At 72.2% G+C, this 57,013-nt stretch carries 52 protein-coding genes and 1 riboswitch (2 of these 53 running past the window's edge); of the genes, 20 read left to right on the forward strand and 32 right to left on the reverse strand.

What is annotated here, in order from left to right:
- Positions 1-236 carry the 3' end of a CaiB/BaiF CoA transferase family protein gene (locus ABD999_RS30935; protein WP_187280995.1) on the forward strand. 976 nt of this gene lie to the left of the window's left edge, so the window shows 236 of its 1,212 coding nt (coding positions 977-1,212); the start codon falls outside the window, past its left edge; it ends in the stop codon at positions 234-236.
- A 46-nt stretch (positions 237-282) separates the two neighbouring features.
- On the opposite strand, the gene ABD999_RS30940 is transcribed toward ABD999_RS30935, so the two are convergent.
- The 16 genes from ABD999_RS30940 to ABD999_RS31015 form a co-directional block, all read right to left on the reverse strand.
- Entirely contained in the window at positions 283-1,032 is a 750-nt protein-coding gene (locus ABD999_RS30940; protein ID WP_271279623.1) for an enoyl-CoA hydratase, read from the reverse strand.
- A gap of 10 nt (positions 1,033-1,042) precedes the next feature.
- Entirely contained in the window at positions 1,043-3,187 is a 2,145-nt protein-coding gene (locus tag ABD999_RS30945; protein ID WP_271279622.1) for an acyl-CoA dehydrogenase family protein, read from the reverse strand.
- A gap of 10 nt (positions 3,188-3,197) precedes the next feature.
- Positions 3,198-3,950: a hypothetical protein gene (locus tag ABD999_RS30950; RefSeq protein ID WP_271279621.1), complete on the reverse strand. Its 753-nt coding sequence runs from the start codon at positions 3,948-3,950 to the stop codon at positions 3,198-3,200.
- Positions 3,943-4,764 carry a CoA-transferase gene (locus ABD999_RS30955; RefSeq protein ID WP_271279620.1) on the reverse strand — a complete coding sequence of 274 codons (822 nt, stop codon included), beginning with the start codon at positions 4,762-4,764 and terminating at the stop codon, positions 3,943-3,945. Before ABD999_RS30955 ends, ABD999_RS30950 begins: the two co-directional genes overlap by 8 nt.
- A complete protein-coding gene (locus ABD999_RS30960; protein WP_271279619.1) occupies positions 4,761-5,564 on the reverse strand; it encodes an SDR family oxidoreductase in 804 nt (267 codons plus the stop codon). Before ABD999_RS30960 ends, ABD999_RS30955 begins: the two co-directional genes overlap by 4 nt.
- Positions 5,561-7,069, reverse strand: coding sequence for a 3-hydroxyacyl-CoA dehydrogenase (locus ABD999_RS30965; RefSeq protein WP_271279618.1), 1,509 nt, complete (start codon positions 7,067-7,069; stop codon positions 5,561-5,563). The genes ABD999_RS30960 and ABD999_RS30965 overlap by 4 nt, the downstream gene beginning before the upstream one ends.
- Positions 7,066-8,244, reverse strand: a complete 1,179-nt coding sequence (locus ABD999_RS30970; protein WP_271279617.1) for a thiolase family protein — start codon at positions 8,242-8,244, stop codon at positions 7,066-7,068. The genes ABD999_RS30965 and ABD999_RS30970 overlap by 4 nt, the downstream gene beginning before the upstream one ends.
- Before the next feature lie 16 nt (positions 8,245-8,260).
- Positions 8,261-9,586: a phenylacetate--CoA ligase family protein gene (locus ABD999_RS30975; RefSeq protein ID WP_271279616.1), complete on the reverse strand. Its 1,326-nt coding sequence runs from the start codon at positions 9,584-9,586 to the stop codon at positions 8,261-8,263.
- 2 nt (positions 9,587-9,588) lie between these two features.
- The gene (locus tag ABD999_RS30980; protein ID WP_187280994.1) at positions 9,589-10,233 is read right to left on the reverse strand and encodes a TetR/AcrR family transcriptional regulator; all 645 of its coding nucleotides are present in this window, start codon (positions 10,231-10,233) and stop codon (positions 9,589-9,591) included.
- A 14-nt stretch (positions 10,234-10,247) separates the two neighbouring features.
- Positions 10,248-11,066: a cyclase family protein gene (locus ABD999_RS30985; protein WP_271277250.1), complete on the reverse strand. Its 819-nt coding sequence runs from the start codon at positions 11,064-11,066 to the stop codon at positions 10,248-10,250.
- The gene (locus tag ABD999_RS30990) at positions 11,063-12,226 is read right to left on the reverse strand and encodes an acyl-CoA dehydrogenase family protein (protein WP_271277251.1); all 1,164 of its coding nucleotides are present in this window, start codon (positions 12,224-12,226) and stop codon (positions 11,063-11,065) included. Before ABD999_RS30990 ends, ABD999_RS30985 begins: the two co-directional genes overlap by 4 nt.
- A 90-nt stretch (positions 12,227-12,316) precedes the next feature.
- The gene (locus tag ABD999_RS30995; RefSeq protein ID WP_148029763.1) at positions 12,317-12,736 is read right to left on the reverse strand and encodes a GlcG/HbpS family heme-binding protein; all 420 of its coding nucleotides are present in this window, start codon (positions 12,734-12,736) and stop codon (positions 12,317-12,319) included.
- Positions 12,737-12,762: 26 nt separating this feature from the next.
- Entirely contained in the window at positions 12,763-14,991 is a 2,229-nt protein-coding gene (locus ABD999_RS31000) for a CoA transferase (RefSeq protein WP_345483032.1), read from the reverse strand.
- Positions 14,992-14,996: 5 nt separating this feature from the next.
- On the reverse strand, positions 14,997-15,983 hold the full coding sequence (locus tag ABD999_RS31005) for an ABC transporter permease (RefSeq protein ID WP_271277761.1): 987 nt from the start codon (positions 15,981-15,983) through the stop codon (positions 14,997-14,999).
- A gap of 8 nt (positions 15,984-15,991) precedes the next feature.
- Positions 15,992-17,113 (reverse strand): sugar ABC transporter substrate-binding protein, encoded by a 1,122-nt coding sequence (locus ABD999_RS31010; RefSeq protein WP_271277760.1) that lies wholly within the window; start codon positions 17,111-17,113, stop codon positions 15,992-15,994.
- A 64-nt stretch (positions 17,114-17,177) separates the two neighbouring features.
- Positions 17,178-18,002 (reverse strand): ATP-binding cassette domain-containing protein, encoded by an 825-nt coding sequence (locus ABD999_RS31015; RefSeq protein WP_271277759.1) that lies wholly within the window; start codon positions 18,000-18,002, stop codon positions 17,178-17,180.
- A gap of 317 nt (positions 18,003-18,319) precedes the next feature.
- Between ABD999_RS31015 and ABD999_RS31020 the strand changes: the two genes are divergently transcribed.
- From ABD999_RS31020 to ABD999_RS31035, 4 genes are all read left to right on the forward strand, one after another.
- Positions 18,320-19,417 carry an amidohydrolase family protein gene (locus ABD999_RS31020; RefSeq protein WP_148029758.1) on the forward strand — a complete coding sequence of 366 codons (1,098 nt, stop codon included), beginning with the start codon at positions 18,320-18,322 and terminating at the stop codon, positions 19,415-19,417.
- Between the two features lie 26 nt (positions 19,418-19,443).
- Complete coding sequence (locus ABD999_RS31025; RefSeq protein ID WP_148029757.1) at positions 19,444-19,851, forward strand: metal-sulfur cluster assembly factor; 408 nt, start codon at positions 19,444-19,446, stop codon at positions 19,849-19,851.
- Positions 19,852-19,928: 77 nt separating this feature from the next.
- On the forward strand, positions 19,929-20,594 hold the full coding sequence (locus tag ABD999_RS31030) for a GntR family transcriptional regulator (protein WP_148029756.1): 666 nt from the start codon (positions 19,929-19,931) through the stop codon (positions 20,592-20,594).
- Positions 20,595-20,598: 4 nt separating this feature from the next.
- Positions 20,599-21,513 carry a hydroxymethylglutaryl-CoA lyase gene (locus ABD999_RS31035; RefSeq protein WP_271277758.1) on the forward strand — a complete coding sequence of 305 codons (915 nt, stop codon included), beginning with the start codon at positions 20,599-20,601 and terminating at the stop codon, positions 21,511-21,513.
- 48 nt (positions 21,514-21,561) lie between these two features.
- Here ABD999_RS31035 and ABD999_RS31040 read toward each other — a convergent pair whose 3' ends face one another.
- Complete coding sequence (locus tag ABD999_RS31040; protein ID WP_148029754.1) at positions 21,562-22,335, reverse strand: enoyl-CoA hydratase-related protein; 774 nt, start codon at positions 22,333-22,335, stop codon at positions 21,562-21,564.
- 317 nt (positions 22,336-22,652) lie between these two features.
- On the opposite strand from ABD999_RS31040, the gene ABD999_RS31045 reads away from it, so the two are divergent.
- Genes ABD999_RS31045 through ABD999_RS31060 form a run of 4 tightly spaced genes read left to right on the forward strand, consistent with a single transcriptional unit; the run spans position 22,653 to position 27,725 of the window.
- Positions 22,653-23,186, forward strand: coding sequence for a hypothetical protein (locus ABD999_RS31045; protein ID WP_271277757.1), 534 nt, complete (start codon positions 22,653-22,655; stop codon positions 23,184-23,186).
- Entirely contained in the window at positions 23,183-24,730 is a 1,548-nt protein-coding gene (locus ABD999_RS31050; RefSeq protein WP_271277756.1) for a chymotrypsin family serine protease, read from the forward strand. The genes ABD999_RS31045 and ABD999_RS31050 overlap by 4 nt, the downstream gene beginning before the upstream one ends.
- Complete coding sequence (locus ABD999_RS31055) at positions 24,727-25,674, forward strand: polyprenyl synthetase family protein (RefSeq protein WP_271277755.1); 948 nt, start codon at positions 24,727-24,729, stop codon at positions 25,672-25,674. The genes ABD999_RS31050 and ABD999_RS31055 overlap by 4 nt, the downstream gene beginning before the upstream one ends.
- Entirely contained in the window at positions 25,671-27,725 is a 2,055-nt protein-coding gene (locus ABD999_RS31060) for an FAD-dependent monooxygenase (RefSeq protein WP_271277754.1), read from the forward strand. Before ABD999_RS31055 ends, ABD999_RS31060 begins: the two co-directional genes overlap by 4 nt.
- A gap of 48 nt (positions 27,726-27,773) precedes the next feature.
- Here the strand turns inward: ABD999_RS31060 and ABD999_RS31065 are convergent, their stop codons facing one another.
- Positions 27,774-28,736, reverse strand: coding sequence for a golvesin C-terminal-like domain-containing protein (locus tag ABD999_RS31065; RefSeq protein ID WP_219543906.1), 963 nt, complete (start codon positions 28,734-28,736; stop codon positions 27,774-27,776).
- A gap of 225 nt (positions 28,737-28,961) precedes the next feature.
- On the opposite strand from ABD999_RS31065, the gene ABD999_RS31070 reads away from it, so the two are divergent.
- Positions 28,962-31,250: a polysaccharide lyase 8 family protein gene (locus tag ABD999_RS31070; protein ID WP_271277753.1), complete on the forward strand. Its 2,289-nt coding sequence runs from the start codon at positions 28,962-28,964 to the stop codon at positions 31,248-31,250.
- Between the two features lie 198 nt (positions 31,251-31,448).
- A complete protein-coding gene (locus ABD999_RS31075; protein WP_271277752.1) occupies positions 31,449-33,053 on the forward strand; it encodes a hypothetical protein in 1,605 nt (534 codons plus the stop codon).
- A 47-nt stretch (positions 33,054-33,100) separates the two neighbouring features.
- On the opposite strand, the gene ABD999_RS31080 is transcribed toward ABD999_RS31075, so the two are convergent.
- The gene (locus ABD999_RS31080; RefSeq protein ID WP_271277751.1) at positions 33,101-34,339 is read right to left on the reverse strand and encodes an aminotransferase class V-fold PLP-dependent enzyme; all 1,239 of its coding nucleotides are present in this window, start codon (positions 34,337-34,339) and stop codon (positions 33,101-33,103) included.
- Here ABD999_RS31080 and ABD999_RS31085 point away from each other — a divergent pair.
- The 5 genes from ABD999_RS31085 (at position 34,338) to ABD999_RS31105 (ending at position 39,701) form a co-directional block, all read left to right on the forward strand.
- Positions 34,338-35,732: an aminotransferase-like domain-containing protein gene (locus tag ABD999_RS31085; protein ID WP_271277750.1), complete on the forward strand. Its 1,395-nt coding sequence runs from the start codon at positions 34,338-34,340 to the stop codon at positions 35,730-35,732. The two genes, ABD999_RS31080 and ABD999_RS31085, sit on opposite strands and share 2 nt — an antisense overlap.
- 217 nt (positions 35,733-35,949) lie before the next feature.
- Complete coding sequence (locus ABD999_RS31090) at positions 35,950-38,301, forward strand: sensor histidine kinase (RefSeq protein WP_271277749.1); 2,352 nt, start codon at positions 35,950-35,952, stop codon at positions 38,299-38,301.
- On the forward strand, positions 38,301-38,726 hold the full coding sequence (locus ABD999_RS31095) for a roadblock/LC7 domain-containing protein (protein ID WP_148034344.1): 426 nt from the start codon (positions 38,301-38,303) through the stop codon (positions 38,724-38,726). The genes ABD999_RS31090 and ABD999_RS31095 overlap by 1 nt, the downstream gene beginning before the upstream one ends.
- Positions 38,723-39,121 carry a DUF742 domain-containing protein gene (locus ABD999_RS31100; protein ID WP_148029748.1) on the forward strand — a complete coding sequence of 133 codons (399 nt, stop codon included), beginning with the start codon at positions 38,723-38,725 and terminating at the stop codon, positions 39,119-39,121. Before ABD999_RS31095 ends, ABD999_RS31100 begins: the two co-directional genes overlap by 4 nt.
- Positions 39,102-39,701 (forward strand): GTP-binding protein, encoded by a 600-nt coding sequence (locus ABD999_RS31105; protein WP_148029747.1) that lies wholly within the window; start codon positions 39,102-39,104, stop codon positions 39,699-39,701. Before ABD999_RS31100 ends, ABD999_RS31105 begins: the two co-directional genes overlap by 20 nt.
- 47 nt (positions 39,702-39,748) lie before the next feature.
- Here ABD999_RS31105 and ABD999_RS31110 read toward each other — a convergent pair whose 3' ends face one another.
- The 4 genes from ABD999_RS31110 to ABD999_RS31125 form a co-directional block, all read right to left on the reverse strand.
- The gene (locus tag ABD999_RS31110) at positions 39,749-40,663 is read right to left on the reverse strand and encodes a DUF1838 family protein (RefSeq protein ID WP_271277748.1); all 915 of its coding nucleotides are present in this window, start codon (positions 40,661-40,663) and stop codon (positions 39,749-39,751) included.
- 138 nt (positions 40,664-40,801) lie between these two features.
- The gene (locus ABD999_RS31115; protein ID WP_271277747.1) at positions 40,802-41,812 is read right to left on the reverse strand and encodes a zinc-dependent alcohol dehydrogenase; all 1,011 of its coding nucleotides are present in this window, start codon (positions 41,810-41,812) and stop codon (positions 40,802-40,804) included.
- Positions 41,809-42,657, reverse strand: coding sequence for a fumarylacetoacetate hydrolase family protein (locus ABD999_RS31120; protein ID WP_271277746.1), 849 nt, complete (start codon positions 42,655-42,657; stop codon positions 41,809-41,811). Before ABD999_RS31120 ends, ABD999_RS31115 begins: the two co-directional genes overlap by 4 nt.
- Before the next feature lie 12 nt (positions 42,658-42,669).
- Entirely contained in the window at positions 42,670-43,446 is a 777-nt protein-coding gene (locus tag ABD999_RS31125) for an IclR family transcriptional regulator (RefSeq protein WP_148029743.1), read from the reverse strand.
- Positions 43,447-43,580: 134 nt separating this feature from the next.
- Here ABD999_RS31125 and ABD999_RS31130 point away from each other — a divergent pair, with 134 nt between their 5' ends.
- From ABD999_RS31130 to ABD999_RS31145, 4 genes are all read left to right on the forward strand, one after another.
- On the forward strand, positions 43,581-44,255 hold the full coding sequence (locus tag ABD999_RS31130) for an SDR family NAD(P)-dependent oxidoreductase (protein ID WP_271277745.1): 675 nt from the start codon (positions 43,581-43,583) through the stop codon (positions 44,253-44,255).
- 104 nt (positions 44,256-44,359) lie between these two features.
- Positions 44,360-44,502, forward strand: a riboswitch (cyclic di-AMP (ydaO/yuaA leader).
- An 11-nt stretch (positions 44,503-44,513) separates the two neighbouring features.
- On the forward strand, positions 44,514-45,395 hold the full coding sequence (locus tag ABD999_RS31135; RefSeq protein WP_271277744.1) for a D-alanyl-D-alanine carboxypeptidase family protein: 882 nt from the start codon (positions 44,514-44,516) through the stop codon (positions 45,393-45,395).
- 228 nt (positions 45,396-45,623) lie between these two features.
- A complete protein-coding gene (locus ABD999_RS31140) occupies positions 45,624-46,970 on the forward strand; it encodes a hemolysin family protein (RefSeq protein WP_271277743.1) in 1,347 nt (448 codons plus the stop codon).
- A complete protein-coding gene (locus ABD999_RS31145) occupies positions 46,967-47,998 on the forward strand; it encodes a hemolysin family protein (RefSeq protein WP_271277742.1) in 1,032 nt (343 codons plus the stop codon). The genes ABD999_RS31140 and ABD999_RS31145 overlap by 4 nt, the downstream gene beginning before the upstream one ends.
- A 104-nt stretch (positions 47,999-48,102) precedes the next feature.
- On the opposite strand, the gene ABD999_RS31150 is transcribed toward ABD999_RS31145, so the two are convergent.
- The 9 genes from ABD999_RS31150 to ABD999_RS31190 all read right to left on the reverse strand — a co-directional run.
- Positions 48,103-48,249 carry a hypothetical protein gene (locus ABD999_RS31150; RefSeq protein ID WP_271277741.1) on the reverse strand — a complete coding sequence of 49 codons (147 nt, stop codon included), beginning with the start codon at positions 48,247-48,249 and terminating at the stop codon, positions 48,103-48,105.
- 129 nt (positions 48,250-48,378) lie between these two features.
- Positions 48,379-49,140, reverse strand: a complete 762-nt coding sequence (locus ABD999_RS31155) for a FadR/GntR family transcriptional regulator (RefSeq protein WP_345483034.1) — start codon at positions 49,138-49,140, stop codon at positions 48,379-48,381.
- Between the two features lie 118 nt (positions 49,141-49,258).
- Positions 49,259-50,311: an N-acetylmannosamine-6-phosphate 2-epimerase gene (locus ABD999_RS31160; protein ID WP_271277739.1), complete on the reverse strand. Its 1,053-nt coding sequence runs from the start codon at positions 50,309-50,311 to the stop codon at positions 49,259-49,261.
- Positions 50,308-51,645: an ROK family protein gene (locus ABD999_RS31165; RefSeq protein ID WP_345483035.1), complete on the reverse strand. Its 1,338-nt coding sequence runs from the start codon at positions 51,643-51,645 to the stop codon at positions 50,308-50,310. Before ABD999_RS31165 ends, ABD999_RS31160 begins: the two co-directional genes overlap by 4 nt.
- The gene (locus ABD999_RS31170) at positions 51,642-52,571 is read right to left on the reverse strand and encodes a dihydrodipicolinate synthase family protein (RefSeq protein ID WP_148029735.1); all 930 of its coding nucleotides are present in this window, start codon (positions 52,569-52,571) and stop codon (positions 51,642-51,644) included. Before ABD999_RS31170 ends, ABD999_RS31165 begins: the two co-directional genes overlap by 4 nt.
- Positions 52,568-53,548: an oligopeptide/dipeptide ABC transporter ATP-binding protein gene (locus ABD999_RS31175; RefSeq protein ID WP_148029734.1), complete on the reverse strand. Its 981-nt coding sequence runs from the start codon at positions 53,546-53,548 to the stop codon at positions 52,568-52,570. The genes ABD999_RS31170 and ABD999_RS31175 overlap by 4 nt, the downstream gene beginning before the upstream one ends.
- Positions 53,545-55,485: a dipeptide/oligopeptide/nickel ABC transporter permease/ATP-binding protein gene (locus tag ABD999_RS31180; RefSeq protein ID WP_345483036.1), complete on the reverse strand. Its 1,941-nt coding sequence runs from the start codon at positions 55,483-55,485 to the stop codon at positions 53,545-53,547. The genes ABD999_RS31175 and ABD999_RS31180 overlap by 4 nt, the downstream gene beginning before the upstream one ends.
- A gap of 1 nt (position 55,486) precedes the next feature.
- Complete coding sequence (locus tag ABD999_RS31185) at positions 55,487-56,437, reverse strand: ABC transporter permease (RefSeq protein ID WP_148029732.1); 951 nt, start codon at positions 56,435-56,437, stop codon at positions 55,487-55,489.
- A 21-nt stretch (positions 56,438-56,458) separates the two neighbouring features.
- Positions 56,459-57,013 carry the end of an ABC transporter substrate-binding protein gene (locus ABD999_RS31190; RefSeq protein WP_271278012.1) on the reverse strand. 1,032 nt of this gene lie beyond the right edge of the window, so the window shows 555 of its 1,587 coding nt (coding positions 1,033-1,587); the start codon falls outside the window, past its right edge; the stop codon is at positions 56,459-56,461.

Here is a 57,013-nt window from a genome sequence, read left to right on the forward strand (position 1 = left end):
CACCGGACATGCTGGCCGACCCGCACTTCGAGGCCAGGAACGCCGTCGTCCGGCTCATCCACGACCGGCTGGGCTCCTTCCCGATGCAGAACGTCGCCCCCCGGCTGTCGGAGACGCCGGGCCGCGTCCACACCCTGGGCCCGGAGCTGGGACAGCACAACGACGAGGTCTACGGCGGGATCCTCGGCCTGGACGCCGGCACGATGACACGGCTGCGCGCGGACCAGGTCATCTGACGAGGACGGCGCGGCGCCTGCCGGGCAGGCGCCGCGCCGTCCGGGCTCACTTGCGGAAGCGGGCCAGGAACTCCTGGATGCCGGGCTGCGTCGCCGAGTAGGCCTGCGCCCACGACTCGAACTCCAGCGTGGCCTCGAATCCCTCCGTCGCCGCGATCCGCACCGCGCTCTTGATGTGCCGCGCCAGCCGTGGATCCATCCGCGCGTACGTACGGCCCAGCGCGGTCGCGGCGGCCACCGGATCGTCCTCCAGGGACAGGGCCAGACCCGCCTCCACCGCCTCGGCGCCCGTGAGCGTGCCGCCGTCGAGGAGGAGCTTCAGCGCGCGCTGCGAGCCGAGCGCCTGGACCAGGAACCAGGTGCAGCCGCCGCCGGGGTGCAGGCCGATCTGGGAGAAGGTCGCGCCGAACTTGGCGCCGGGGCCGGCGATGCGCAGGTCGCAGGCCATGGCGAGGTTCAGCCCGGCCCCGATCGCGGGCCCCTGGACGGCGGCGATGGTGGGGATGGACAGCGAGCGGAGGACCAGGAAGCTCTCGTACACCTTCTGCAGGTCCTCGCGCAGGGTGCCGAGGTCGCGGGTGGTGTCGCCGAAGAGTGCGGGCAGGTCGGCGCCGCCGCAGAACGCCGAGCCCGCCCCGGTGACCACCAGAGCGGTGGCGTCCGGGTCGGAGCGGATCGCGGTCACGGCCCGTACCAGCTCGGCACGCATCGTGTCGTCAATGATGTTCCGTTTGTCCGGGTGGTTGAGCGTCAGGACGCGCAGCCCGCCGTCCGGCTCCACGATGACCTTGTCCATCAGGTGCTCCTTACTCGGTGATCCATTGCCACAGCCGGTCCGGTCCGCGTTCGGCGAACGTCCGGCCGAGTCGCCCGGCCCACCAGCGGGCGGTGCCGAACTCGTCGCGCCACGACCAGAGCCGCCGGGTGGCGAGGTGCAGGGGGTGCTCGCGGGTGATGCCCATGGCCGCGTGCAGCTGGTGGGCGATGCGCGCGCCTTCGGTCGCCGCGCGTCCGGTGATGACGCGTGCGGCGGCGACCCTGGTCCAGGCGTCGGGGTGGCCCTCGGCCAGCGCCTGGGTGGCGCGGCGCACGGCGACGCGGGCGGATTCGAGCTCCGAGGCCATGCGAGCGACGAGCTGCGCCACGGCCTGGAACTTGACGAGCGGCCTGCCGAACTGTTCGCGGACCGTCACGTGCGTGACCGTCTGGTCGAGGGCGGCGGCCAGGGCTCCGGTCAGGGCGGCGGCTCTGAGCAGCGCGGCCTCGGCGAGGACGTCCCCCGGCCCGTCGAGCGGGGTGGCCGGTGTCCCGTCCAGGCGCAGGGTGTCGCGGGGCTCGCCCGCGAGATTGGCGCCCGGGGTCCAGTGCAGCCCCGCCGCGCCGGTGCGCACCTCGGCGAGCGCCTCCTGGCCGGAGTCGAGGGTGGCGAGCACCACCACGTGTCCGGCGTGCCTGCCCCAGGGCACCTTCGAGACCGTCCCGTGCAACCGGCCGTCGGCGGTGAGCCGGACGTTCTCCCCGCGCTGGGGCACGGCCACGGTGGCGACCTCGCCGGCGACGTCCCGGCCCGCCTCGGCCAGCGCGCGCCGCGCCAGGATGGTCTCGGCGACCGGGACGGACACCTGGTGGCGGCCGAGTCCTTCGACGATCGTCACCACGTCGTGCGGGTCGCCGCCCTCGCCGCCGCGCGTCTCCGCGACGCCGACGCCCGTCCAGCCGAGGTCCCGCACCGTGTGCCAGATCTCGGGCAGGTCGTCGCCGGGCTCGCCGCCGTGGCCGGCGAGGACCTGGTCGGCCACCTCGCCGAGCCCGGCGTCGTCCGCGGGCCGGCTCCCCCGGGCGCTGACGGCGCCGCGGGAGATGACCGTACGCAGGACCTCGGTCGTGCCGCCGCGGATGGTGAATCCCGGCGCGGCCAGGATGCCCTGGGCCAGCAGGCCTTCGGCGCCCGGGGCGCCGGGGTCGACCGGGGTGTCCAGCAGGGTCCGGGCCAGCTCGTTGACCTCCCGCTCCAGCGTGGTGCCGAGGTCCTTCAGCATGGCCGCCTCGTGGACCGGCGCCCGGCCCGCGTCCATCTCGGCGGCCACGTCGAACGCCATCGCGCGCAGCGTCGCCAGCCTGGCCAGCACCTCGCCGGTCCGTTCCGCCTCGCCGTCGCCGAGCTCGCCGGCGGCCCCGAGCGCCGCGGCCAGCAGCGGATAGGTGCTCAGCACCCGCTCGACGCCGCCGCGTTCCAGCGCGAGCTGCTCGGTGACCTGCGTCCATCCGCCGCCGACCGCGCCGAGCACGTGGTCGTCGGGGACGAAGACGGAGTCGAAAGTCACCTCGTTGAAGTGGTGCTCGCCGGCCAGGTCGTGGATCGGCCGCACGCCGACGCCGGGGGCGGCCATGTCCACGATGAACTCGGTGAGCCCTTCGTGCTTCTTCTCCCCCTTGCCGGTACGGGCGAGCACGTAGGCGTGTGTCGACCGGTGCGCGTGGCTGGTCCAGATCTTCCTGCCGGTGACGAGCCAGCCGCCCTCCGCCCGGGTGGCCGTGGTGCGCACCGAGGCCAGGTCCGAGCCCGAGTCCGGTTCGCTCATGCCGAGACAGAAGGTGACCTCGCCGGAGGCGATCGCGGGCAGGAACTCCGCCTTGGCCGCGTCGCTGCCGTGCCGCACGATGGACGGCCCGATCTGGCGGTCCGCGATCCAGTGGGCGGCGACCGGCGCGCCGGCCCTCAGGAGTTCCTCGGTCACGACGAGCCGGGTGAGCGCCGATCCGCCACCGCCGCCGTACTCGACCGGCCAGGAAATCCCGATCAGGCCGCGTTCGGCCATGGCCTTGGTGAAGTCCAGGTCGTAGCTGCGCAGCCAGGCGTCGCAGACCGGCGAGAACTTGCCGGCCCGGAGCCATTCGCCGACGAGCTCTCGGGTGATGTGCCGTACTTCGTCGAGTTTTGTGGTGTCCATACTGATTCCTCTACGTTTCTGCGAGCGCTCGTCTGGCCACCTGGTAGCCGCGTTCCGCCGCCGCGCGCAGCACCAGCCGCGCGGCGGCGTTCTCGGCCGCCGAGGCGGCCGGCCTGGGCGTGACGGGCGCGTCGGTCCGTACGCCCAGCGCCGCCAGGTGGCGGACGAAGGCATCGGCTCCCGGGACGTCGGCCAGTTCCTCCAGGACGGGTGTGTCACCGAGTCGCGCCACGCCCCACCGAGTGTGCAGCCGGACGAGCGCGCCGGGCCCCGGCGCGGCGGTCACGTGCTCCACCTGCCGCTGGACGCGCCGCAGGTCGTCGCCGCCGGACAGCCAGACGAGCTCCCGGGCCCGCGCCGCGATGTCGGGCGCCCCGCCCCCGCCGGGCAGGCGGACCCGCGGGGTGTCACCCGGCCCGATCAGGGAGGAGTTCACCCGGCCGCGCACGTCGACGTTGCCCGCGTCGAGGACGACCCGGTCGAAGCGCCGGGCCATCGCCAGCAGGACGTCGGCCGTGGTGCCGGTGAAGCCGAGCGCGTCCGCGTACGCCGGGTAGTCCGTGGTGCTCGTGGGCACCGACGCGGCGGCGCCGTGCACGCCGGCGCCCGCCTCGAAGACCTGGGTGAACGGTTCACCCTCCAGCTCGTACGCGAGCTGACCGGCGAGCACCGGCCAGTGGAAGCCGGTGAACACCCACCCGCCGCGCCGGAACTCGCGGGCGGCGCGGACCAGGAAACCGATCACGCCGGGGTCGTCAGGCATCGCGTCCTCCTGTCACATGCTCCGCCAACCACGCCGCGAACCCCTCCGGAGTCGAGGTGCCGGCGACGTAGCGCTCGTAGGCGGCGACGTCGCGCTCATAACGGCCGATCGTGCCGTCGGGGGCGACCGCGCCGGGGTGGTGCACGACGGCGGTGGTCAGCACCCCGGGGATGACGATGCCCGCCCGGCGGGCCGCCCCCGTGCCGACGACCTCCTCGGCGACCAGGACGAGGGCGCGGGCCGCCTGCGCGGCGACCAGCGCCTCTCCGAGCGGGCCGCGGATGACGCCGTTGCCGTCGGCGTCGGCCTGGTCGACGTGGACGAACGCGACGTCCGGAGTGATCGCCGCGACGATGTCGGCGGCGCCGAAGGCGGTGTCCACCCGGGACATCCGGCCGTTGGGCCAGTCCTCGTCCGTGTAGCCGGTGCCGGGGAGACCGGGCACCGGCATGAACGGCACGCCCCAGGCGCCCGCCGTCAGCGCCGCGGTCATCAGCCCGAGGCTCAGCTCGTACAGCGTCACCGCCCTGTCGCCGCTCTCGGCGGCGCGCCGGAAGTTCCACGTGGGGCCGGGACCGACAGGACTCCAGCAGTGACCGAAGGTGGCCGAGGCCAGCGCGCCCGCCCCCAGCAACTGGTCCAGCAGGATCCCGCCGGAGCCGATGACCACGTGCAGGCCGGTGCGGCCCTGCCGGATGATCTCGTGGCCGACGGCGAAGAGCTGGGCGCCGAAATTGCCCAGGTACACGGTGCGGCCCGGCTGAACGTGGGCGGTCACGGCCTCGGGCAGCCCGATCAGCTTGTCACCGGTCATGCGTACGCCTCCGGAAGCATGTGCAGCCCTGGGCCGAGGTGCGCGCCGCCGTCGATCTGGATCAGCTGGCCCGTCATCATCGCACCCGCCGGTCCCGCCAGGAAGGCGACGAGCTCCGCCACCTCCTCGGGGGCGGTGGCGCGCCGCATCGGCGTGCCCCTGGCGACCAGGTTGTCGTGCACGTGACGGCCGGCCTCGTCGCTCAGCGCGCTGGTCAGCACGGTGCCGGGACCGACGCAGTTGAGCCGGACGCCGTCCTTGGCCCATTCCAGCGCGAGTGTCCTGGTCAGCCCGAGGATGCCGGAGCGCGCGGCCACGGAGTGCGCCATGCCCATGCCGCCCCGCTCCACGCCGGACAGGGAGATGTTGACGACGCTGCCGCCCGCCTCGGCCAGGAAGGGGTACGCGGCCATGGTCACGGTGAAGGCGGCCGTGAGATTGAGGTCGATCACCGCCCGCCAGCCGCCTGCGGAGATGCCGGTGGCCGGGGCGAAGAACTGGCCGCCGGCGTTGTTCACCAGCAGGCCGAGGCCGTGGCGGGCGCCGGTCCTGCCGACGGCGGCGACCACCGCCTCGGTGTCGCGGACGTCGCACACCTCGTAGTCGTAGCGTTCCCGGTCGGCGGCGAGCGACCCGGTCTCGGCCAGCGTCTCCGCGCGCCGGCCGAGACCCGTGACCCGGGCGCCGAGCTCGACGAGGCGCAGCGTGATCGCCCGCCCGATGCCGCTGCCGGCCCCGGTGACCAGTGCGGACAGGCCGGCGCACGCCGTGTCGGCGAGCACGGAGGTCCGGGCCGTCATGCCCGCCTCGTCTCCGCGCTGACCTGGCGGCGCATGAGCTGGGTGGGCCGGTAACGGGAGTCGCCGATCTCGGCGAGCAGCGAGCGCAGCCTGGACGCCACGGTGACCGGCCCGGCCCGGCGGACGTACGCGAACGGGCCCTCGGGGTGGTTCATCGCCAGGCGCAGCGCGAGATCGACGTCCTCGGGCCGGGCGGTGCCCTCCTCCACGACGGCGTACGCCTCGTTGGCCAGGCAGTCGGCCAGCCTGTCGGCGACCAGGCCGGGCAGCGCGAGCACCCGGACACCGGCCGCTCCCAGCAGGTCCAGCAGCGCGTACGTGTCGTCCGGGACCGCGACGCCGGCCTCCGGGTCCTCCACCACCTCGGCGAAGACCTCCTCCCGCCACGCGTGCAGCCGCACCCAGCCCGTGTCCGCGGGCAGCAGGTCGCGCCAGGCCGCGTCGGAGCCGTCCACCACCACCCGCGCGCGGCGGCCGAGCTCGCGGACCTGTTCCACGTCCTCGGGCGTGGGGGCGCGGTGGCAGCTGAAGACCACGAGCGGGGCGTCGCCTGCGAGATGCCGGGCGACGGCGGGATGCCCGCGCAGCGCGGCGGCGTGCGGGCCGGTCACGTTCAGGCTGACGCCCTCCGGCGCGGGCCCGGCCGCCCTGGTGACCCGGCCGCGCCCGTCGCGTGGCGGCTCCACCGCGTAGTCGTAGAAGCCCCGGCCGGCGGCCCGGCCTGTCATCCCGTTGCGCACCAGCCCGCGGACCAGGGGGATGGGGCGGTATCGGGGGTCGCCGAACTCCCGATGCGCCGTCTCCGATGACGCCAGGTGGGTGTGCAGCCCGGTGAAGTCGAGCAGTTCCAGCGGGCCCATGCGGTGGCCGAGCGCGCCGCGCGCCACGGCGTCGACCACGGCCGGTTCCAGCCCCTGCATGACCAGGAGCTGCGCTTCGTAGTACAGCGGCCGGCATACCCGGTTGACCACGAAGTTCGGCGAGTCCGCGCAGGTGACGGGCGTCTTGCCGAGCTCACGGACGATGCCGAGGGCGTTCTCGTGGACCTCGTCGGCGGTGGCCGCCGCCTTGATCACCTCGACCAGCCGCATCTTCGTCGGCGGGTTGAAGAAGTGCAGCCCGATGACCCTCGACGGGTCGCCGAAGGCCTTGCCCATCTCGCCGACGCTCAGCGAGGAGGTGTTGGAGGCGACGACGAGGTCGTCCCGTCCGTGTGCGCGCACCTCGGCCAGCAGCGCGGCCTTGGCCTCCATGTTCTCGACGACGGCCTCGACGAACAGGGTCGCCTCGCGCAGGGCGGATCGCAGGGTGCCCGCTTCGACGGTGGCCTTCTCGCCGTCGGCCTCGGCCTCCCGCCGGATCAGCGCCAGCCCCGCCTCGGTCGCCTCCGGCGACACGTCGCAGACGACGACCCGGGCTCCGGCCCGGTCGAACACCCGGGCGATGCCGCGCCCCATCGGCCCGAGTCCCGCGACGGCGACGGTCATGCCCGCCACCCGGGTCATGCCGCCACCCGCTCGATGACGGCGGCGATGCCCTGCCCGCCGCCGACGCACAGACTCGCGACGCCGAAGCGGGCGTCGCGCCGCTCCAGCTCGTGCAGGAGGCTGACCACGACGCGCAGGCCGCTCTGGCCCGTCGGGTGTCCCAGCGCGATGCCGCCGCCGTTCACGTTGACCCGGTCCTCGTCGAGGTCCAGGGCGCGCACGTTCTGCACGATCTGCGCGGCGAACGCCTCGTTGATCTCGAACAGGTCGATGTCGCCCACGGACAGGCCGGCCTTCTTCAGGGCCGCGGGGATCGCCGCGGTGGGGCCGATGCCCATCATGGTGGGATCGACGCCGACGGCGGCCACGGACACCAGCCGGGCACGCGGGGTGAGACCTCGCTCGGCGGCGGCCCGGCCACCGGCCAGCACGACCGCGGCGGCGCCGTCGGCCATCTGGCTGGCGTTGCCCGCCGTGACCGTGCCGCCGTCCTCGAAGGCGGGGCGCAGTGTCGAGAGCTTCTCCGCGGTCGATCCCTGGCGGAACGTCTCGTCCCTGGAGAGCGCCCCGTCCTCGTGCGCCACCTCGACGATCTGGCCGTCCAGGATGCCCTCCTCCCAGGCGGCGGCCAGGCGCTGGTGGCTGCGGGCCGACCAGGCGTCCTGGTCGGCCCGGCTGACGCCGTACTCGCGCGCCACCTTCTCGGCCGTCTGTCCCATGTTCATGCCGCAGATCGGGTCGGTGCCGCCGTCCCGCCAGCCGTCCGCCAGCAGGATGTCCCCGCGCCGCATCCCGCCCCAGCGCAGGGTGTACGGAGCGATGTACGGCATGGTCGACATGCTTTCCGCCGCCACGGCCAGGGTGAGCTCGCTCTCCCCCAGGAGGATGGGGTGCGCCGCGAGCTGGAGCGCCTTGAGGCCGGAGGCGCACGCCATGTTGACGGTCTGCGCGGGAACGGGCTCCGGCAGGCCCGCCTTGAAGGCGACCTGGCGTCCCGGGTTGGGGCCGTTGCCGGCCTGCCGGCAGTTGGACAGCACCATCTCGCCGATGTCGGCGGGCGACACCCCGGCGCGGTCGAGCGCCGCCCGCCCGGCCAGTCCGCCGAGCTCGACGAGCCGGACGTCCTTGAGGGATCCCCCGTACCTCCCGTGCGGTGTCCGTACGGCGCTCACGATGTAGACGTCGTCAGCCACGTTCACTCCTCGCTGTTCAGATCTCGCGGACCAGGCGCTTGGCCTTGTGGGTGCTGCGGGCGAGCGAGCCGGACGGGACCGGCTCGACCACCGCGCGGACGGTGAGTTCGGCGCGGATGGCGTGGGCGAGCCGGTCCACGGCGGACTCGGCGGCGCCGTCCTCGGTCTCCAGCCGCACCTTGACGCCGGTCAGGTAGCCGGTGGCCCGGTCGACGACGTCCTCGTCGATCACGATGAGGTACTCGCCGGTGGCGCCCGGGGTGCTGCGCACCAGGCTCTCCACCGAGCTCGGGAAGAAGTTGACGCCCCGTACCACCAGCATGTCGTCGGCGCGGCCCAGCACTCCCCCGCGCAGGCGGCCGTGGGTGCGGCCGCACGCGCACGGGTCCGGGTCGCGCACCACCACGTCGCCCGTCCACCAGCGCACGAACGGAGACGCCTGCTTGTCGAGGTGGGTGAGGACGAGCACGCCCGGGCTGCCGTCCGGGACCGGGGCGCCGGTCCCGGCGTCCACGACCTCGGCGTACACGAAGTCCTCGGCGAAGTGGCCGCCCGCCTGCCGCTCGCACTCCCAGGCGATGGGCTGGAACTCGAGTGAGCCGTAGCCGTCGAACACCTTGGCGTCCCAGCGTTCCTCGATGAGGGCGCGGGTCTCGGGGATGCCGCCGCCCGGCTCGCCGCCGACCTGGATCCGGCGTACCCGGTTGCCCGTCACGGGGCGGCCGAGCCGTTCGGCGGTCTCGGCCAGGTGCAGCATGAACGACGGCGTGCCGCTGACGGCGGTGGTGCCGTATCTGGCCATGACGTCGATCTGGCGCTCGGTGTCGCCCGACCCGCCTGGGATTACCGTACAGCCGATCTTGGTGTAGGCGGCGGTGACGCCGAGCCCGCCGACGAACCAGGCGAAACCGAACAGCGCCTGGTACACGTCGGTGCGGCGCACGCCCTGGCTGTACGCGAACCTGGCGTACAGGTCGGCCCAGCGGTCGAGGTCCTGCCGGGTCCAGCAGACCGGCGCCGGAGAGGAGGTGGTGCCCGAGGAGAAGTGCACCCGGGCCACGTCCTCCGGGTGCACGGCCAGCATCGAGCCCCACGGCCCCCGCTCGGCCAGGTCCGCCACGTAGTCCGCCTTGCGCACGACGGGCAGGGAGCGCAGGTCGTCGAGCGAGCGCAGGTCACCCGGCTCGAAGCCGATCCCGGCCCAGGCCGCCTTGTAGTAGGCGCTGTTCGCCCCGACGTAGGCGAGTTGCCGCCGCAGTGCGGCGAGCTGGAACTCCGCGATGCGGTCCCTGGGCCAGGTCTCCACCTCGCTCCAGTATTCGGCCGAGCTCGGGCTGTCCATCTTCAGCTTCCTTTCAAACCGTTCACGATGAATCGGGCGAAGGTGTCGGCGACTTTCTCCACGTCGAGCGGCGTGCGGTCGGGGGCGTACCAGATGGGGATCCAGTTCAGGGCGCCGAGCGCCGACTTGACGACCAGGCCGCTGTCGGTGGCGGCGAAGTCGCCCAGCCGGACGCCCTCCTCGACCACGTCGATGAAGATCTGCTCGTACCGGCGGCGCAGCGCGAACACGTCGGCGAGCACGTCCTGGTGGATCGCGATCTCGGCGACCGAGCGCATCTCGATCGCCTGTACGGAGACGCGCTGCGCGTGGTTGCGCAGCATCATCATGGACGCGTGCAGGTGCGCCATCTGATACATGCGCTCGCCGGGTCCGGCGTCCTGGCGGGCGCTGATCGGTTCCACCGCGGCGATGAGATCGCGCATCCCGGTGACCACCACGTCGAGGAAGATCTCCGCCTTGCCCCGGTAGTAGTGGTACACGCGGCCCTTGGTGGCGCCGAGCTCGTCGGCGATCGCGTCGATGCTGGTCGCGAAGTAGCCCTTGCGGGCGAAGGCCCGCGCCGCCGCGTCCAGGATCGCCTTGCGGCCGTCCTCGCCGGGGCCCGGCCGGCCCAGTGCGGGCCGGCCGATCTCACTGCTGCTCAACGGGTGTACCGCCCTTACGTCCGAGGTACCAGGGCCAGTGGACGTATCGGTGAGCCGGTGCCGCCGAGGATGGGAAGCGGCGCGGCGATGAAGAAGAACTCCCAGGCCTCGCGCTCGCTGAGAGGTGCGAGGTTCATCGCCTCCATGATCGGCACACCGTGGTCCACCAGCAGATGACAGTGGACCGGCAACGTCGCCGCCGGCATCTTCTCGTAGGCGACGGTGTCGGTTCCGGAGGCGATGATCCCATGGCTGGTCAGCCATTCCGCCCCGGTGAGCGTGACCCCTGGGGCTCCGGTCGACGTGCCGAGGAAGGTGGCGTTGTCGTCCCAGTGCCGGTCCCAGCCCGTCCTGATCAGGACGACCGAGCCGGGCGCCGGCAGCGGGCGGGTCCTGAACCAGGCGTCGAGCAGGTCGGCGTCCACCCCGTCATCGGGGGTGAGGTCCCGCCCCAGCGCGACGGTGGCGTCCACGAGGTGGCCCGGCGCCAGGACCGGGGGCATCTCGTGGACGGAGTGCACGGCGACGCCCTCGGCGTACGACTGGTTCTCGGTCACGTCGAGGCCGCCGTAGATCCTGCCGAACCTGGAGACGTGCGCGAAGCCGTCCATGTGCGTGCCCACGTGACCGCCCGTGGTGATCATCTCGGCGGCGGCGGAGACGCCGTCGGGATACATCACCTCTCCATGCCGCTTGGTGAGGGTGAAGGAGTAGGGCGGATGGTTGGGGTGGTGCGGGATGCCGGTGTGGAGCCGATGGGCCAGGTCGTACACGATCGACGGGCCCGGTTCCGGCCATGGGACGTCGAGCGTCCAGTGGTCGGTGAATGTCACCGGCTCGCCTCCTCGGCCTCGGCCTTGATGAACCGCCCGAGCACGAGCCGCTGGATCTCCGAGGTGCCTTCGTAGATCTCCAGGATGCGCTGGTCCCGGTACAGCCGCTCGGCGGGGCACGGCCTGCAGTAGCCGGCGCCGCCGTAGATCTGCACCGCCAGGTCGACGCTGCGGTGCGCCGCCTCGCTCGCGTAGAGCTTGGCCATCGCGCCGAGCACGCTGACGTTCTCTCCCCTGTCGTACGCGCGCGCGGCCTCGACGGTGATCATGCGTGCCGCGGTGAGCTCGGTGGCGACGTCGGCGAGCGGGAAGGAGATGCCCTGGTTGTCGATGACGGGCTTGCCGAAGGTCTGCCTGCGGCAGGCCTCCCTGCTGCCGGCGTCGTATCCGGCCAGGCCGACGCCGACCGACTGGGCGGCCACGGAGATCCGTCCCGCGTCCAGCGTCCGCATGGCGAGACGCATCCCGCGGTTCGGCTCGCCGAGGACGGCGTCGTCGCCGACGACCGTGTCCAGCTTGAGGTTGCTGGTCAGGGTGCCGCGGATGCCCATCTTGTCCTCGTAGCGGTCGATCACCACGCCGTCGGCGTCCTTGTCGACCAGGAAGGCGGTGATCCCGCGCGTGCCCGCTTCCGGGTCCGTCAGCGCGAACACGATGTAGGACTGGGAGGCCCCGCCGTTCCCGATGAAGATCTTCTCTCCGCGCAGGCGCCAGTGGTCGCCCTCGCGGACCGCGGTCGTCCTGATGCCCGCGGCGTCGCTCCCCGCGCCCTCCTCACTGAGCGCGAAACTGACCGCCTTGCCCGCCGCCAGGCCGCCGAGGTGTTCGGCCTTCTGCCGGTCGGTGCCGGCGAGCAGGAGCGGCGTGCCTCCCAGGGCGTATGCCGCCAGGATCGACCCGGTGGAGGTGCAACCACGCGAGACCGTCTCGATGACGGCACAGGTGGTCTCCAGGTCGGCGCCCTGCCCGCCGTACTCCCGGGGCACGAACAGGCCCGCGAGACCGGACTCGACCAGTCTCTCCACGCTCTCCCACGGATAGCGCTGGTCGCGGTCGAGCTCTTCGGCCAGGGGGGCGAAGTGGTCCTCGGTGAGCCGGGCGGCGAGATCGACCCATCTCCGCCGTTCCCCGTCGAGCTCCGGTTGCCAGATGACCGCCACGGACACTCCTAACATACTACTGAGTAGGTTGGTTCGAGGATAGAGACCTGTGCCCGCCGGGCGGGAGGTTCCGTCCGGCGGGCAGGGGGGCTAGGCCAGCGCGTCGAGCCCGGCCTGGGCGACCGTCATGTCCTGGCTGTAGTGGCCGCCGCTGACGCCGATGGCGCCGATGACCTGGCCGTCGGCCGTGATCGGGAAGCCGCCGCCGAAGACGACGAGACGGTCGATGCCGGCGGGGGCGCCGATCGCCAGCGGACCGTCGTCCTTGATGAAGTCGTACCAGCCGTCCGTCGGCATCCCGAAGCCCGCGGCCGTGTACGCCTTGTCCTTCGCCACCTGGACGGAGAGCAGGGCGGCGCCGTCCATGCGGGCGAAGGCCTTGAGCACGCCGCTCTCGTCCACCACCGCCACCACCATGGCGAGACCCTGCTCACGGGCCTTCTCCACGGCGGCCGCGACTGCTCGCTGCGCGTCCTCGTAACTGATCGACGGCTTGTTGATGGGCTGCATTGTCGGTCTCCCTTTATCGTTGGTCGTCAGATGACGCCGTCTGCGCGCAGGCCGGCCAGCTCTTCTGGGTCAATTCCGGCGAACCGGGACAGCACCGCCTCATTGTGCTCGCCCATTTCGGGGCCGAGCGAGCGGATCCCGCCGGGGGTGGCGGAAAGCCGGGGGAAGACGTTCTGCATGGGGAACTCGCCGAATTCCGGGTGCGGGAGGCGGACGATGGCCTCGCGCGCGGCGAAGTGCTCGTCGGCGAACATGTCGCGGGCCGTGTAGATGCGGCCCGCCGGCACCCCGTGCTCGTGCAGGTGGTCGAGCAGCGCGTCGGCCGGCATGGTCGAGCACCAGTCCGCGATGATCTCGTCGAGCCGCTCCTGGTTCAGGCCCCGGCCGCCGTGCGTGGCGAAGTCCGGATCGACGGCGAGCTCGGGACGGCCCATGGCCTGGGCGAGCCTGCCGAAGACGGTGTCCTGGTTGGCGGCGATCAGGACCATGTCGTCGTCCTTGGTGCGGTACGCGTTGCTCGGCGCGACGTTGGGCAGGATCGACCCGGTCCGCTCGCGGGTGTAGCCGCCGATCGCGTACTCGGGCACGGTCGACTCCATCAGGGCCAGGACCGCCTCGTAGATGGCGCTGTCGACGATCTGTCCCCGCCCGGTCGTCTCGGCCACGCGCAGCGCTCCCATGCACCCGAGCGCCGCGAAGGTGCCGGCCAGCGCGTCGCCGAGGCTGATCCCGACCCGGCTGGGCAGGGCCTTCGGATCACCGGTGATGTGGCGGATGCCGCCCATGGCCTCACCGATGGAGCCGTATCCGGCCCGGCCGGCATAGGGACCGTCCTGGCCGTACGCCGACACCCTGACGATCACCAGGCGGGGGTTGATCTCCCAGAGCGTCTCAGGGCTGAGCCCCCACTTCTCCAGGGTTCCCGGGCGGAAGTTCTCGATCAGGACGTCCGCGTCGGCGATCAGCTTACGGAAGACCGCCTGGCCCTTCTCCACCCGCAGGTTGCAGGTCACGGACTGCTTGTTCCTGCCCAGGATGGGAAACCAGAGCGACTTGCCGTGCGGACGCTCGCGCCCCCACTGCCGCATCGGGTCGCCTTTGGCGGGGTCCTCCACCTTGATGACCTCCGCTCCGAGATCACCGAGGAGCTGACCGCAGTACGGACCGGCGACCAGGACACCCGTCTCGATGACGCGTACCCCGGTCAACGGCCCCTGCGAGAACGCTTCCATGTGATTCATGCACCTTTCTCCATGCGGTCCGGCCCTCATCCGGTCGCGGGCTGGGCGATCAGCGGCCGTCGCACGCGTCCGCGGACCAGGTCGAGAGAGACCGCTCCGATGAGGGTGAGCCCGAGCAGCACGTCGGTCAGCGGCAGGGGCAGCCCGCGCAGCCGGAAGATGTTCCTGATCAGCTCCAGCGCGAACAGGCACACCAGGCCGGAGGAGGGCGCTGCCCCGCCCTCCTCCGGCGAGCCGGTAACCCGAGATGAGCAGGGCGCCGTACACGAGCAGCTCGACGCCCTCCCCGAGGTTGACCGCGGACGCGCCGGTCCGCATGACCTGGAGCGAGCCGGCCAGCGCGGCCACCAGGGCGACGACCACGAACAGCCACATCCGCATGCGGTCGGCCGGGATCCCGGCACGCCGGGCCGCGACGTCGTCGCCACCGACCGCCCGCAGGTGGTTGCCCCAGCGGGTGTACCTGATGATCCAGCCGACGAGCACGGCCAGGACGACCACGCCGACCAGGACGACGGGGACGGGGCCGATGGCGGTCTTCAGCGCCGCGCTCAGCTCCGGCGTGTAGGCGGCCACCGAGCTGCCGCCGCTGATCACGCTGACCAGGCCGCGGGCCGCCACCAGCATGCCGAGGGTCGCGATCAGGGGCCAGATGTGGAACCGCACCGAGAGCACGCTGTTGAAGAGGCCGACGGCGACCCCCGCCGCCGCGGCGGCGGCGACCCCGGCGAGCGGTGACTCCGAGAGCTGGAGCACCGTGGCGTACACGACGCCCCCCAGCCCGAGCACGGACCCGAGACTCAGGTCCGCGACCCCTCCCGTCATGGCCAGGCAGGCCGCGAGAAGGATGATGGCCGGAGCCATGATCCCGCCCGACACGCTGGCCAGGTTGGCGACCGACAGGAAGCTGGGGGCGAACACGATCCCGCACACGATCACGATCGCGAGGAAGGCGAGACTCGTGGCCATGGGGCTCAGCAACGCGGTCGCCGAAGGTTTCGGGCGGCTGGTCAAGGTTCTCACCTCTTCTTCTCGCGCAATGAGTTGACGGCCAGGGCGACGGCCAGGACGAGGCCTTCGATGACGGGCTGCCAGCTCGACGACACGCCCCAGGTGACGATGGCCGTCGGCAGCGTGCTCAGCAGGAGCAGCGACGCGAACACCCCGCTGAACCGCCCGCGCCCGCCGGTCAGGGCCATGCCGCCGAGCAGCAGGATCGAGATGACCCTGAACTCGGTGCCGGCCGTGAGGCTGGACTGCACGATGTCGCCCTGGGAGGCGAGCACCAGCCCGGCGATGCCCGCGCAGAGCCCGCACAGGACGAACGCGACGCCCTGGACGCGCCGCGGGCTGATGCCACGGGCCCGCGCGGCCTGGGCGTTGCCGCCCACCGCGACGAGATGCCGGCCGGGACGCGTGCTCCTGATCACCAGGCCGACGATCGTGAAGACCACCAGCATCACCCAGAAGACCCTGGGGACGCCGAGCCACGCTCCGGCGGCCTGCTGGCGCAGGAAGGAGTCGCGCGGGATGGCGACGAAGTCCACGAAGATCCGGGTGACCCCGCTGACCAGGAACATCATGCCCAGGGTCGCCACGATCGGATGGATGCCCAGCCACAGCACGAGCCAGGCGTTGGCGGCTCCGATCAGCACCCCGAACAGCACCGCGACCAGCATCGCGGGCAAGAACGACCAGCCCTCGACGAGAAGCTGCGCCACGATCAGCGCGGAGGTGACGGCGGTGACCCCGACGGAGAGGTCGAATTCGGCACCGGACATCATGACGATGCCGACGCCGGTCACCATGATCCCGACAAAGGCCATGTTGAACGCCACGGCCACGACCGTCTGGCCGGACAGGAAACCGGGGGCCCGCAGGCCGGTCGCCGCGACGAGCGCCAGCCAGGTGAGCAGCAGCACCAGCGTGGTGGCGCCATGCCCCCGGGGGGCGAGGGCCGAGACCCTCGCCCACCGGTTCGTCAGTGTGATGCCTGAAGTCGACACTGGTCCGGCTAACCCTTGAGCCCGTACGTCTCCACGCCCTCGGGGCAGTACTTCTCGGCGGCCGAGGCCGAGCCGGCGTCGCCCGCGTACAGCTCCTCGATCCTCTGGTCCAGGCTGGGGATGCTCTTCACCTGGTCGTTGGGGAACTGGCACGCCGGGTTGAAGTGGGCGTTCGGGTCGGTCGGGGAGTCGACGACCGCGGGAGCCTCACCTGCGACGATCTTGTCGAGGAGCTTGAAGATCTCCTTCGCGTATCCCTCGTACCAGAAGGCGGTCGAACCACCCAGGCCGGGAGTGTCCACCCCGAACAGCATGAGGTCGGCGCCCAGCCCGTAGCCGAACACGTTGCCGGCCCGGCCCAGCTGCTCGGCGGCGTTGATGGTGCCGATCACCATGTTGTCGTTGCCGCCCAGGGCGAGGATGTTCTTGGCGTCCGGCTTCGAGACCAGGATGTCGCGGGCGACGCCCTGGGCGCCGTCCGGCGTGGTCGGCGAGTTGCGCCGCTGGATCACGTCGTCGGGAAGGTCGGGGCACGCCTCCTTGAGGCCCTTGAGAATGCCCTCGGTGCGCAGCAGCGCCACGTCGCCGGAGGCTTCGTTCTCCAGCAGGGTCACCAGGTCGGGCTTGCAGTCCCAGTTCTCCTTGGCGTGGTTGCCGCCCGCGAGCCCGCTGAGCCGCCCGGCCTCGACGTTGTTGATGCCGAAGAAGTGCGCGCCGGGGTGGGCGATGTCGATCGCGATGACCGGGATGTTCGCGGCGTTGAACGTGTCCATGAGCTGGGGGGCGACCTTGCCGTCACCCTGGAACTCCACCGCGTGCGTCACGCCCTGGGCGACCATCGTCTCCGCGTTGGAGACGGCGGTGGGCCCGTCCCGGTCGTTGTTGAGGACCACCAGGTCCCAGCTCCGCTTCTCGGCTTCCTTGCGCATGCCGGTGTCGAGCGCCTTCAGCACCGGGCTCTCCGGCTCGGCGAAGTTGGCGAAGCCGATGAACACCTTCTTGTCCGCGGAGGACTCCCCCGCGGCCGGCTCGGCGGTGTCCGTGGAGCCGCCACAGGCCGCGACCGCGGCGGTGAGCGACATGATGGCCACGGCCTTCAGCGGCCAGCGTCGTAGTCTGGACGTTGACATTTCGTACTCCGATCTCGCCCACACCAGGTGGGATTCGACGAGGTTTCCCCGATCTCGGTGCCGCTCAGGACACCTCTGATCCCCCGGTGATGAGTCCGACGATGTCGTTGGCCACGACATCGCGGATGTGCCGTTCGCCCACCGTCCGGCCCTGGCGCATCACGGTCACCCGATCCGCCACCTTGAACACGTGCTCCAGGTTGTGGGAGATCATGAGCACGGACACGTCCTGTGACTTCAGGGCCGAGATGATCTCCAGGACGCCCTCCGACTCCTGGACCCCCAGGGCCGCGGTGGGCTCGTCGAGCATGACGATGTTCTTGCCCCAGAGCATCGCGCGCGCCACGGCGAGCGCCTGGCGCTGACCTCCCGACATCGCGGACACGGAGTCCGCGAGCGACGGGATCTTCGCACCGATCCCGGCCAGCGCCTGACCGGCGTCGTCCGCCATGCGGCGGCGGTCCACGAGCTTGAAGAGCCGGCCGAGCGGCCCGGCCTTGACGGGCTCCCGTCCCAGGAAGACGTTCTCGCTGGCCGACATGGAGTCGACGAGGGCGAGATCTTGGTAGACGGTCTCGATGCCGGCCCTGAGCGCGTCGCCGGGGCCGGCGAAGCGCCTGGGCTCGCCGTTGATCAGGATTTCCCCGGAGTCGGGGACGACCACGCCGGCGATGGACTTCACCAGGGTCGACTTGCCGGCCCCGTTGTCGCCCATCAGGGCCATCACCTCACCACGACGCAGGTGCAGGGACGCTCCCGCCAGCGCCGCCACGGCCCCGAAGTTCTTCCTGAGATCCGTCGCGACGAGCACGGACGTGCTGTCGGGCCTGCCGCCGGACCGGGCATCGTCCTGCAGCGTTGCGGGGGATGCTGCTGTGTCGCCGTTCATAGGGCCTGAGTATCGGCCGAATCGTATGCAATCTGTCAAGGGGCAACCGGAACATTACTCCCTGGAGCAAGATGCTGAAAGGTCTAGTCCACGGCTTCGGACGTCAATCTCTGATCATTGATCCGAGACATCATTCCAGGTCACAGGCGTTGGCCGCCCTTGATGACGGCAACAAGAAGGGTTGTCAGAGTCGGACCCGGCTGTCGGGACGTCTTGACGCCTCCGGAGGGTCGAGCCTAGATTGCACACACTTCACGAGGTGGACCGTTACAGGCGCCACACCCGTAGCCAACGCTGGAGGTTCCATGATCGGCGACATGCTCGTCATCGATGCCGTTGTCCACGGATACGACTTCCGGCCGGAGAACCGGAACCCGAACTGCCCGCAGGCTTCGTACGACGGCATGGTCGACTTCCTCTACCGCGTCGGGCACACGTCCGTGGAGTCGGGCAAGCCCGGCTACCTGATGTCCCGGGACGAGTTCACCGCCGGATGGACGGCCGAGGAGCTCGCCGAGATCGTCTTCGTGGAGAGCGACGTGGACGTCCTGTACTACCACGGCGTCGAGATCGACGGATTCTTCTCCGGCGGCGCCTCGCCCTACGAGCTGGGCAAGGCGCTCAAGCGCGCCTACCCCGGCCGGGTCCAGCTCTACGCCCCCGTGGACCCGCTGCGCGGGCCGGCGGAGCTGGAGCTGATGGAGCAGCGCATCCGCGAGGACGACATCGACGGACTGAAGTTCTATCCGACGAACGGCGTCATCGATCCGGAGATCAGCTCCTCGAAGCTCACCCTGCTCAACGACCGCGAGCTGGTGTTCCCGTACCTGGAGAAGGCGCGCGAACTCGGCATGCGGCGCATCGCGATCCACAAGGCCGTGCCGGCCGGGGCGGGTCCGCGGGTGCTCAACCACGTGGACGACGTGACCACGGCGGCCATCGCGTTCCCCGACATGACCTTCGAGGTCGTGCACAGCGGCTGGGCCTTCCTGGAGGACTGCGCCCTGCAGCTGCGCTCGCACGGCAACATCTACGCGACCATCGAGTCGGTCTCCAACATGATCGTGCGCAAGCCCCGGAAGTTCGCCGAGATCATCGGCACCCTCATGGCGCACGGCGGAACCGACCGGATCCTGTTCGCCACCGGGGTCCCGTCGGCGCACCCGCAGCCCATCGTCGAGGCGCTGCGCGACTTCACCATGCCGGAGGACCTGGTCGAGGGCTGGGGCTTCCCCGAACTCACCGACGAGATCAAGGCCAAGCTCCTCGGCGGCAACGCCGCCCGCCTGCACGGCCTGGACCCGGCGGAGGTCAAGCGGAGGATCAGCACGGACGGGATCGCCGAGCGGCGCGCCGCCTACCTCGCCGAGGGCGAGCGCCCGTGGAAGCTGCACCGGGAACGGCTGGCCGCCTGACGCCCGGTTCTCTCAAGGAGGTGGAGATGGAAGCCGAACAGCAGGATCTGGTGGCCCGGGTCCTCGACGCGTGCAACGCGGTCCAGGACCCGTGCAGCCTCGGGGTCGGGCAGCCGATGGGGATCGTCGACATGGGCCTGGTCGAGTCCGTGGAGGTGCGGAACGCGGCCGACGGCCGTGCCGTGGGGGTCGCTCTCAAGCTCATCACGACCGCTCCGATGTGCATGTACAGTCCTTATTTCGAACAGAGTGTCCGCCGCGAGCTGGCCAGCGAGCTGCCCCAGCTGGAGGATGTCGCCATCACCTGGGGCGACAGCACGGAGTGGGACGAGAGCCGTATGACACCGGCCGGCAGAGAAAGGCTGGTGGCCAACCGGAAATCCGTCCTGTTGCCGGTCGAAGTCGTACGAACACGGCACGCCGCCGTCCGATGAGCCGTCCGGTCTTGGCCCCCGTGGCGGTCGCCTGTCCCCCGCTTCCACTGTCCGAACGTGAAGGTTGAGGTGCCGGCGTGGCCAAGGCTGAACGTACCTACGAACTCATCCGCGATCTCCTGCTGGGCTCCGCCTACAAGCCCGGGGACAAGCTCACGGAGGCGAGCCTGGCCAGAGCGGTGGGGGCGAGCCGGACCCCGGTCCGCGAAGCGCTGCGCCGGCTGCACACCGAGGGCTTCATCGAGTGGGAGCACAACATAGGAGCCCGGATCCCCGAGTGGAGCCCGGAGGATCTGTGGGACCTGTTCACGGTGCGGGCCCAGCTGGAAGGAGCCGTCGCCCAGCGGGCCGCGCACCGCATCACCGCCGAGGAGCTCGAACAGCTCCGGGAGCTCAGCCGGCGCATGGAGGCGATGGCGGAGCAGGCCGAGCCCGGACACCTCGACCAGATCGCCGAGCTGAACGGCCGGTTCCATCAGATCGTCATGAACGCCAGCCGCAACCAGCGGTTGAGCAGCCTGCTCTCGGCCCTGGTGCAGGTCCCCCTCGTCTATCGGACCTTCCGGCAGTACGACAGGGACGCGCTGTCGCGCAGCATGGCCCACCATCGGGAAGTCCTGGTGGCCTTCGCCAACCGCGACGGGGAATGGGCCCAATCCATTATGCAGTCGCATATCTACAGCGCCCGTTCGACATTGACGAACATGGGCCGCGCGAAGAATCCCGACACGGAAAGCGATTGAACTCTTGGGGAATACCCATTCTGTCGACATCGTCGAGGTCGGCCCGAGGGACGGCCTGCAGAACGAGCCGGAATTGCTCGACACGAGCACGAAGGTCGAATACATCGACCGCCTGATCCGCGCCGGCGCGCGCCGGATCGAGGCGGTGAGTTTCGTCCATCCGAAGCGCGTGCCCCAGATGGCCGACGCCGAGGCGGTGATGGCCGCCGTGCCCAGGCCGGCCGGCGTCTCCTACATCGGCCTGGTGCTCAACCGGCGTGGCCTGGACAGGGCCTTCGCCGCCGGGGTCGACGAGGTCAACTACGTCGTCATCGCCACCGAGACGTTCAGCCTGCGCAACCAGGGCATGGGCGTCGAGGCGTCGCTCGACGCCTGGCACGACATCGCCGCGGCCGCCAGGGCCGCCGGGATCCGGGTCAGCCTCACGGTGTCGGCCGCCTTCGGCTGCCCCTTCGAGGGCGAGGTCCCCGCCGACCGGGTCCTGGAGATCGTCCGGTCGGCGCTCGCCACGCCCGCCGACGAGATCGCGGTCGCGGACACGATCGGCGTCGGGGTGCCGCACCAGGTCCGGGACCTGGCGGCCCGGGTCGCGGAGGCCGCTCCCGGCGTGCCGCTGCGCATGCATTTCCACAACACCCGCAACACCGGGTACGCCAACGCCCTGGCGGCGGTGGAGAGCGGGGTGCACACCCTCGACGCGAGTGCGGGCGGGATCGGCGGCTGCCCCTTCGCCCCCGCCGCCACCGGCAACATCGCCACCGAGGACCTGCTGTACACGCTGCACCGCAGCGGCATGCGGACCGGCCTCGACCTCGAAGCGACCGCCGCGACGGGCACCTGGATCTGCGAGCGGCTGGGGAAGACGCAGCCGCCCGCGATGCTGGGGCGAGCCGGCGACTTCCCGGCCGGGGCGCGTTAGCACCGCGCCGGCCCGCTCTCCTCGCGGAGAACGAGCCGGCGCCCCGGATCAGCGTCCCTGGAACTGCGGGGGCCGCTTCTCCAGGAACGCGTCGATGCCCTCCGTCCGGTCGGCCGACGACAGGGCCACCATGAGCTGGGACCGCTCGAGCTCCAGCCCGGCGGAGACGCCGATCTCCTCGGAGGCGCGCAGCGCCGACTTGGCGAGCAGACCGGCCACGGGGCTGTGCCGGGCGGCCTCCTCCGCCATCGCCACACCGGCCTCCACCACGCACTCCGCCGGCACGACCCTGTTGACCAGGCCCATCCGCTTGGCGGTCCACGCGTCGACGGTCTTACCGAGAAGCACGAGCTCGGCGGCCTCGAACCGGCCGGCCACCCGGGCCCACCGCTGCGTCCCCCCGGCGCCCGGGATGAGCCCCAGGCGGATCTCGGGCTGGCCGAACACGGCCGAGTCGGCGGCCACGACGAAGTCGCAGCTCAAGGCCACCTCACAGCCGCCGCCGAGGACGTATCCGGCGACGGCGGCGACCAGCGGCTTCTTGAAGGCGGCGATCCTGGGCCAGGCCTTCTGCCGCTCCGCACGCAGGTAGTCGGCGGGGGTGGTGTCCCGGAGCTCACGCAGGTCCGCCCCGGAGGCGAACAGCTTGGTGCCGCCGGTCAGCACGACGGCGCGGACCGAGGACTCGCCCTCCGCCCAGTCGAGCGCCTCCACCACGCCTTTCAGCATTTCCGAACTCAGCGCGTTGCGTTGCCGTGGGCGGTTCAGCGTGACAATCGCCACGTGTTTCCGCTGTTCGATCAGAATGGGCTCGTCCGCCATGAATTCCTCCAGGGCTAGGCTTTCTGAATAGACATACTACCCAGTAGGTTGCCCATTGTCCGAGCGGCTTCGCGGCATTTCACGCCGATTTCCCGGGAGGCGCGTGCCGTCGCTGCCGGTCGGGTCGTACCGCGCGAGGCGCGCCCCTCCGCCAGGCGGTCACGGGCGCCGCCGGCGCGGCCCGGTTTCGCCGGAGCTCTTGATCACGGGTTCATGATCGCGATACTTTTCCGCCGAACATGACAGATCGTCATCTTCACGTACCGCAGGAAAAGAGACATCGGCTGATGCGCGACCACCCACCTCGATCGGCCTTCGTGACCCGCCGGACCGTGCTGCGCGTGTCCGGCGTGGCAGGATCCACCCTGCTCGTCGGCGCCGCCGCGGCCACCCCCGCCTCGGCCACCGCCGAGGCGTTGTCGCCCGAGCAGCGCACGATGGCGCTGCGGGTGGCCAAGGCCGGAGCGATCTACCCCATCGAGGTCCCCGGCTTCGGCGAAGGGGGCACGGCGAGCAGCCGGGCCACCGCCTCCCGGCTGCGTGCCACCGAAGCCAGGCTGCGGCCGGCTCGGCTGGCGGCGGTCCGTACCGGGGCCGACCTCCTGATCTCCCAAGGCCTGCTGGCCGCGCCACGGCCGGCGCTGCTCGCGGGCATCGGCCGGGCCGCCGCCACCGCGGCGCCCGCCGAGCGGCAGGGCCTGATCGCGCTCGCCGCGCTCGGCGCGGCCACCGTCTCCCGCCACTTCGACCCCGCCTCCGACAGCCTCGCGACCGTGTGGATCGGCGGCCTGGCTCACCTGCACGAGCAGGGCATGCGGCCCGACGCCCTGCGACACCTGGAGACGCGATGAAGCTCAGCCGGGAGACAGAGGACCGGCTGCACCGGGGCAAGCGGAAGATTCTGGACTACTTCGGCGCCGACCCCAACGTCACCGGCGCCGGCATCGGGTTCCGCCGCCGCGGCGGGCAGTGGACCGAGGAGCCCGCCGTCGTCGTCCTGGTCGCCAAGAAGCGCCCCGCGGCGCTCGTGTCCAACCGCCGGCTGCTGCCCGCGACCGTCGAGGTGGACGGGGTCACCTGCGAAGTGGACGTGATCCAGGCCGGACCGTTCACCATGGGCACGGTGACGGTGACGGTGACGGCGACCGCGGCCGCCGGCAAGGTCACCGGGCGCATGCGCCCGCCGCGGCCGGGCTGCAGCATCTCCAACACCATGGACGGCAACACCGCGGGCACGCTCGGGCTGTTCGTGCTGGACAACAAGGACGGCAAGGTGTGCCTGCTCTCCAACAACCACGTGATCGCCCGCATGGGACGGGCCACCCCGGCGGAGGACATCATCCAGCCGGGCGCCCACGACGGCGGCACGCGGCCGGACGACATCATCGCCTACGTGAAACGCTGGGCGCCCATCGACGACGGCACCAGCGTCGACGCCGCCATCGCCGAGCTGACCGACCAGAAGGGCTTCGTCCTGGAGCCCGCGCTCGACCGCATGCCCGGCCCGTCGGCCGATCACCCCGTCGTCGGCATCCACACCGCGGGCGACGGGTACGGCACCAACGCGCTCGTCAGGATGGACAAGGCCCTCGCCGCCCTCGACGTGTCGGTGGCCGTCAGGGACGCGAGCGGCAAGGTGGTGGCCGCCCCCGACGCGGTGGTGGCCCCCGAGCCGTACATGAAGATCGAGAAGGTCGGCAGAACCTCGGGCTACAGCTCCAGCACCATCACCGCCATCGGCGTCGAGTCGTACCTGGACTCGATCCGGTTCACCGATCTCATCCTCACCGAGAGCTTCGGCTCACCCGGGGACTCCGGCTCGGCGGTGTTCGCGGGAGGCGACGGCTCCACGTTCGTCGAGCCCGAGAACCAGCGTCCGTGCCCGCTCCTGTCGACCGTCGGCGACTACTACCGCCTGCCGCTGACCCAGGACAACGACCTCGCCGACGACCTGCGGGACGACTTCCTGGCCCAGAGCCTGGTCGGCAGGCTCCTTACCCGCCTCGCCTACCTCAACCAGCAGGCGGTGGTCGACCGGCTGGCGGGCAAGCAGGCCACCGGGTCGGAGCTCTCCTACGCCTCGCAGTACTACACGAAATATCACGACTTCATGGCCACGGTGCTGGCCGACCCCGGCTCGACCGCCGTCGTCACGGAAGAGCATCTCGAAGACGTCGCCCTGGTCATCTACGGCCTGAACCAGACGGTGCTGACCGCGGAGGAGGGCCGACTCGCCTTCAAGCTCTTCCAGGAGGCGCTGACGCCCACCCTCGGCATGAACCGGCGGCAGGTGCTCGCCTACATGAACCAGCCGGACCTGTACAAACTCGTCTACGACGCCATCGCCGCGGTGCCGACCATCGAGACGAACGGGCCCATGGAAATGCCGCGATGACGACCACCGCACCGCCTGGATCCTTCGTCGCCGGGGTGCACGACCGGCTCTCGCGCCTGGCCGATGACCTGCCGGACCCGGTCCGGGGCCCGGTGCGGACGCTGATCGCCGGGCCGGGCAAGTTCGCCCGGCCGCGGCTGCTGGCCGCCAGCGCGGCTTTCGGCACGCCCGACCCCGGCCGGCTGGTACGCCTCGGCGCCGTCGTGGAGCTGGCCCACCTGGCCTCGCTCCTGCACGACGACGTCATCGACGAGGCCCGGACCCGCCGGGGAGCGCCGGCCGCGCACACGGCGGTCGGCACCGAACAGGCCATGCTCGCCGGGCTGGCCTGCTTCGCGCTGGTGGGCACGGAGGCCGCCGACCTCGGGGAAGGCGTCGCCGGGGCGGTCAGCACGGCCGTCGCCACGCTCGCCTACGGCGAGCTGCTCGACGTCGAGCGCGCCTTCGACACCGCCTTCCCCCTGCCCGCCTACCTGGAGGTCGTGCGGTGCAAGACCGCCGAGCTGTTCCGGCTGTGCTGCCTGCTCGGCGCCGCGGAGGGCCGGTGCGGGCCGGGTGAGACGGACGCGCTGGTACGGTTCGGCGCGGCGCTCGGCGTCACCTTCCAGATCCTCGACGACTGCCTGGACCTGAGCCCGTCCGGCTCGGGCAAGCCGATCGGCACCGACCACGCGCTGGGCCTGTTCGGCGCCCCGACCCTGTACGCGCTACGCCCCGACCGGGGCGGGGAGCTCGCCAGGCTGCTGCTGTCGCCGTCGTTCGGCGTCCGGGACCTGCCCGAGGCGCACGCTCTCATCAAGGACCGCGGCGGGCTGGAGGCCGCGGCCCGGCTGGCCGCCGACTGGCATGGTCAGGCGCTCGACGCCCTGCGCGAGCTGCCCGCGGGCGACCCCCGCGACCGCCTGGCCGCGCTCACCACCTCCCTCCTGGACGTCCCTTCATGACCGTTCATCTCGCGGCCGACGTGCTCGTCGTCGGCGCCGGGCCGGCCGGGGCGATCACCGCCGCCGAGCTGGCCCGGCACGGCCTGCGTGCCGTGCTGGCCGGTCAGGACGACGGGCGGGCGGACCACGACCTCGTGCTGAGCGGGGCGGCCCTGCGCGGCCTGGCGTCGGTCGGCGCGCTGGAGGAGGTCGGCGCCCGCGTCGTCGACGCCGTCGAACTGCGGCTGGGCCCCGGCGACGGCCATGTGCTGCCCGAGGCCGTGAGCGCCATGTGCGGCCGGCGCCGCCTCCTCGACGGGCTGCGCCGGACAGCCGTCACCGCGGGCGCCACCTGGCTCCCCGGTACGGTCTCCGACCCCGTACGGGAGGAAGGCGTCTGGCACGCCTCCACCGGCGGCACCACCGTGTCGGCACGCCATCTCGTGCTCGCGACCGGGGCTCCCCCCACCGGCACGTCGCACGCCACAGGTCTGCTGTGCGCGCGCCCGTACAGCGGAGTGGACCTGACCACGTCGATCGTGCTGGCCCTGCCCGCGCCGCGGACCATCGACCCGGCCGAACGGCCCACCTGCGTGTGGGCGGTGCCGGGCGGGACGGCCGGCACCTGCACGATCGGCGCCTCCAGGCTCGGCCCCGCCGACCCGGACGAACTCCTTCAGACCGCCCTGACCGTCCTGGCCGGCGGGGACCCGCGCTTCGCCGCGGCCGTCCCCACGGGCCCGGCGGTCACCGGGGCGCTCAACAGCGGCTTCTCCCCCGAGCGCAGCGTCCAGGACGGGCGGCTCCTGGTCGGCGACGCGGCCGGGCTGGTCAACCCGTTCACCGGCGAAGGGCTGAGCTACGCCGTGCAGAGCGCCGTTCTGGCGGCCCGTGCCATCACCGGCCATCCCGGCGACCCGGCCGCGGCCGGGCGGGCCTACACGCGGCGGCTGTCGGCGACGTTCGTCGGCTACTTCGAGACGGCGACACACGCCGCCCGGCGTTACCACCTCGCCTGGCGGGTCCTGGTGGCCACGGCCGGCGACGAGCGGCCCGTCTCGGCCAAGGTCCGGCGGGCCGTGCTGACCCCGGAAGGGTTCTCCGGGCTGACGGCCGCCGACCTCATGCCGCTGCCCGCCGCCGACGTGGCGCTTCTCGGGCCGTTCCTGCTCGCCTGCGACGAGGTCGCGGTGCGTGCCGTCCGTGCGGAATGGCCGTTCATCGCCCGCCTGCTGATCGCCGGGGAACAGGCTCCCCACCAGCGTCTGCGCCCCGCCGTGCCGTTCTTCGCCGCGTTGCTGGCCGGCGGGAACCCGCCCGACGCGACGATGGCCACCCTCGCCGCCGCGATCGAGCTCGCGACCCTCGGGGCGCTGGCCTTCCTCGGCCCGATGCCCCCGCGTGCGGCCCCGGGCAGGAGGGTGGACTGGGCCGTCGCCAGCACCGTGCTCGCGGGCGACTTCCTGCTGGCCCAGGCGTCACGGCTGGTGGCGGCCTCGGCGCCGGAGGTGTCGTGGTCGTTCGCGGACTGGCTGGGCGAGCTCGCCGCTCTGCGCGCCGCCAGGATCGACCCGGCGGGCCGGTCGCGGGCGGGAGAGGTGTTCGCCGCGCTGCTGGAGTTCCCCTCCCGCATCGGGGCGCAGCTCGGCGGGGCGTCCCCCGAGACCGTCGGCGCGCTGCGGAGCTTCGGCGGCCACAGCGGGCACGCCTTCCTGCACGCCGAGGAGGTCCTCGCGCTCCGCGGCGAGCGCACCCGGCTCGACGTCACCCTGCCCGCCATGCTCGCGGGACGGCTCTCCGCCATCCCCGACGACCTGCCGGGGATCACCGGCGGCCTGCTCGCGGGCGTCCCTGGCGCCCGGTCCGAGGCCATGGACCTGGCCGCGACCGGCTGCGAGGACGCCCACCGCGCGGCCCTGGCCGCGCTGCGGAACGTCACCCATCCGGTGTCCGCGCGCATCCTGCGGAGCTTCGTCGCGACCTTGTGCGCCCCCTGCGCACCACTATCAGCCGCCGGCCCAGCAGGAACGGCTCCGGCGGACCGGCACGACCCGTCCGCGCCGGTGAGCTGACGGGTCGTGTGGAGCCCGCCGGCCGGCTGCCGGCGGGCTCACCGTCGGTCAGCCGAGCGGGATGACCGGTTCGGTCGAACGGGTGGCGTAGAAGCAGCCCGTGGTGGGCAGGCTGCTCGCCGCCGGCGGCGTGGCGCCGTCGTAGACGGCCAGCAGGAAGTTCTGCGGGCACCGTCTGGTGCTGCCGGTACGGATGCCGAAGTGCAGGTGCGGACCGGTCGAGTTGCCGGTGTTGCCGGTCAGCCCGATCTGCTGCCCGGGGGCGACGGCCGCGCCGTTGGAGACCGACCACGACGAGAAGTGGCAGTACGTGTAGACGGCCCCGTCGGTTCCGGTCAGGTTGATGCCGCGCCCGCACGAGCTGTCGTCGATGACCGTCACCGTGCCGGCGCGCACCGCGTACGCCGGGGTGCCGGTCCAGACCGGGAGGTCGATCGCGGGGTAGTCGTGGTGCGGGTCGTCGTACTCGCCGCGGGGCAGCGCGCTCCGGGGGACGGGCAGCGAGAACGCGACCGCTCCGGTCGAGGAGGTGATCCGGACGGCGTCGGCGACGACGTAGCCGGGCTGGCTGGTCCAGCGGCTGACGCCGACCACGTTGTAGTCGCCGGCGGCCAGGGTGAAGGTGCCGAGGCTGACCCAGCGGCCGCCGTTGGCGCGCTGGTCGACGACCACGCTGCGGGTGCCGCCTGTGGTCGCCACCATGAACGGGGTCGCGCTGTTGTAGCCGGCGTCCGCCGGATACCAGACCTCGACCAGGTGGGCCCCGGCCTCGGCGATCGACGCCTTGAACCAGGCGGCGTCGCTCGTGACGGTGTTCGGTGCCGCGAACCGGTAGTCCGCGCCGTGCCGCTGGGCGGACCATGCCGACGTGCCCCAGTCGGGGCCTGCGGTGAACCGTCCGGCGGTGGCGTTGTCGACCGTGGTGGTCGCGGCCGCCGCGGGGTCCGCCGGGCCGAGCAGGACCAGAGAGGCCGCCACGACGGTGGATAACCAGCGGGTGATGATTCTCATGGGCTGTTCCCTTGGGGGGTAGAGGGAATGACAGGTGAAAGTATTCAACCAACATGGAATCGTCAATGAAAGATATCTCCATCAACCGGTTGCTCAGCCCGAGGTCAGCGGCCTGAGTTACGGGAGGTTCGGGCGCGGCTCACCGTGGCAGAGTCGAGATAGCCACTCGCCCGTCAACCTATGATCTTTTCATGTGATATCCGCCAGATTGTCGGAAAGGCCTTCATGATTCACCCCCTCAGCCGGCGGTCCGCCCTGCTGGGCGCCGCGGCCGTGACCGGTCTCGCCCTCGGGGACAGACCGGCCGAGGCGGTCGGGAGGGCCGCGTTCGACGCCGCGCGTGAGCGCTGGGTGGACCTGCTGGCCGGCGGGACGTACCACGCCGCCCACGCCGACAAGACGCGGGCGGTCGAGGGCTCGGCCCACGCGGTGCTGCGCAAGCTGAGGCCCGACCACGATCGGCCGAGCCTGTGGCCGGACCTGCCGCTGGACGACCCCCGGACGGGCGACTTCAACCGCGCCTACAACCGGATGCGCACCCTGGCGCTGGGCTGGGCCACGCCGGGCACCGCCATGCACCGGGACGAGCAGGTCGCCGAGACGGCGGCCAGGGCGCTGGACTTCCTGTACGAGCACGCCTACCACGAGAAGCTCGACCCGAGGGGCAGCAACTGGTACTGGTGGGAGATCGGCGTGCCCCGCTCGCTGACCGACACCTGCGCGCTGATGTACGACGGCCTGCCCCAGGATCGCCTCAGACGCTGGCTGCGCCCGTTACGCCGCTGGTGCCCCGACCCTGAGCGGCGCGTCAGTCACCCCGGGGTGGTCGAGACCGGCGCCAACCGGGCGAGCAAGGCCATGGCCGTGGCGATGCGGGGACTGCTGACCCACGACGCCCGCCTCGTCAAGCGGGCCAAGGACGCGGTCTCCGACCTGCTGCGGACGACCAGGGGCCCGGGCGACGGCTTCCACCGCGACGGCTCGTTCATCCAGCACGACGTGTACCCCTACACCGGCAGCTACGGCGTCGACTACCTGGAGAGCGTGGCCAAACTGATCGCCATGCTCGCCGGCTCGCCCTGGGCGATCCCCGACAGCGGGAAGGTCCACGACATCGTGGACCGCTCCTTCGTGCCGTTCGTCTTCGACGGGCTGATGATGGACTGCGTACGCGGCCGGGCCATCTCACGCCAGGGCCACCGCGACTACCACGCGGGGCAGAGGACGGTCGAGGCCATCCTCACCCTGCTGGAGGCGGCGCCCGAGCGCCATGCCAGGCGCTGGCGGCCGATGGTGAAGGGCTGGCTCACCCGCAACCAGGCCGTCCCGTACGAGACGCTCGCGCCGCCGGCGAGCATCGCGAAGGCCAGGGCCCTGCTGGAGGACCCGTCCGTGCCGGTCGGACCGCGCACGACGGGCACGTACGTCTTCCCCGACATGGACCGGGTCGTGCACCGCCGCCCCACCTGGGCCTTCGCGATCGCGATGAGCTCGGAGCGGATCGGCGCGGCCGAGGCCATGAACCGGGAGAACCTGCGCGGCTGGTACACCGGCGACGGCATGACGTACCTCTACACCGACGACCTCACCCACTGGAACGACGACCTGTGGCCCACGATCGACCCGTACCGGCTGCCGGGCACCACGGTCGACCGCCGCAGGCGCGCCGACCTCCGGCACGGCGAGCGCCGCCTGCCGCCCACCCCGTGGGCCGGTGGCGTGGCGCTCGACGGCGGGTACGGCGTGGCGGCCATGAGGCTGGTCGCCGGCGGCTCGTCGCTGCGGGCCAAGAAGGCGTGGTTCCTGCTCGACGACGCGGTGATCGCGCTCGGCGCCGGCATCACGGCCTCCGACGGCCGCCGCGTCGAGACCGTGGTGGAGAACCGCAACACCCACGACTGCCACCCCGCGCTGACCCGGGGCGACGACTGGATCCACCTGTCCGGCGTGGGCGGCTACGCGCTGCTCGACCGCACCGCCCCGAAGCTGGTCCGCGAGAAGCGCACCGGCCGCTGGCGCGACATCGACAAGGGCGCCACCACCGGAGGCGACACCACCCGCGTCACCAGGCACTACACGACGATCCTCGTCGACCACGGCATCGACCCGCGCAAGGCGCGCTACGCCTACGCCGTGCTGCCCGGCGCTTCCTTCGCCCGGACCTCGACCTACCGCGAGGAGGTCGAGATCCTCGCCAACAACGGAACGGCGCAGGCGATCTCCCGCGACGGCCTGCTCGCCGCCGTCTTCTGGCGCGCGGGGACCGTGAAGACGCCGGACGGGCCACTCGCCGCCGACGGCCCGTGCGCGCTGCTGGTCCACCGCGACGGCGGGCGGGCCAGGCTCGCGGTCTCCGACCCGTCCAGGACCGCCGGCGAGGTGAGGATCACGCTGCCCTGGGCGGTGAAGTCGCTCGGGGAACACGACCGCGGCGTCCGCAGAGCCAAACGGGCGGTCAAGATCGAGCTGGACGGCACCCGCGGGCGCACCCGCACCGCGGTGCTGCGGGTCTGATCCCTCGCCTGGACTGTTCGACTGATCGACGTCGTCGGATGGCGACGCGTAGTCGATCTTGACCCGGCATCAGTTTTCTGGCTTGATCGTTTTCGTTCGCGTCCTTGCCAGGAACGGAGTACCCACGTGCGCTTCTCCCCATCGGAACGGTCAGGCATCGCCCGGACCGTACGTCGGCTGGTCGCTTTCCTGTGTGCCATGACCATGACGACCGGCCTCGTCACCGCCGTGGCACCCGTGGCCTCGGCCGCCGACTCGATGACAGAGCTCGGCTTCATCAACAACCGGCGGGGCAACAGCGACGTGGCCGCTGGAGGAGGCAAGGTCTTCGTTTCCGGAAATGACCGGATCGTGGTCGCGGACACCAGTGGGGAACTGGTCGGCGCGATCACCGATCTGGCAGGGCCGGCAGGACTCGCGGCGGCACCTGACGGCACCCGCGTGTATGCGGCGCTGTATGAGTCGCACGAGGTCATCGAGATCGACACCGCGACCCTCGCAGTCACGCGGCGGATCGACTTCGCGGCGCACCCGTGCCCGGTCAGTCTGTCGCTGTCCGGCGATGTGCTGTGGACCGCGTACGGGTGCGACCGTGGCGTCGGTGGTGTCGCCGGTCTCGATGTGTCGGCCCCGGCGCCGCAACCTGTCGCGGTCGTGACGGGGAGGTACACGCCACCTTTGATCGCCGCCGCGGGGAACACGCTGGTGCTCGGTGACTCCCGCGTCGAACCAGTCGATCTCCAGGTGTACGACGTGAGCGCAGGTTCCGTCGAGTTGCGCGGCGAGATCGACGAGGGCGCCCATGCCATGACCAACCTGAGAGATCTCGCCGTCACACCGGATGGCTCGAAGGCCGTGCTGACCTTCTCGGACCGGTACGAGACCTGGGACACCACGAGTCTGACCAGGGTCCGGGTCTACGGCGAGGACATGTCGGCCCAGGGCTATGCGGCAGCCGTGGCGGTCAGCCCGGATGGCAGTCATATCGTGGGCGGGTGGACCACTCGAGGCGTCGAACTGTACGACGTGGCGACGGGGGCCACGACCTACTCGCAGAAGAGTCCTACCGGGTGGCCCAACCCCGTGATCATCAGCGGAGGGGTGACCGTCGCCGGTGATGACGTCTTCGCCGTGCTGTGGGTCCCCGGCTCCGAAAGGCTCCGCCTGTGGCGGCTGGAAGACGCCACTCTGGTGCAGACGACCATGACCTTGACGGCTCCGGAAGAGGCCACGGCACTGGAGCCGCTCACCCTGACCGGCCGTGTCACCCGGGCTGACGGCGCGGCTCCGGGAAGGCAACGGCTGGAGGTGTCCCACCGGCTGCCCGACGGGACCAGCACGGCCCTCCGCCGTGCACGGACAGCGGCAGACGGTACGTTCACCATCACCGTCACCCCGCCGGTCGCCGGGACGGTCGGCTATGACGTGAACTGGCCCGGTGCCGCCGGCGTCCGAGGGAGCACGGCATCGGTGGCGGTGATGGTGTCCCTGCAGTCGGCGTTCGTGACGTTGACCGGGCCCGTGGACGGAGTCGTCGGAAAGCGGCTCCGCTTCAAAGGCGAGTTGAAGTTCGGCGACCAGGCGCCCACCACACGCCCGTCGTTGACGGTGATGCGTGAAAGCGCCGATGGCGTCGTCGAGGACCTCGGCACGGTGCGGGTCGCCAGGAACGGGTCGTTCCGCTTCGACGACCGACCCGATCAGGAGGGCAGGTACATCTACGGGGTCTGGTGGGATGGTGACGATGCCACCGAACACGCGGGTGCCGCCCGGCACGTCACGGTGAGGCCCGGAAACGGCTGAAGCCGGTCTCGAAGGCGGGTGAGCCGGTCGTCGGCGACGGCGATCGGCTACCGCCCGTGGCCCGCGGCGGTGAGGCCGGCGACCGCCGCGACGACCTCGTCCACCTCCTGTTCGGTGTTGTAGTAGTGCGGCGACAGGCGCAGGCACCAGTCGACGTCCTTGTCGCCGAAGTCGAACTGCGCGAAGTGGCGGAAGCTGAGCGCCGAGTTGATCCGGCGGGCGTCCATGGCCGCCTTGAACGGCTCCGGCTCCCAGCCGTCCACGGCGAAGGTGACCAGGGCGCCCAGGCGCCGGCCGTGGTCGAGGACGCGGATCCCGGGCAGGCCGGCGAGCGCGTCGCGCAGGCGGGCGGCCAGGGCGGGGGTGCGGCGGCCGATGGCGTCCATGCCGACCTCGCGGGCGTAGCGCGCGGCGGCCGCGCAGCCGAGGACGAGGGCGTACGGGAACTCCCAGTCCTCGAACCTGGCCGCCGTCTCGACCGGCTCGTAGCGGCCCGGCTCGACCCAGCGCGCACCGTACATGTCGATGAACAGCGGTTCGTAGCCCGCGCGCAGCACCCGGTCGGACACGTACAGGAAGCCGGAGCCGCGGGGGCCGCGCAGGAACTTGCGGCAGGTGGCGGTGAGCAGGTCGCAGCCGATCTCCTCGACGTCGATCGGGTACTGGCCGACGGACTGGCAGGCGTCGACCAGGTAGAGCAGGTCCAGTTCGCGGCAGAGCCGGCCGATCTCGGCGACCGGCTGGACCAGGCCGGAGTTGGTGGGGATGTGGGTGACGGTAACCAGGCGCGGGCGGTGCAGGCGCATCAGCGCGGCCATCGCCGCCACGTCCACCCCGCCCTCGGGCACGTCGGGCGCGTGCACGATCCGTACGCCGAACCTCTTGCGCAGCGACAGGAAGGCGATCTGGTTGGAGATGAAGTCGTTGCGGGTGGTGAGGATGACGTCGCCGGCCTCGAACGGGATCGCCGACAGGGCGGTGGAGAACGCGTGGGTGGCGCTACCGGCGAAGGCGATGTTCTCGGGAGCGCAGTTGATCAGCGCGGCGGTCTCGGCGTAGAAGCCGCGGACCTGCTCGGCGCGGGCGGCCGCGGCCTCGTACCCGCCGAGGTCGGCCTCCAGCCGCAGGTGGTCGACCATCGCGGCCAGCACGGGCGCGGCCATGAGGCCGCAACCGGCGTTGTTGAAGTGCACGACGCCCGCGGCCCCGGGAGTGTCGGCGCGCAGGGCGGCGACGTCCAGAAGCGGTTCTGGGGAGATGCTGGAAGCGCTATTATCGATCCTCATGTCCGACGGTAGCAGTTCGGTCGAGCTGGCGGCCAGGCTTCGCGCGGAGATCGAGCGGCTGGCGCCGGGTGACCGGCTGCCGAGCAGCCGGGAGCTGATCCGGCGCCACCGGGTGGGCCCGGCCACCGTGTCGCAGGCGATCGCCACGCTGGCCGCCGAGGGCGTGGTGGTCACCCGTCCGGGCAGCGGCACCTACGTCGCCGCCCGCGCCCGGCGGCGCGCCGAGGTGGCCGACACCTCCTGGCAGACCGTCACCCTCGCCGACCGGAGCGTGGACACCCGCCTCCTCACCGACGCCGGCGGCCCGCCGCCCGCGGGGACGATCATGCTGGACGGCGGCTACCTGCATCGGTCGCTCCAGCCCGGCAAGATCCTGACCGCGGCGCTGGCCCGCGCGGCGCGCCGCCCCGACGCCTGGGACCGCGCCCCCGCCGGCGGCCTGGCGGCCCTGCGCAGCGTGTTCGCCACCATGGCCGGCGACGGCGTGCACGCGGACGACATCCTGGTCACCGCCGGCGGGCAGAGCGCCCTGTCCATGGCGTTCCGCGCCATCGCCGGGCCCGGCGACCCCGTCCTGGTGGAGTCGCCCACCTACCCGGGGGCGATCGCGGCGGCCAGAGCGGCCGGCCTGCGCCCGGTCCCGGTGCCCATGGACGCCGACGGCCTGCGGCCCGGCCTCCTGGCCGACGCCTTCGGCATGACCCGCGCCCGCCTGCTCTACTGCCAGCCGACCCATCACAACCCCACCGGCGCCGTGCTGGCGCCGCCACGCCGCAGGGAGATCATCGACGCGGCCAGGGCGGCGGGCGCGTTCGTGATCGAGGACGACTTCGCGCGGCACCTCGGCCACGGCACGCCGGTGCCGCCGCCCCTGCTGGCCGACGACCGCGACGGCACCGTGATCTACCTGACCTCGCTCACCAAGCCGGCGGCGCCGAGCCTGCGCATCGGCGCCCTGGTGGCCCGGGGCCCCGTGATGGCACGCCTGCGCGCCGTCCGGCTGGTCGACGACTTCTTCATCAGCCGCCCGCTCCAGGAGACCGCGCTCGAACTCCTCAGCTCTCCGGCCTGGGAACGGCATGTCCGCGCCCTGGCGGTGGCGCTGCGGGAGCGGTGCGGGACGCTGGCGGCCGCCGTCACGCGCGAGCTCCCCGGCTGGACACTCGACCGCGTCCCCGCGGGCGGGCTCCACCTCTGGGTCCGCCTGCCGCACGGCGCCGACGAGACCGCGGTCGCCGGCACGGCCCGTCAGCACGGCGTCGCCGTCAGCGCCGGCGACCGCTTCTTCGCCACCGAGCTCCCCGCCGCCTACCTGCGCCTCAGTTTCGCCGGCGCCGCCGACCGGGCCGAGCTGATCGAAGCCGTACGCCGGCTCGCGTCCTCCGGTCCCTGACGCGCGATCCCACATCTCAGGGCGCCCCCCGGTCAGAGCACTCCGGGAAGCCCGACCCGTACTGGCAAATCGGGGGCTTTCGACTCAACTGCCTCATGGCTACGATCGGGCATCGGTCGCCGATGTGGCGATCTTCTCCAAGAACGCACCGATCGCCGAGGAGAGTGTCCCGCACGTGGCTGAGTCAGGCAGGACCGGGCGACAACGGACGGGGACGATGGACGACGGGAACGGGTTAGCGGGGCCGTCCGGCGACGGCCCGCGGCGACGGGGCGGTGTCCGGCGGCTGCCGTTGCGCACCGTGCTGCTCATCGTCGTGTTCGTGCCGAGCCTGACCTTCGCCCCGCTGCTCGCTTCGGGCATGAACCAGTTGTTCACGCAGTGGCAGGCGGAGAAGGCCCAGATGGACCTGGCCACCACCACGGTGGGCGTACCCGCGTCCGCCCTGTTCTTCGGCCTCGACCGGGAGCGGCGGCTCACCGCGGAGGTGCTGGCCGGCTCGGCGAGCGCCCGCGCCGAGCTCACCGAGCAGCGCCGGGTGACCGACCAGGCCGTGGCGGCGTTCCGTCCGCTGACCGCCCTGGACGTCCCCGACGCGCAGGAAGGGCTCGCCGACGCCATCGCCAGGACCGATCGCGGTCTCGGCCTCCTCGCCGAGCAGCGCCGGGCGGTGGACGCCGGCCGGTCCGGCGCGCAGCGCGCGTTCGACTACTACAGCGGCGTCCTGGAGTCGGGCCTCGGCGTCCTGACCACGCTCGGCAGGACCGACGAGGGCCAGGTCAACAGGGAGGCGCAGGCGCTGAGCGACCTTTACTGGGTCGTCAACCTGCTCGGCCGCGAAGACGCCGTGCTGGCCCGCGGCTGGGGGACGGGGCGCCTGACGAGGGACGAGTACGTCCTCGTCTCCGACGCCATCGGCGCCAGGAACCACCTCATGCGCTCCCGGGTGATCCCCGCTCTCAAGGGCGACGAGACCCCGTACGCGAAGCTGACGGACGGCAAGGCGTGGGCGACCATGACCGCCATGGAGGAGCGGCTGATCACCAGCGCCCCCGAGGGCGACCAGGTGACGCTCCGCGGCGACAGCGTCGCCTGGCGCTCCTCGGTGGAGGCGGTCACCGGGCAGCTGCGGCAACTGCTCGACCTCCGGTTCGAGAACGTCAGCAAGATCGGTTACGACCACGCCCGCATGGTCTTCACCGTCTTCGTCAGCATCTCCAGCGTCGGCCTGCTCGCCCTGGCTCTGGTGATCTTCACCAGCTGGCGGCTCACCGCCATTCTCCGCCGCCGCATCCTGCACCTGCGCCACGAGGCCCACGAGCTCCAGGAGCGGCTGCCCGACGTGGTCGCCCGGCTCGAACGCGGCGAGGACGTCGACGTGGACGCGGAGGTGCGCACGCTCCAGCCCACGCCCGACGAGCTCGGCGAGCTCGGGCAGGCGCTCAACCTGGCCAGCCGCAGCGCCGTGCTCACCGCCGTGCGGCAGGCCGAGCAGCACCGCGGCTTCCAGCGCATGCTCCAGCGCATCGCCCGCCGCACCCAGATCCTCATCGGCCTGCAGCTGAAGAAGCTGGACGAGCTGGAGCGCAGGCACGAGGACCCCGAGGTGCTGGAGGGCCTGTTCGACCTGGACCACCTCACCGCCCGGCTGCGCCGCTACGAGGAGAACCTGGTGATCCTCGGCGGCGGGCAGCCGCAGCGCCGCTGGCGCAAGCCCGTCCACCTGCTCGACGTCCTGCGCGCCGCGCAGGGCGAGGTCCAGGACTACCGCCGGATCGCGATCGACGTCGAGGGCGAGTCCTGGATCGCGGAGCGCGCGGTCGGACCGCTGGTCCACGTCCTGGCCGAGCTCATGGAGAACGCCACCGCCTTCTCCAGGCCGCTGACCCCCGTGGAGGTGCGCGCCGCGCCGGTCAGCCGGGGCGTCGCCGTGGAGATCGAGGACCGGGGCCTGGGCATGGAGCCCGAGCAGTACGACGCCGCCAACGACCTGCTGCGGTCGCCGCCGCGGCTCGACGTGATGACCCACGCCGACGACGTGCGTCTCGGCCTGTACGTGGTCGCCCGGCTCTCCGCGGGCCTGGGACTCAAGGTGGAGCTGCGGTCGTCGGCCTTCGGCGGCACCCGGGTCATCGTGCTGATCCCCGAGTCGCTGGTGGTGGACCGGCCCCGCGCGGTGCCGGTTCCCGAGGAGGTCTCCAGTCCCCGGGAAGACGCCCGCCCGGCTCACGAGGACGGCGATCTGCCGGCCCGTTCCAGAGGACGCGCGATGGCGCACGTGACCGCCTCGGCGTCACCGGAACGGGACGACGCCCCGGCGTCGTCCGGCCTCCGGCCGCTCCCCCAGCGGGTGCGCCAGGCCAGCCTCGCCGCGGAGCTCAAGGTCCCGGCGGCCAGAGACGAACGGACCGGCCAGGAGTTCGCCGTGCGCGACCAGCCCGGCCGGTCCAGCGCCGCGATCGGCGCCTTCCAGAGGCAGTCCCGCAAGCGCCGGACCGGTGACGACGCCTCCCGGCCCGGGCAGGGCGGATCCGCCGAGTCCAGTTCCCCTACGACGGAAGATCGATGATGACGCAGCGCACCACCGCCACGAACATAGACGTGGACTGGCTCCTGGACGGCCTGGTCGACCGGGTCGCGGGCACCCGGCACGCCATCGTGCTGTCCGACGACGGCCTGGTGATCAGCCGGTCCAGGACCATCGAACGCGCGGACGCCGAACGCCTGGCGGCGATCGCCACCGGCCAGCAGAGCCTGGCCCGCGGCGTGGGGCAGCTGTTCAGCGGCGGCCCGGTCCACCAGGTGATCATCGAGATGGCCGACCTGTGGCTGTTCGTCACGGCCGCGGGCCGGGGGACCCATCTGGCCGTGGTCGCGTCCCAGGAGGTCGACGCCGAGCTGATGAGCGTCGCGATGCACACCCTGATCCAGCAGGTGGGCCAGGCGCTGGGCACCGAGGCGCGCCCCCCGCATGACGGGGGGAGACACGGATGAGGCACTGGACGGAGGGCTTCGAGGACGAAGACGCCGACGAGTCCCTCGTCCGTCCCTACACGATCACCGGCGGACGGACCGCGCCCGAGCGGGACGACCTGGCACTGATCACCCTGGTGACGACGGTCTCCGAGGCCTTTCCGGAAGCCGCGCGCGGCCGGAGAAGGATGCAGCCGGAGCACCGCACCATCTTCACGCTCTGCAAGCGGCCGCTGGCGGTGGCCGAGGTCGCCGCCGCGCTGAACCTGCCGGTGTCGGTGACCAAGATCCTCATCGGCGACCTGATCGAGTCGGGTCAGGTGCTGGCCCGGCCGCCGCTCTCCTTCGCACAGGCAGGCGGTTTCCCCGACATGGCAATCCTTGAGGCGGTGAGGGATGGGCTACGCGAACTCTGACCATGCGGACGCCGCTCCCCTGGCAGTGAAGATCCTGGTCGCCGGCGGTTTCGGCGTCGGGAAGACGACCCTGGTCGGCGCGGTGAGCGAGGTCGCCCCCCTGCGCACGGAGGAGTACCTGACCCACGCCAGTGTCGGCGTCGACGACCTGGAGGGCGTGGGCGGCAAGTCCACCACCACCGTCGCGCTGGACTTCGGCCGCATCACCATCAACAGGCAGCTCGTGCTCTACCTGTTCGGCACGCCCGGCCAGGAGCGCTTCTGGTTCATGTGGAACGACCTCGTCAACGGGGCGATGGGCGCGGTCGTCCTGGTGGACACCCGCCGGCTGGAGGTGAGCTTCGCGTCGATCGACTTCTTCGAGAGCCGCGGCATCCCCTTCGTCGTCGGCGTCAACTGCTTCCACGGTGTCCGTGACCGGACGCGGGAGGAGATCCGCAAGGCGCTCGACCTCGACCCGCAGGTGCCGCTGGTGCTCGGTGACGCCCGCGACCGGGCGGCGGGGCGCGACGTGCTGCTGGCGCTCATCGACCACCTGATGGCCACCCGGTCCCGCACCGCGCCGCATCCCGTGGCCTGACGCGTCCTACCAGGCGGAGCCGTCGTGGCTCCGCCTCGGCGGGCGGTTCAGGCGCGGCCGTTGGCGGCGCACCAGCTCGCCCAGGTGGTGGCGCCCTTGCCGAGCTGCTTGTTGTAGAAGGACGTCCACGAGTTCTCGCTCGGCCCAGGCGCGCCGGGGGCGGCCTTGTACAGCGGATGGCTCTTCTCGACCTCGGCCCGCAGCCACGGCTCGATGTCGGCGTACGAGCTCAGCGACCAACTGCGGGCGTGGTAGGTGAGCTGGCCGCGCACGTCGGTCTCCGCCAGGCACATGAACGGCGCCCACGGGCTGGTCCGCGACCAGCTGATCTTCGTCTTCATCGCGCCGGACGGGACGCCGGGCTTGGTGCGGGCCGCCGCCTCGCGGTCGTCCACGGAGAAGTCGAACATCTCCTGCGCCGCGTACACGCCGCCGACCAGGCCGAACCGCTCGCCGAGGGTGGCGCCGAAGTCCGTCCGCACGGGGATGTCGCTGGTCCACACGGTCTCGTCGTGCAGGCGCTGCAGCGGCGGGCCGACGTAGGAGGAAGTGATCGGGAACGGGCCGAAGTTGACCGTGTCGTTGTTGATGGGGACGACGGGATACGTCTTGCCGTCGACCGGGTTCTTCCACGTGCGCACGACGTGCTTCGGGTCGGCCGGGTCGGTGTAGAAGACGATCTCGCGGGAGAGCTGGTAGAGCTGGGTCGTCCCGGGGACCCGGTACAGCCGCCGGATGTTGTAACCCTCGATGTTGAAGAGCTTCTGGCCGTGGCGTAGCTCCGGGTCCAGGCTGTTGCCCTCGATGTTCGCGTACACCGAGCCGGAGATCCGGAAGACCATGTCCTTCCCGTCCGGGCGTCCGAACGTCTGGAGGGAGAGCTTCGCGCTCTTGTCGGTGACCGTCTTGTAGACGGGCCCGGGGTCTGTGGGGGCGCCGCCGTCCGCCGCCGCGCCCGGCATGCCGGTACCGAGGACCAGGACGACAAGGGCTAAGAGCCCCGTAACACTTCGTTTTAACACATGAACGCCTTTCACTTGGAGACGCAAGCGAACAGCGCCATATGTGATCATGCCGAGCGAAGGGTTGTCCAGGCGGCGTCAGCGCCGGGGGTCGATGTGGATCTTCGGACCGGCGCCTCCGGGACGGCGGCCGGCGAGCACGCCGGCCGTATCGGCGAGGCCGACCGTGGCCGCGACCAGCGGGCGGGCGTCCACCGAGCCGTCGGCGTAGGCGGCGATCGCGCCGGCCAGACCGGCCGAGCCGCCCAGGATGCCGACGGCGGTGACGTCCTTGAGTACGAGGTCGCGGGTGTCGAGGGTGGACGGGCTCCGGGCCAGGCCGATGTAGACGAGGCGACCGGCGGGTTCGACGAGGTCGAGCGCGAGTGCGGGCAGTCCGGGCGCGTTGGAGGCGTCGATGACGGCGTGCCAGGGCAGCGCGGGCAGCGACGCCCTGGTCCAGGCGCCGGTGAAGCCGAGGTCCGCGGCCAGGCGCAGGCCCTCGTCGTCGCGGCCCATCAGGTGGACCTCGACGCCTTGGGCGCGGGCGAACAGCGCCGCCAGCAGGCCGATCGTGCCAGTCCCCAGGACCAGCAGCCGCTCGCCCGGATCCAGGGCGGCGCCGCGGACGGCCCGCAGCGCGTTGCCGCCGGGTTCGACGAGGGCGCCGAGCGCGGGGTCCACGGTGTCCGGCAGCCGGTGCAGGGCGGTGACGGGCAGGGCGACTTGTTCGGCCAGCGCGCCGGGGCGGCCCCGGCTGATGCCGATCTCGGCCAGCTCGGCGCACACGTGGTGGCGGCCGGCGCGGCAGCGGGCGCAGTGGCCGCAGCCGAGCATGGTGTCGCCGGTGACGCGGCGGCCGAGCCAGGCGGGGTCGACGCCCTCGCCGGCGGCGGTGACGCGCCCGCACCACTCGTGGCCCGGCCGTAACGGGTAACGGGACCGGCCGGTGCTCAGATAGCTCATGTGGCCGGTGAACAGCTCGACGTCGGTGCCGCACACGCCGGCCCTTTCGACGTCCACCACCACCTCCCCGGGCGCGGCGACCGGCGGCTCGACCTCCTGGACCTCCGCCTCCCCCGGGCCGGTCAACACCAGCGCCCGCGTCACCGGGGGCCGATCACCTTCTGGCGCTGGCTGCCCAGGCCGTCGATGCCCAGCTCCATCACGTCGCCGGGCCGGAGCCAGACGGGCGGGTTCTGGCCCATGCCGACCCCGGGCGGGGTGCCGGTGTTGATCAGGTCCCCCGGCTCCAGCACCATGAACTGGCTCAGGTGGTGCACGATGACGTACGGGTCGAAGATCATCGTCTTGGTGGTGCCGGTCTGGCGGCGCACGCCGTTGACCGTCAGCCACATGCCGAGGTTCGTGACGTCGGCGATCTCGTCAGGGGTGACGAGCCAGGGACCGGCCGGGTTGAAGGTCTCGGCGGACTTGCCCTTGCTCCACTGGCCGCCGCGCTCCATCTGGAAGGCGCGCTCGCTGACGTCGTTGACCACGCAGTAGCCGGCGATGGCGTCGCGGGCCTCCTCCACCGAGTCGAGGTAGGAGGTGCGCCTGCCGATGACGATGCCGAGCTCGACCTCCCAGTCGGTCTTGGTGGAGCCGCGCGGGATCCGCACGTCGTCGTACGGCCCGACGAGGGTGTTGGGTGACTTGGTGAACAGGATCGGCTCGTCGGGGACGGCCTGGCCGGTCTCGGCGGCGTGGTCGCTGTAGTTGAGGCCGATGCAGAGGATCTGGTGCGGCCTGGCGATCGGGGCGCCGACGCGCTCGCCGGCGAACGCGCGGTGCTGACCTGTGGCGACCCGGTCGGCGAGCAGGGCGGCGCCGCCCCGGGCGAAGAACCGCTCGTCGAAGTCGGGGGTGACGTCGGAGACGTCGATGTAGTGGGTCTCGTCCACGCGGACGACGGGCTTCTCGGCGCCTGGCGCGCCGATGCGCATGAGCTGCACGTGTCTTCTCCGTTAGCTGGAAGGGGGCCGATCGCCGGAGACGATGGCGAGGATGGCGGGCAGGTCGTCCACGAGCGCCCGCACGGGGGTGCGGTAGGCGAGGCCGCTGATGCTGATGGCGCCGCTGGGCACGGTGGGCGAGGTCAGGTAGGCCGGGACCGCCAGGCAGTTGACGCCCGGCTCGTTCTCCTGGTCGTCGACGGCATAGCCCTGCCTGCGGACCCGTACCAGCTCGGCGTGCAGCTCCCCGGCCGTGCCGATGGAGCGGCCGGTGGGCCGCTCCAGCGTCCTGTCGCCCACCCAGGCGCGCACCGCGTCCTCGTCGGGCAGGGCGGCGGCCAGCAGCATCTTTCCCACGCCGGTGCAGTGGGCCGGGTTGCGGCCGCCCACCACGGAGCTCAGCCGCACCGCCCCGGACGGCGGGTCGAGCTTGGAGCGGTAGACGACCCAGGGGCCGTCGAGCACCGCGTAGTGCACCGTCTCGCCGTACCGGTCGCACAGCGCCTCAAGGATCGGGGTCACGCGGACGTGGTCGGGGCGGGCCTCGTGGTGGGCGAAGGCCATCCGCAGGAACTCGTCGCCGAGCACGTAGCGGCCGTGTCCGTGCCGGCTGGCGAACCCGGCGCGGCGCAGCGAGGCCAGCGCGCGGTGCACCGTCGGCTTCGAGCTGTCCACCGCCCGCGCCATCTCCTCCAGCCCCACCCCGTCGGGGTGACGGGCCAGCTCCGCGAGCACCGCCAGCACGCGATCGGAGCCTACGAGTCGCTGCTCCTCCGTCCATTCGGGCATATTCCGTACGTTAGACCGTCGTTCCAGGAAACGGAAGTTGCTCCCGGCGAAGCCTTCCCCCGGGCGGCGGGAGCCGGTTAGCCTCACAGAGAGTTCCACTCATGTGTTAATGATTCCAACTATTGGAAAGAGACATGCGCACCGCTCTCATCACCGGCGGGGTCAGCGGCCTGGGCAGAGCCGCCGCCGTCCGCCTGGAAGCCGACGGCGTCCGGGTCGTCACCCTCGACGTCGCCGACGGCGCGGACCTGGTCGTGGACGTCACCGACGCCGCCGCCGTCCAGGCCGCCGCCGACGAGATCGGCCCGGTCGACATCCTGGTCAACTCCGCCGGGATCGTCGGCCCCAACGCCCCGCTCTGGCAGCTCCCGCTCGACGGCTGGCGGCGCACCTTCGAGGTCAACGTCGACGGCACCTTCCACACCTGCCGCGCCTTCGTGCCCGGCATGCGCGAGCGCGGGTGGGGCCGCGTCGTCAACATCGCCAGCATGGCCGGCAAGGACGGCAACCCCAACATGGCGCCGTACTCCGCCTCGAAGGCCGCCGTCATCGCGCTGACCAAGTCGCTCGGCAAGGAACTCGCCACCAGCGGCGTGCTGGCCAACGTGATCGCCCCGGCCGTCATCGAGACCCCGATGAACGCCGACACCGGCCCGGAGGCGCTGGCGCACATCACCGGGCTCATCCCGATGCGCCGCGTCGGCCGCCCCGAGGAGGTCGCCGAACTGATCGCCTGGCTGGCCTCCGACAAGGTCAGCTTCTCCACCGGCGCCGTGTACGACATCAGCGGGGGACGCGCCACGTACTGAGCTTCATAGGCGAACATTTGACCGTTTTGTGCCTTTTTGCTACGTTTGAGGCTTGCAGCAGCGGGGTCCGCCATGCGACCGCTGTGTTCTGCCCGGACCGCGCCTTCGCGCGGCCGCCTAATCCGCCATCCGGCGGAGCCGGGGACCCACTCTCCTTCCGGGGTGAATCGGCGCCCGATCTCGCGCCGTAGGGCACTTCCACGCCCGAACCCGTCAGCTAACCCGGTAGGCGGCATGGAAGCTAGGAGCAATCCCTTCATGCGTCTCACCCAGCGGATCAGCAGTGCCCTGCTCGGCCTCGCCGTAGCCACGGGCGCCATGACCACCGCCGCCGGCGCCGCGCAGGCCGCCACTCCGGCCGCGGCCGTCGAGCGGCCCCTCGCCAACGCCCCCTCCGTGGCCGGCAGCGCCGCGTACCTGATGGACGCGGAGAGCGGCGAGGTGCACTTCAGCAAGGAGGCCGACCTGCGCAGGCCGGTCGCCAGCCTCACCAAGGCGATGACCGCCTACACCGTGCTCAAGCAGGCCAAGCCGACGGACAAGGTCACGATCACCGCCGAGGACGTCGAGTACGGCAGCCAGGGCGGCGCGTCGGTGGCCCACCTGCGCGCCGGCGACACCCTCACCGTCGAGAACCTGCTGTACGGGCTGATGCTCCCGTCCGGCGCCGACGCCGCGCACGCGCTCGCCCGCGCCTACGGCCCCGGCGTGCCCGGGTTCGTCGCCGAGATGAACGACACCGCCCGCAAGCTCGGCATGACCGACACCGTGTACGTGAACGCCGACGGCATGCCCTACCAGGGCGGCGGCCACTCCACCGCCCGCGACCAGGCGACGCTCGCCAAGGCGACGCTGGACGACCCGACCCTCAAGAAGATCACCTCGACCCGGTACCACGCCGTGGAGTCGACGTCCGAGCACGGCTCGTACGCGTGGAAGAACACCAACCGCCTCCTTTCCGCGCCGGGCGCCCTCGGCGTGAAGACCGGCTACACCAGGGACGCGGGCTACACGCTCGCCTTCGCCGGCGAGCGCGACGGCAACCGCCTGGTCGGCGTGATCCTCGGCGAGACCGACTCCGGCCGCCGCTTCCAGACCGCGCAGGCTCTGCTGGACTGGGGGCACGCGGGCAACCGATAGGTCCCTTTCCTGCTTGTTGCCTGGGAAGATGTGGCCTGGTGGCAGCCGGGGCCGCACGATCGGCTAGCGTCGAAAACGGCGCGTGCGGACGGTTCGTCCGGCACGCGCCCACTCGCCGGTCGCAGGTCCAGGCCCCGGCTTCGAAAGGAAAGAGATGGTGGAGCCGGTGCCGGCTGACCTGACCACGATTGAGCGCCGAGGCGCGGTGCCGGGACGGGAGTGCGCGCGATGAGCGTCGCGCTGGGCCTGGCGGCCATCTTCGTCCTCACCCTGGCCACCGGCTACTTCGTCGCCCAGGAGTTCGCCTACGTCACCGCCGACCGGCTCGCGCTGACGCAGCAGGCGGCCGCGGGCGACAAGAAGGCGGCCAAGGCCGTCAAGGTGCTGGAGCGGCTGTCGTTCATGCTGTCGGGCGCGCAGCTCGGCATCACCGTCACCGCGCTCGTGGTCGGCTTCATCGCCCGCCCGGCCCTGGCCGAGCTGATCTCACCCGCGCTGACCGCGCTCGGCATGCCCGCGGGGCTGGTGGACGCGGTGGCGCTGGCGATCGGGTTCGCGCTCGCCACGATCATCCAGATGGTGATCGGCGAGCTCGCCCCGAAGAACCTGGCGCTGGCCAGGCCGGAGCCGCTGGCCCGCGCGCTGGCTTCGTCGACCCTGATCTACCTGGCCGTGGCCGGGCCGATCATCAAGCTGTTCGACGCCACCGCCAACAGGCTGCTGCGCGCGGTCGGGATCGAGCCGGTCGAGGAGCTGCACCACGGCGCCACCCTGGAGGAGCTCGGCCACATCATCGGCGAGTCCGAGGCGCACGGCCACCTGCCCGGCAGCCAGGCCGACGTGCTGGAGCGGGCGCTCGCCTTCTCCGACCACACCGCCGAAGAGGTCATGGTGCCCCGGGCCGACGTGGTGGCCGTCGCCGCGTCGGCGACCGTCGCCGAGCTGGACGAGCTCATCGCCGCCCACGGCCACACGCATTATCCGGTGCTCGGCGCCACGCTGGACGACGTCGCCGGGCTGGTCAGCCTGCGTGACGTCGCCGCCGTGCCGACCGGCGCGGCGGCCACCACCCGGGTCGGCGACCTGGCCCGCGAGGTGCTCGTCGTGCCCTTCTCGCAGCCGCTGCCGGACCTGGCCGGCCAGCTCCACGCGCGCGGCGAGGAGGTGGCCTGCGTGGTCGACGAGCACGGCGGCCTGGCCGGCCTGGTCACCTGGGAGGACGTCGCCGAAGAGCTGGTCGGGGAGATCGCCGACGAGAACGACGCCGACACGCCCGCCGCGGTGCGCCGCGGCGACGGCTGGGAGCTGGACGCGGGCCTGCGGATAGACGAGATCGCCCTGGCCACGGACCTTAGCCTGCCGGACGAGGACGACTACGACACGCTGGCCGGGCTCATCCTGCACCGGCTGGGCCGCTTCGCCGTGCCCGGCGACGTGATCACCGCAGACCTGCCCGCCACCCTCGACCCCGGCGCGCCCACCCACGCCCGCATCGAGGTGCTGACCCTGAACCGCCACGTCCCCGAGCGCGTCCGCCTCACCCCGTACCGGCACGAAGGCGAGCAGCAGTCGTGAACCTGTCCCTGGGCCTGGCCCTCACCCTGTTCCTGCTCGCCGGCAACGGCTTCTTCGTGGCCGCCGAGTTCGCCCTGGTCGCCGCCAAGCGCCACCGCCTGGAGAAGGCCGCCGCGCAGGGCAGCCGGTCCGCCGCGGCGGCGCTGGCGGGGATCAAGGAGCTGTCGCTCATGCTGGCCGGCGCCCAGCTCGGCATCACGCTCTGCTCGCTCGGTCTCGGCGTGGTCTCCGAGCCGCTCATCGCCGGCACGCTCACCCCGCTGTTCCACGCCGCCGGCCTGCCCGAGGCCGCCGCGCACGCGGTCGCCTTCGTCATCGCGCTGGCCATCGTGACCTTCCTGCACATGGTCCTCGGCGAGATGGCGCCCAAGTCCTGGGCGATCGCTCATCCGGAGCGCTCGGCCACCGTCCTGGCGCTGCCGTTCCGCGGCTTCACGCTGGTCGTCCGTCCCGTGATCAGCGTGCTGAACGCCGTCAGCGACGCGCTGCTCCGCCTGTTCAAGGTCCGGCCCCGGGAGGGCGACGCCAACCCGCGCACTCCTGAGCAGCTCCAGCACCTGGTGGAGGAGTCGCGCAGGCTCGGGCTCATCGAGGCCGACGACCACGCCGTGCTCACCCAGGCCCTGCACGCCCCGAACACCGGCATCGCCGAGCTGATCACCCCGATCGACCGGATCGTCGGCGTGCCCGCCGCCGCCTCGGCCCAGGACGTGGTCGACGCCTGCCTGAACGCCGGACGCTCGCGCCTGATCGTCGGCCCCGCCGCGGCGCCGCTGGGCGTCGTCCACATCCGCGACGCCTACCTGGCGCGCCGCCGCTCCCGCGACGTCACCGCCGAGCAGCTCGCCTACCGCGTCCCGGCCCTGCACGCGGGCGCCTCGGTGTCGGACGCGGTGTCGGCGCTCCGGGCCGGCCACAGCCAGCTCGCGCTCGTCCGCGACGACGACGCCACGATCGGCATCGTCAGCCTCGACGACCTGCTGACCACCCTGCTGGTGCCAGGGAACGGGGAGCCGACGGCGCGCTGACGAGTCACGTGGCGATCCGGTCATTCCGAGGCCATGACGGGAGGAATGGCGCTCTGGCTCACGGTGATGCGCCCGGGCACCGAGCGCGCCGACGTACGGGCACGTCAGACGGCGTGGCTGCTGACCACGGCGCCCGTCGCGCTCACCCTGACCTGTGCGGGCCTGGCAGTCGGCGGCTCACCGGCCCTGCTCCCGTGGGCGATCATCGCGATGGCGGTCGTGCTCGGCGACGCCGTGGACGTTCCCTGCACGGCTGGGCGCACCCTGGCCGGTGGTCGTCGGCGGCGCGCTGATCGCCCTGGGAACCCTGATCTACCTGCTGATCCTCGTACGTCTGACGGCGAGACTCCGCTCGCCGGGCGTGAGCATCGGCGGCGGGCTCATCGGCCCCCGGGCCGTCCGTCCACGGCGTTCCCGGAATCCCGCAGGTGGGTGGCGAGCTGTTTGCGCACGGGCCCGTAGTGGGCCTCGATCGCCGCCTGGAAGGCGGCCACGTCGCGCCGCCGGGCGGCCGCCACGATCTCCGCGTGCGCGTCGGCGGTCTCGCGTCCGTCGGCGGTGGACGGGGCCAGCAACGGGGCGACCATGCTGTGGACGTCCCAGAACGCCCCGGTGAGCTGCTGGACGAGGTCGATCTTCAGCGGCTCCATGAGCAGCAGGTGGAAGGCGCGGTCCTGCTCGACGAACGTCTCCCCCTTGTCGGCCAGCTCCCGCATCTCGGACACCAGCGCGGCCAGGGCGTCGAAGTGGGGCTCCTCCAGAGCCGCCACGAGGGAGGCAGCCAGGCCCTGTTCGAGCAACTGCCGGACGCCGATCACCTCGCCGAGCACGGTGAAGTCGTCGCGGCTGCTGAGCTGGACGCGGAAGGCGAGGCTCTCCACCAGGGCCACCAGGGACAGGCGGCCGACGTACATGCCGTGGCCGTGCCGCACCTCCACGATGTCGAGGGCGCTCAGCGTCTTGATCGCCTCACGCACGCTGGAGCGGCTCGCCCCCAAGCTCTCGCAGAGCACGGACTCGGTGGGCAGCGGATCGCCGGGCTTCAGATGGTTCCGCAGGATGAACGCCTTGATCTGCTCCGTCACCTCCTGCCGCCGCAACGGATGCCGCCCCGTGGCGGGTCCAGGGAAGTCCAGCGTCATCTTCTGCCTTTCCCGCGATGCCGGTCTCTGGCGTGCACCCTAAGCATAGGACGTCAGACGTCGTACGCCTCCCGGCTTCACCGCGTGCCCGGGGACGATTCTGCCGGAACCGTGGCTGTCACGCCCCCGGCCTCGTCACTCTGTCGGCGAACCAGCGGGTGATGGTCGTCGGGTGGGTGATGGCGGTGCCGACGACCACGGCGTACGCGCCCGCCTCGACGGCTGCGGCGGCCTGCTCCGCCGTGTGGACCCGCCCCTCGGCGATCACCGGGACGGGCAGGTCGCGGGCGAGCCCGGCGACCAGTTCGAGGTCGGGGCCGGGTCCTGGGCGGGAGTACGCCGTGTACCCGGACAGGGTCGTCCCGACCACGTCCGCGCCTGCCTCGGCGGCGGCGATTCCTTCCTCGTACGTGGAGACGTCCGCCATCACCAGCCGGCCGGTACGCTCGTGCACGGCCTTGACGGTTTCGGCGAGCGTGCGGCCGTCGGGGCGTGGTCTGCAGGTGCCGTCCACGGCCACGATGTCCGCGCCGGTCGCGGCGACGGCGAGGGCGTGGTCGAGGGTCGGCGTGATGAAGACGTCTCCGTCGCCGTCCTTCCACAGACCGATGAGCGGCAGGTCCAGCGCCGCGCGGATCCGCCGCAGGTCCTCCAGCCCCTGCGCCCGGATCCCCGCCGCCCCGCCGGCGGCCACCGCCCGCGCCACCCGGCACATCGTGTCCGGGTCACGCATCGGCTCCCCGGGGTACGCCTGACACGACACCACCAGACGGCCCCGAATGGCGGCCAGCGCAGGGTGCTCAGCGGCCGACGTCATGATCCTCCTCGATTGGTGATCGCGCGAATCCTCGATGGTGGTCGCGCGAAGCGGGCCGATCACTCGCGCGTCCAGTACGGTTCCAAGCGCCCAGCGGGCCAGCGCACGGCGGGCCAGCGCGAAACGGGCCGACGCGAAACGGCCCACGCGAAGCGGACCGACGCAAGGCGGGACCGGCGCGAAGCGGGGCGGCGCGAAGCGGGCCGACGCGAAGCGGACCGACGCGAAGCGGACCGACGCGAAGCGGACCGACGCGAAGCGGACCGACGCGAAGCGGACCGACGCGAAGCGGGCCGGCGCGAAGCGGGGCGGCGCGAAGCGGGGCGGCGCGAAGCGGAAAGTGGTGTCGGTCATGGGGACGCTTCCAGGGCCATGCGGGCGGCGCCGAGCAGGGCGGCGGCGCCGGCGAGGGCGGCGGGTTCGACCGGGACGTCTCGCAGTGCGGGCAGCACCTCTGCGGCGATGGCGGCGCGCAGCGGTCGCCACCACGGTTCGCCGCATCCGGCGACGCCTCCCCCGATGACCACGATCTCGGGGTCGATGACGTTCATCAGCCCGCCGATGAGCGAGCCGAGCGCGGCCCCGCCCTCGGCCAGGACATCCGCGGCTAGAGGATCCCCGGCCGCAGCCAACCGAGCCACCCCGGCGAGGTCCGCAGCGTCCGTACCGCCCCGGCGACGGTACTCACCAATCAGGGCGGGGCCGGACGCGACCGCCTCCACATGCCCCTGCCCGCCGCACGGGCACGGCCTCCCGGCCGCCGCCGCCACCGGCACGTGGCCCGCGTGCCCGGCCACAGCGTGCGCCCCGTGCCGGACCCGCCCACCGAGCATGACCGAGGCGCCGACGCCAGTGCCGACCGCGACCAGCAGGACGTCCTCCCGGCCGGCGGCGGCACCGCGCCACTGCTCGCCGAGGGCGTGCGCGTGCACGTCGTTGCCGACCACCACCGGCACCCCGAGCCTGCGCGACAGCTCGCCACGCAGATCGGTCCCCGCCCATCCAGCCAGCGCCCCAGTCGCCGAGACCACCACACCACGCCCCGGATCGACCACCCCAGCACTACCGACACCGACCGCGGTCACAATCCCCCGGCCACCGAGACCCCCGACACCAGCCGGATCCACGGTCCCATCGCGGAGGTCACGCCCGACCTCCGCGCTACCACCCGCCCCCACGGACCCACGTCCGTCACGGACGCCGCGACCGACCTCCGCACCACCGGCGGCTTCCACGGCCCCCTGCCGGTCATGGAGGTCGCGACCGACCTCCGCACTACCCGACTCCACGGCCCCCCGCCCTTCACGGAGGTCACGACCGGCCTCCGCAGGCGGCCCCACCGATCTCCGCCCATCGCGAAGGTCACGACCGAACTCCGCACTACCAGCCGGCCTCACGGACCCACGCCCATCACGGAGGCCTCCACCGAACTCCGCACCACCGTCCGAGCCCACGGACCCCCGGCCATCGCGGAGGTCACGACCGACCTCCGCACCACCGGCCGCGATCACAACCCCCCGGCTCTCGGTGAGGGTGTGGATGAGGGCGGTGGCGGTGGTGAGGATGGCGTCGGGGCCTTCGGTGGCGGGGGTGGGGCGGGTGGCCGTGGCCAGGAGGGTGCCGGAGTGGTCGACCAGGGCGGCGGCGATCTTCGTGCCGCCGATGTCCACGCCGACGACGAGGCTCACAGCAGCCCGGCCTCCTCCAGATGGGCGGCGACGGCGCGGCCCTCGTCGGCGGTCAGCTCGCGCATCGGCGCGGCGACGGCCGCGTGGCCGATGACCCCGCGCAGGGCCAGCGCGGTCTTGAACGCCCCGACGCCCCGCGTGCTGCCGCCGGCGGTGGCAGGGGAGGCCGCCTCGACGATGCGGAACAGCCGGGTCAGGCGGTCCTGCTCGGCCTTGGCGTCGGCCCAGCGCCCGTCGGCGCAGGCACGCAGCAGCCGTACGTAACCGTGCGGGTCGACGTTGGCCAGGCCGGGCACGGCGCCGTCGGCCCCGGCGAGCATCATCGCGTCGACCACGACCTCGTGCCCGGTCAGCGCCGAGAACCCGGCGAGCCCGGCGGCCCGCAGGACCACCTGGCGGAATCCCACGTCGTCGCCGCTGGAGTCCTTGAGCCCGTCGACGACCCCGTCCGCGGCCAGGGAGAGCACCAGGTCGGCGGTGAGCTTGGTGTGCACCGACACCGGCACGTCGTAGGCCAGGAGCGGCAGGTCCACGGCGGCCCTGACGGCGCGGAAGTGCCGGTCGACCTCGACGGGATGGATGCGGGCGTAGAACGGCGCGGTCACCACGACGGCGTCCGCGCCGAGCTTCCTGGCGATCTCCGCCCGCTCGATCACGCGGCCGGTCGTCGTCTCGATGCAGCCGGCGAGCACGGGCACCCGGCCGGCGGCCGCCCGCACCACGACCTCCAGCGCCTTGTCCCGCCGGGCGTCGGTGAGGAAGACCGCCTCACCGGAGCTGCCGAGGGCGAACAGGCCGCTGACGCCCGCCTCGATCAGGAACTCGACCAGCCGCTCCAGTGACGCGGCGTCGATCTCGCCGTCCGGCGTCAGAGGGGTGACGACCGGCGGGATGACGCCGCTGAAGCGGGGCTTGCGGGGGCTCAAAGAAGGCTCCTTACGGGCGATTCGGGGTGGACGCAGTGCCAGAAGTGCGCCTCCGCCTGAGTGGCGGGCGGGAACTCCTGCGCGCACGCCTCGGTGGCCTTCCAGCAGCGGGTGCGGAACGGGCAACCGGACGGCGGGTGGGTGGCGGACGGGACCGGGCCGGTGAGCACGATCCGTTCGGTGTCGTCGAGCAGGCTGGGCGTGGCCGAGAACAGGGCCCGCGTGTACGGGTGGCGCGCCCGGCCGGCCACGTCGGCGACCGGCCCCTCCTCGACCACGCGGCCGAGGTACATGACCGCGATCCGGTCGGCGAGGTAGCGGACCGTCTGGATGTCGTGGGAGATGAACACCAGGCCGAGCCCCAGGCTCGTGCGCAGGTCGAGCAGGAGGTTGAGCACCTGGGCGCGGACGGAGACGTCCAGCGCGCTGGTGGGCTCGTCGGCGACGATCACGTCGGGTTCGAGTGTCAGGGCACGCGCCACGGCGACCCGCTGGCGCTGGCCGCCGGAGAGCTGGCCGGGCAGCGCCTCGGCGACGTGGCCGGGCAGCCCGACGAGGTCGAGCAGGTCGCGCACGCGTTCCTCGCGCTGCTTCGGCGTGCCGCGCCGGTGCACGTCGAGGGGGTCGCGCAGGATGCGGCGCACGGACAGGCGGGGGTTCAGCGCGGTGGAGGCGTCCTGGAACACCATGGCCACGGCGGCCCCGAAGTCCCGCCGGCGGCGCCGTACCGGCAGCGTCCACAGGTCCTCGCCGCGGAAGCGCACCGTGCCCGAGGTGGGCGCCTGGAGGCCGACCACCACCTTGGCGAGGGTGGACTTGCCGCATCCCGACTCGCCGACCACGCCGAGGATCTCGCCCCGGCCGACGGAGACGGTGGCGTCGGTGAGTGCGTGCACCTTGTCGCGGCGCACCAGGCCGCCGCTGCGCGCGGTGTGCACCACGTGCACGTGTTCCAGGCTGACGACTGGTTCGTTCACCGTTGTCCCCCTCCGGGGTGGAAGCAGGCCCGCGCGTGGTCGTGCGGTTCGCCGGCCAGCGGCGGCGGAGCGGTGCGGCAGGTCGCGGCCGCGGCCGCGCACCGGCCCGCGAAGCGGCAGCCGGGCCCGAAGTCGCGGGGCGCGGGCACCACGCCGGGCACCTGGTGCAGCCGCTTGGCCCCGCTCTCCAGGGAGAGCACCGAGCCCAGCAGGCCCCGGGCGTAGCGGTGCTCGGCACCGGACAGGAGCGAGCCGGTCGTGCCGATCTCGGCGAGCTGGCCGGCGTACATCACGGCGATCCGGTGCACGAGCTGACCGACCAGGCCGAGGTCGTGCGAGACGAGCAGCATCGCGAAGCCGAGCTCGTCCCGCAGCTCGACCAGCAGCTCCACCACCTGCGCCTGCACGGTCACGTCGAGCGCCGTGGTGGGCTCGTCGGCGACCAGCAGCCGCGGGCCGCGGGACAGGGCCATCGCGATCAGCACGCGCTGGCGCTGGCCGCCGGACAGCTCGTGCGGGTAGCTGCGCCGGGTGCGCGCCGGGTCCAGGCCCACGAGTTCGAGGAGCTGCTCCGGCGTACGGGTGCCGCCCCGCTTGGTGAGCTGGCGCAGCTGAGTGCCCACGAGGACCGACGGGTTCAGCGACGACATGGCGTCCTGGTAGACCATGGCGATCTCCGGGCCGGAGATCGCCCGCCGTTCGCCTGGCGGCAGGTGCAGGATGTCGCGGCCGTCGTAGACGATCCGGCCGCTCACCTGCGCGGCGCGGGGCAGCAGACCCATGATCGCCAGGCTGGTCAGGCTCTTGCCGCAGCCGGACTCGCCCACCAGCCCGAGCGTCTCGCCCACCCGTACGTCGAAGGAGAGCGACTGGACGACCGGGACGTCCCCGTATCGCTGCGGGAAGCGGATGGTCAGGTCCTCGACCGACAGCAGCGGCGCGGCCCCGGGCGGCAGCGGCGGGACGCGCGGCGGGCGCTCGCCCGCCACGACGGCGAGCCTGGCGAGCGCGTCCCCGGTCTCGGTGCTCTCCTCGGCGGGTACGGCCGCCGAGGAGACGTCGTCGGCCGGTGCGGCGGCGCGCCGGGCGGAGCGGGGCGCGGCCCACGCGTCGGTGAGCCCTTCGGCGAGCAGGTTTAGCGCGAGCACCGTGACCAGGATCGCCAGGCCGGGAAAGAACGTGGCCCACCAGCCGCCGGCCAGGACGAGCTGCCTGCCGTAGGCCAGCACGTTGCCCCAGCTCGGCGCCGGGTCCTGGATGCCCGCGCCGATGAACGACAGGCTGGCCTCGAAGATGATCGCGTCGGCCACCAGCACGGTGGCGAACACCATGATGGGCGCGGCGCAGTTGACGGCGACGTGCCTGACCAGGATGTGCGGCCTGGTGGCGCCGATGACCTTCTCGGCGGCGACGTAGTCCTCGCCGTACTGCGCCAGGACGTTGGCCCGCACCACCCGCGTCAGCTGCGGCACGTACAGGAAGGCGATCGTGCCGATCAGGACCGGGAGGTGGCGGCCGAAGACCGCCACCAGCACCGCGGCGAGCGCGATGCCGGGGAAGGCCATGACCACGTCGAGGACGCGCATGATGCCCTCGCTGACGGCCTTGCGCGAGGTGGCCGCGAGGCTGCCCAGCACCGCGCCGGCGGCGACGGCGAGCGCGGTGGCGCCCAGGCCGATGAGGAGGGAGGACTGCGCGCCGTGCGCGATCCTGGCGAAGACGTCACGCCCGGCCCTGTCGGTGCCGAGCCAGTGGTCGGCGCCGGGCGGGACGGCGGGCGTGCCGGTCGCGAGCGGATCTCCGGCGAAGAGCGGCGCCAGCACGGCGAAGAGCGCGATCGCCACGAGCACGGCGAGGGAGACGACGGCGACCGGGGAGAGGCGCGCGAAGCGGATGCCGGGGTCGGAGAGCCGGGCGGTCAGGCCTGATCTGAGCATCTCACACCGCCCTGATCCGCGGGTTGACGAGCAGGTAGAGCAGATCGACGACGAGGTTCACGAGGAGGAACGCCACCGCGATCGTCAGCACCGCGCCCTGCACCAGGGCCACGTCGCCGTTCGTGACGCCTTCGAGGATGAGCTTGCCCATGCCGGGCAGGTCGAAGATCGTCTCGATGACCACGGCGCCGCTCAGCAGGTAGCCGACCCGCAGGCCGAGCACGGTGAGCGGGGTGATGAGCGCGTTGCGCAGCGCGCCGCGTACGACGATCGCGCGGGGCAGGCCGTTGCCGGTGGCGGTGCGGACGTAGTCCTTGTCCAGTTCCTCCACCATCGAGGTGCGCACCAGGCGCGACAGCGAGGCCGCCGCCGGGACGGCGATCGCGATCGAGGGCAGGGCCAGCGACAGGAGCCAGCCGGTGACGGAGTCGGCCGGGTTGACGTAACCGCCGGTCGGGAAGATCGGAACGCCGAGCGCGAACTCCTGGATGAGCAGGATGCCCAGCCAGAAGGAGGGCATCGCCACCCCCGCGATGGACAGCACGCGGGTCACCTGGTCGGGCCACCGGTCGCGGTGGAGCGCGCCGGTGACCCCGAAGGCCAGGGCGCCGGCCACGGCGAGCACCAGGCCCAGCACGGTGAGCTGGATCGTGAGCGGGAAGGCCGTGACGACCCGGTCGATCACCGGGGTCGCCGGCGGGGCGGTGTAGCCCAGGTCGCCCTGCGCCAGCTGCCCCAGGAACCGGACGTAACGCAGCGGGAGGGGGTCGTCCAGCCCGTGCTCCGCCCTGTAGGCGGCGCGCGCCTCCGGGCTCGCGCCGTCGCCGAGTGCGTTGTACGCGGGATCGTTGGGCGAGAACTGGAGGACCACGAAGACCAGCAGCGTGACGCCCAGCAGCATGGGCGGCAGGATCACCAGCCGTCTCACGGTCAGCCGTAGGAGTGCGAACATGGCGCTTTCTCGTCGGGGCGGTCAGACGCGGGCGACGTCGAGGAAGGATAGGCCCGTGGTCGGGATGGGCTGGAAGCCGGTGAGCGCCTTCTCGTCCCAGGCGGTGGGCAGCTTGCGGTGCAGGATCGGGTAGAGCGGCACCTCCTCGGCGACGAGGTCGACGGCCTGGCCCCACAGCTTCTTCTGCTCGGCGGCGTCGTCGGTCCGCACCGCGGCGTCGAGCAGCTCCAGCATCTTCTTCGCCTCGGCGGTCTGGCTCCAGCGGTAGCGGTTCTCCGGCCAGATGCCGTCGTAGAACCAGCGCAGCAGCAGGTCCATGTCGTTGCCGAAGACCGAGGGGTCGCCCGGCGCCACCAGGACCTGGAACGCGCCGGGGTCGATCTTGTTGGTGTACTGCCCGCCCGACTGGCCGATGTCGAGCGTGGTGGTCACGCCGACGGCGTCCCAGGACTCCTTGATGATCGGGACGATGTCCTTCACCCAGCCGGTGTCGGTGGTGACCATGGTGACCTGGAGGTTGTCGACCCCGGCCGCTTTGAGCAGCTCCTTGGCCTTGCCGGGGTCGTAGCCGTAGAC

Source organism: Nonomuraea ferruginea (assembly GCF_039540635.1).
GTDB classification, from domain to species: Bacteria; Actinomycetota; Actinomycetes; order Streptosporangiales; family Streptosporangiaceae; genus Nonomuraea; species Nonomuraea ferruginea.

Coding starts and splice junctions, on each gene's coding strand:
- ABD999_RS30940 (WP_271279623.1), bottom strand. CDS start 1,032: ATGGACAAGGTCATCGTGGAGCCGGACGGCGGGCTGCGCGTCCTGACG.
- ABD999_RS30945 (WP_271279622.1), bottom strand. CDS start 3,187: ATGGACACCACAAAACTCGACGAAGTACGGCACATCACCCGAGAGCTC.
- ABD999_RS30950 (WP_271279621.1), bottom strand. CDS start 3,950: ATGCCTGACGACCCCGGCGTGATCGGTTTCCTGGTCCGCGCCGCCCGC.
- ABD999_RS30955 (WP_271279620.1), bottom strand. CDS start 4,764: ATGACCGGTGACAAGCTGATCGGGCTGCCCGAGGCCGTGACCGCCCAC.
- ABD999_RS30960 (WP_271279619.1), bottom strand. CDS start 5,564: ATGACGGCCCGGACCTCCGTGCTCGCCGACACGGCGTGCGCCGGCCTG.
- ABD999_RS30965 (WP_271279618.1), bottom strand. CDS start 7,069: ATGACCCGGGTGGCGGGCATGACCGTCGCCGTCGCGGGACTCGGGCCG.
- ABD999_RS30975 (WP_271279616.1), bottom strand. CDS start 9,586: ATGGACAGCCCGAGCTCGGCCGAATACTGGAGCGAGGTGGAGACCTGG.
- ABD999_RS30995 (WP_148029763.1), bottom strand. CDS start 12,736: ATGCAGCCCATCAACAAGCCGTCGATCAGTTACGAGGACGCGCAGCGA.
- ABD999_RS31010 (WP_271277760.1), bottom strand. CDS start 17,113: ATGTCAACGTCCAGACTACGACGCTGGCCGCTGAAGGCCGTGGCCATC.
- ABD999_RS31015 (WP_271277759.1), bottom strand. CDS start 18,002: ATGAACGGCGACACAGCAGCATCCCCCGCAACGCTGCAGGACGATGCC.
- ABD999_RS31020 (WP_148029758.1), top strand. CDS start 18,320: ATGCTCGTCATCGATGCCGTTGTCCACGGATACGACTTCCGGCCGGAG.
- ABD999_RS31025 (WP_148029757.1), top strand. CDS start 19,444: ATGGAAGCCGAACAGCAGGATCTGGTGGCCCGGGTCCTCGACGCGTGC.
- ABD999_RS31040 (WP_148029754.1), bottom strand. CDS start 22,335: ATGGCGGACGAGCCCATTCTGATCGAACAGCGGAAACACGTGGCGATT.
- ABD999_RS31050 (WP_271277756.1), top strand. CDS start 23,183: ATGAAGCTCAGCCGGGAGACAGAGGACCGGCTGCACCGGGGCAAGCGG.
- ABD999_RS31055 (WP_271277755.1), top strand. CDS start 24,727: ATGACGACCACCGCACCGCCTGGATCCTTCGTCGCCGGGGTGCACGAC.
- ABD999_RS31060 (WP_271277754.1), top strand. CDS start 25,671: ATGACCGTTCATCTCGCGGCCGACGTGCTCGTCGTCGGCGCCGGGCCG.
- ABD999_RS31065 (WP_219543906.1), bottom strand. CDS start 28,736: ATGAGAATCATCACCCGCTGGTTATCCACCGTCGTGGCGGCCTCTCTG.
- ABD999_RS31070 (WP_271277753.1), top strand. CDS start 28,962: ATGATTCACCCCCTCAGCCGGCGGTCCGCCCTGCTGGGCGCCGCGGCC.
- ABD999_RS31075 (WP_271277752.1), top strand. CDS start 31,449: ATGACCATGACGACCGGCCTCGTCACCGCCGTGGCACCCGTGGCCTCG.
- ABD999_RS31085 (WP_271277750.1), top strand. CDS start 34,338: ATGTCCGACGGTAGCAGTTCGGTCGAGCTGGCGGCCAGGCTTCGCGCG.
- ABD999_RS31080 (WP_271277751.1), bottom strand. CDS start 34,339: ATGAGGATCGATAATAGCGCTTCCAGCATCTCCCCAGAACCGCTTCTG.
- ABD999_RS31090 (WP_271277749.1), top strand. CDS start 35,950: ATGGACGACGGGAACGGGTTAGCGGGGCCGTCCGGCGACGGCCCGCGG.
- ABD999_RS31095 (WP_148034344.1), top strand. CDS start 38,301: ATGACGCAGCGCACCACCGCCACGAACATAGACGTGGACTGGCTCCTG.
- ABD999_RS31100 (WP_148029748.1), top strand. CDS start 38,723: ATGAGGCACTGGACGGAGGGCTTCGAGGACGAAGACGCCGACGAGTCC.
- ABD999_RS31105 (WP_148029747.1), top strand. CDS start 39,102: ATGGGCTACGCGAACTCTGACCATGCGGACGCCGCTCCCCTGGCAGTG.
- ABD999_RS31110 (WP_271277748.1), bottom strand. CDS start 40,663: ATGCCGGGCGCGGCGGCGGACGGCGGCGCCCCCACAGACCCCGGGCCC.
- ABD999_RS31125 (WP_148029743.1), bottom strand. CDS start 43,446: ATGCCCGAATGGACGGAGGAGCAGCGACTCGTAGGCTCCGATCGCGTG.
- ABD999_RS31130 (WP_271277745.1), top strand. CDS start 43,581: ATGCGCACCGCTCTCATCACCGGCGGGGTCAGCGGCCTGGGCAGAGCC.
- ABD999_RS31135 (WP_271277744.1), top strand. CDS start 44,514: ATGCGTCTCACCCAGCGGATCAGCAGTGCCCTGCTCGGCCTCGCCGTA.
- ABD999_RS31140 (WP_271277743.1), top strand. CDS start 45,624: ATGAGCGTCGCGCTGGGCCTGGCGGCCATCTTCGTCCTCACCCTGGCC.
- ABD999_RS31155 (WP_345483034.1), bottom strand. CDS start 49,140: ATGACGCTGGACTTCCCTGGACCCGCCACGGGGCGGCATCCGTTGCGG.
- ABD999_RS31160 (WP_271277739.1), bottom strand. CDS start 50,311: ATGACCGACACCACTTTCCGCTTCGCGCCGCCCCGCTTCGCGCCGCCC.
- ABD999_RS31180 (WP_345483036.1), bottom strand. CDS start 55,485: ATGCTCAGATCAGGCCTGACCGCCCGGCTCTCCGACCCCGGCATCCGC.
- ABD999_RS31185 (WP_148029732.1), bottom strand. CDS start 56,437: ATGTTCGCACTCCTACGGCTGACCGTGAGACGGCTGGTGATCCTGCCG.